The sequence below is a fragment of the Riemerella anatipestifer genome (assembly GCF_035666175.1).
Taxonomy (GTDB): Bacteria; Bacteroidota; Bacteroidia; order Flavobacteriales; family Weeksellaceae; genus Riemerella; species Riemerella anatipestifer_D.
Map to the genome: position 1 here is coordinate 2,293,819 of NZ_CP142016.1, position 57,671 is coordinate 2,351,489.

A 57,671-nucleotide genomic window follows, 5' to 3' on the forward strand; every position below is an offset into this window, starting at 1 on the left:
CTCCTAGAAAAATAGGTGTGGATATAGAAAAGAAGTCTGATAAATTAGTTCGCTTAAAGGAGAAAATACTCTATCCTTCCGAAAAACTTTGGGTTTCTTCTCAAGATGAAGAATCTTATCTGACGGCATTATGGACGATTAAGGAGAGTTTATATAAAATCCATTCGGCTAAATATTGGTCTTTTAGAGAACATTACGAAGTGTTGCCTTTTTCTCTGGATAACCTATCTTCGGTGGAATGTAAGGTGCTTAATAGCCTAACTGGTAACGCAGATATATACAGAGCAAAGTTGGAGATTATAGGCGAAGATTATTACTTAGCCGTAGCGGAAGAAGCGTAGTATTTTCTTAGTTCTAGACTTACTTTTCTTTGTTTTTTGGCGGTACTGAAAATCAGTTCTAGGAGTTCTTGTATGCTTTTAAGTTCGGTGAGGTAAGTTACCTTTTTGGAATCTCGTGTATTATAAAACTCATTTTCGGAAATTTCCGTTTTCCTTTTGTTTAGAAGTTGGTGTACATAATCTTCAGGTGTTAGTTGGCTCTGTTTGTCTAATGTTTCATCGTAGAACTTATTATTTAGAGCAATTTTTATTTTGCTTAGTTCGGCGTTTATCTTGGTGTCCCACGCTTCAAAATCTATTTCAGGGTAATCTTTTGTGGTTTTAGCGTATTGCGATAAAGAAGCAATATAAGCCGTTAATAGATGTGAGGTATTAACGAATTGATGAATATGCTCCAGTTTTTTCTGTTGGTTTTTGGGGTCAGATAACATTCTTTGGAAATTGTCGGATAAATTGGCTAAAGCAATGGTTGCATTTTTTCTTAGCAGACGGTATTTTTCATCGGTAATATTTTTGTGCTGTAGCGTTTTTATAATTTCTTCAAAATAGGCTTTGTTATGGTTGATGGCATTGAGCATAAGGGTTTGGTTTTGGGTATGCTCCCAAACAGGAAAGATAAAGTACGAAGTGAAAAGAGCAATAATCCCAGCGATGATAGTATCTATAATTCTATCCTTTAAGATGACTTCAAAATGCCCTGGGTTTAAAAAGTTGAATGCCAAAAAGATGTAAATCGTCATAAAAAGAACTGCCCAAAAATAGCGTGTTCTGAAAGTTGCAAAGCAGAATACCATAGAAATAAATAATACGGAAACTTGTGCAACGGGGTGGGTAACCCAATAGATAGCCGCTGTCCCTAAAAAAGCACCTACTAAAGTACCATAAAGTCTAAGGAGATTTCTACTTTTAGTAATGCTGTATGCAGGACGCATAATAGCGACAATGGTAATGAGAATCCAGTAAGAGTGTCCTATGCTGAGAGCATCTATTTTAGAGACTGCGTAGCCTATCAGCATAGCTATAGTTACTCTAATAGAGTATCTAAATTGTGCAGAATCTAAGGAAAGATTGTTTTTAAACACCTTAAAATTGATAGGATTTTCATCTGGTAGAAATTTTGACAAATCCAATCCAGAAGATAAACTCTTAGCGAGTTTGGTATCTTGTGATGAAACTTTATAAATCTGATTGATACTTTCAGTAAGTTCCGCTAGTCTCATCATACTTTGTCGCAGGAGTAAGAAATAGTCTAAAGTTTCTGCCGATAGCTTCTGGTTTCTTAAATCAAAATAGATGTTAAAGCAATCTTCTAGCTCTAGTGTAAGAGCGTGTTTGGGCTTTGGAGTGCTGCTTGTTTGTATGCTTATGCCAATGTTTTTAAGCTCAATGGAGAGTATAAACAGCATTCTTTGTATCTTGTTAAATACCTCTTCGTTGCCGAAAAATTGTCTTATTTTAGAATAATCATTATCGGAGGTGAGAAGTTTTTCATACAAATCAATACTACTAATGAAATTCATCATTAAAAGTCGGCTAGCAGTGGTAGATTCATTAACAAACTTTCTAGTTTTGAAAAGGAGTTCTCTAGTTTCCTCTTGAATATTTTTAATGAAAATTTGTTGTGTGGTAAGTTGCGTTACCAGTTGGTCTAAATCTGAATCTTTAGAGTAGAACTTAGACTTCTGTTCTAGGAACTTAGCGAGTTCTAAGTAATTTTCGCCTACGAGTTGTTTGGCGAGTTTATAAGGTTGTAGTCTAGATAGTAATAGTAATAAAAGTAAGTACCAAAGCGTTCCTAATGTGAAAATAAACAAACTTTTAATGATATGATTACCAGTAAGGTGTCCGTCAATAAAAATAGCTAATACCACCAAAGAAAGTCCACCAACGGAAGCCAGTCTAGCACCATAGACTCCTATCATATTGAAAAACATTCCAAAAATGATAATTTCTAAAAACACCAGCAGACTATAATCTTTGAGCAAGCTAGCGGTAGTAGATACCACTAAAACAGCGATAATAGCGGCAATTAAAGTGTTTCGTCTTCTTACGAATGAACCAGGCAAATCTACCAAGGCGATAAAGCTTGTACCTAAAGGAAATAGGAAAAAATCTTTGAAAACTCCTAAATAACTGAAAATAATAGATGGTATAACAATAGCCAAAGAAATTCTTACCCCAGCATATAAATATTGACTAGAAAAAAAGTTTTTAAGTTCTGTGGTGTATTTCATATAGCTTACATCGAGGTAGGTTTTATTTTTCTTTCTTTTTTTTCTTCTTCTTTTTTTCTTTTTTACAGAATTTAGAAAGGTCTTTGGTGGTAATGAGCTCTTCGTTTAAAAGTCTTTCTATCAATAGTTTTTTGTTATTGGTATAATAAGTTTCTACAAAATTTTTGAGTAAGAAAAGCTCATATTCTTCTTTGGAAATTTCTATTTTGTAGAAAAAAATCCGACCTTCTTTCTCTGTGCTTATGAATCCCTTTTCTACTAATATTTTAAGGAAGGTAGAAATGGTGTTTTGATGAGGTTTGGGTTCTGGATAGGCCTCCACAATATCTTTAAGGAAAGCTCCTTGTAATTCCCATACAACTTGCATAAGTTGTTCCTCAGCGGTAGTGAGTGGTGTTATCATTGATGAATAGTTTGCTACAAAAATAACTAAATGTTAGCTAAAACTCTTGCGTCTAACGTAAAAAATATAAGTGTTTTTGTTTTTGGGGTATTGAAGTAAGTGAATTTCATAGTTTCAGTTCAATAAACTTTTTGAAAGAGTATTATATTAAATGAGATTTTTCTTACTTTTGCAATATATTTGAAAATAGCTATGAAAGAATTTTCCAAAGAAGTTTACCTTAAGTGGTATGAAGATATGACTATGTGGAGACGCTTCGAAGATAAGTGTCGTTCTCTTTACTTGAAACAGAAAATTAGAGGTTTTTTACACCTTTATAATGGGCAGGAAGCGATACCAGCAGGATTTACTCATGCTATGGATTTAACCAAAGATAGTATGATAACTGCTTACCGTTGTCACATACATCCTATGGCGATGGGGGTAGACCCTAAGAGAATTATGGCAGAACTATGTGGTAAAGCTACGGGGACTTCGCAAGGTATGGGAGGTTCTATGCATATTTTTAGTAAAGAACACCGTTTTTATGGTGGGCATGGTATTGTTGGTGGGCAAATTCCTTTGGGAGCAGGTATTGCATTTGCTGATAAATATTTTGATAGAAAAGCAGTCAATATTTGTTTTATGGGAGACGGTGCCGTTCGTCAAGGGTCTTTACATGAAACATTTAATATGGCAATGAATTGGAAACTTCCAGTGGTTTTTGTTTGTGAAAACAACCAGTACGCTATGGGAACGTCTGTGAAAAGAACTGCTAACCACGAAGATATCTATAAACTAGGTTTAGGTTATGAAATGCCTTGTTTACCAGTAGATGCTATGGATCCTGAGAAAGTTGCTGAGGCTGCTTTTGAAGCTATAGAAAGAGCAAGAAGAGGAGATGGTCCTACATTTATAGAGGCTAGAACTTATCGTTACAGAGGACACTCAATGTCTGATGCAGAGCCTTATAGAACTAAAGAGGAGGTAGCTATTCATAAAGAGCAAGACCCTATTGAACTTGTAAAACAAAGGATTTTAGATAACAAATGGGCTACAGAGGCAGAGCTAGAGCAACTTGATGAAAATTCTAGAGCTTTCGTAGAAGAATGTGTGGAATTTATGGAGAACTCTCCGTTCCCAGATGCTGAAAAGGTCTATGAATATGTTTATTCTACATCAGATTATCCTTTTTTAGATAAATTAGAAAACTAAAATTTAAGTGAAGATTATGATTAAGGAATAAAATTTTTATTCTTTGAACATAATATAGAACATAATAAATAAAATAATATGGCAGAAATAATTACAATGCCTCGCCTTTCTGATACAATGACAGAAGGTAAGGTTTCCAAGTGGCATAAGCAGGTTGGAGATGCTGTAAAGGAAGGAGATATTCTTGCAGAAATAGAAACAGATAAAGCGGTTCAGGATTTTGAATCAGAGGTTAACGGAACACTACTTTATGTAGGTGTAAGTGAAGGAAATGCAGCTCCTGTGGACACTATTTTGGCAATTATAGGGAAAGAAGGCGAAGATATTTCAGGGCTTGTGGGCGGTAATCAAAGTACGCCTCAACCAGCTTCATCAGAAAGTGTCTCTGTGGAAAATACGGTAACTGAAACTACGTCATCAGTAGAAGTGCCTAAGGGTGTTGAGGTAATTAATATGCCTCGTCTGTCTGATACAATGACAGAAGGTAAGGTTTCCAAGTGGCATAAGCAGGTTGGAGATGCTGTAAAGGAAGGAGATATTCTTGCAGAAATAGAAACAGATAAAGCCGTTCAAGATTTTGAATCAGAATTTAACGGAACTCTTTTATACCAAGGTGTAGGAGAGGGAGAAGCAGCTGAAGTAGATAAAATATTAGCCATTATAGGACCTGCTGGAACAGATGTTTCTGCTATAGTTTCTAATGGCGGAGTGGTTAGTAAGCCTCAAGCTCAACAAGAACAGTCAAGTGTAGCTTCTAGCTCAAAAGCAGAAAATGTTTCAACATCTAATGCTAGTGTTTCAACAGATAGAGTGGCTATTTCTCCATTGGCTAGAAAAATGGCAGAGGAGAAGGGTATAGATATTACAAATCTAAAAGGTTCTGGAGAGAACGGAAGAATAGTAAAGAAAGATATAGAAAACTATCAGCCAAACGCAACAGAACAGCGTTCTGCTTCTGTAACGCCAGCTGCACAAGTAGCTATGAATTTTGTTGCTGGAGAAACTACAGAAACACCTAACTCTCAAGTTAGAAATGTAATCGCAAAAAGACTTTCTGAAAGTAAGTTTTCAGCACCTCACTACTATTTAATGGTAGAGGTGAATATGGATAAAGCCATCACTGCTAGAAAGGAAATTAACTCACTTCCTGACACTAAAGTATCGTTTAACGATATGGTGATTAAGGCGACAGCTATGGCTCTTAGAAAGCACCCTCAAATCAATAGTAGCTGGGCGGGAGATAAGATTATTCATCATGGTAGCATCAATATTGGCGTGGCAGTGGCTATCCCAGACGGATTAGTAGTACCTGTATTGAAGAATGCAGACTTTATGAATTATAGTCAAATTTCTGCAGGAGTTAAAGATATGGCTTCTAGAGCAAAATCTAAAGGTCTTAAAGCTAACGAAATGGAAGGTTCTACATTCTCAATATCCAACCTTGGAATGTTTGGAATAGAAACATTTACTTCTATTATCAATCAACCGAACTCTTGTATACTTTCGGTAGGTGCTATTATAGAGAAGCCTGTAGTTAAAGACGGACAAATTGTAGTAGGTAATACTATGAAGTTGTCTTTAGCGTGTGACCACCGTGTGGTAGATGGTGCTACTGGTGCAGAGTTTTTACAAACATTAAAGACTTACCTAGAAAATCCGTTTGCATTATTAGTTTAATATTTGCAATACTTTAATAAAAATAAAACTCCATATCAAAAGGATATGGAGTTTTTTATGGTTTGTATTTAGGATAAAAAATAACCTCTGTTAAGAAGCAGAGGTTATTTTTAATAATATGTTTTTATTTCTTAGTATCCTTCCGAAGCGTTTTCACCTTTTACAAGAGCCATTGCTGAAGAAGTACCTATTCTTTTCACGCCTAGAGCAATCATTTTTTCGGCGTCTTCTGGTGTTCTTACACCGCCTGCTGCTTTCACAGGAAGTTTCCCTGCGTTTTCTAGCATTATTTCAATACCTTCAAAAGTAGCACCATTAGGCTTGCCACCTTCTGTTTGATAGAAACCAGTAGAAGATTTTACAAAAATATTTTCTAGGTCTTCTTCCTTAAAAGTATCTGTAGCCCAAGTTGCTATTTTTTTAGTCAAATCCTCTATTTGAGCATCTGTAAGAGCAGCGATTTCAATAATCCACTTTGCTATCTTTTTGTGGTTTAAGCAAAGTTCTGTACAACGCAAAAATTCGTCTTTAACTAAATCATTTTCGCCGTTTTTGTAAGCAGTATAATTGATAACAAAATCTAGTTCATCAGCACCATCTTCTATTGCTTTTTGAGCTTCATTTAGTTTTGACTCTATACTCGCTGTACCTTCGTGAAACCCAATTACAGTGCCTAGTACTACCTTAGCATTTTTTTGAGCTAAATAATTTTTAGTTTCTTTAACAAAATCAGGACGAATCATCACAGCGAAAAGTCCATTATCAATTGCTTCATCAGTTAGTTCTCTTACCTTTGCTTTAGTTTCTTCTGGAGTAATTCCAGCCTGTTCAGGAGTTTTAAGATAAGTAGAGTCTAGATAGTTTTTTACGTTTATCATTGCTTTATTTTTTAAGGGTTAAAATAGGGGTCAAAGATACGAAAGTTTCTTCTTTTCTAAATGAGTAATCTAATGACTTTTGTAATGAATTTAAAAAAAGAAAGATTAAGGACAAATGGTTGCAATAAATATAAAAGTTTACCTTTGTACAGCTAAACTAAAAACAGAATGGAGTGTCTACAGAGAAAGGAATTGAAGGATTTTATAGAAGCACACCTCAAAGAAGATGTGATGAAAATTCTTTTGAAAAAACCGATTTTTGAAGGGGTTAACAATCAAGATTTAGTTCAGCAGATAGAAGGACGTAGGATAGCTCGTAAAAAATTCCCTTTTTTGGATAGAAGTGGCATTTTATTTCCTCCTCATCTTAATTTAGAACAATCCTCTTCGCAATCTACGGCTTCTTTTAAAGGAGAAAGGTTTAGTGGAAATCACTTTTTGGATTTAACTAGTGGCTTCGGGATAGATGCTTTTTTTCTGTCTCAAAACTTTAAAAAAGTAACTCTTGTGGAGCAAAATAGCTCTCTTTTATCATTAGTTGAACATAATTGGACGGAACTTGGTAGAGAGGCTGATTTCATCAATACAAATCTGGAAACTTTTTTAGAAAATAACCAAAAGCTGTATGACTTGGTCTATTTAGACCCTGCTAGAAGAGATAATAATAAAAATAAAAAATTTCTTTTAGAGGATTTATCGCCTAATATCTTAGAGATTAAAAATCAACTTTTGGAGATTTCTCCAAAGGTGTTGGTTAAACTTTCTCCTCTTATTGATATTAAATACTTGATTTCCGTTTTGTCTCATATCGTTTCCATAGATGTTATAGCGGTAAAAAATGAAGTGAAAGAAGTTTTAGTTTTGATGGACAGAAGTGCAGAGGAAAACAGCTCTCCGCTTTGCAGATGTTTTAATTTAGAAACAAATGAACCTGATTTTTCGTTCATTATAAAAGGTGAGGAGAATACTCAAGTCTATTTTTCTGAAGCTGAAAAATATCTGTATATTCCTAATGGGGCTATACTTAAATCGGGGGCGTTTAAGAGTGTTGCACAAAAATATCAACTGAATAAGCTTCATATCAATACACATCTCTACACTTCGGAAGAAAAAATATTAGATTTTCCAGGGCGAGTTCTTGAAGTAGAAGAGGTTTCGTCTAAGGAAATAAAAAAGGGAGAGCAGTATAACATTATTTCAAAAAATTACCCACTAAGTCCTGTGGAAATTAAGAAAAAATACAAACTTAAAGATGGGGGACAGAACTATCTTATTTTTACTCAAACCATAAAAGGTAAAGTAATTTTGAGGTCTAAATAAAAATTAAAAATAAATATTTAGGCTATTAAAAAGAGATTTATTAACTTTGGGACAAAATTTAAAAGAATGAAAAAATATATTTTTGCAGTAGCTGCTATTTCGTTTATGGTATCTTGTAAGAAGATTCAGCCAGGAGGCAATAAGAATATTCTTAAACTAGAAGAAGGGGTAGAAAGATATACAGATGATGCACAAGGTAATGGGCATTCTGCTCACGCGGAAGGTCATCATGCTTCAGGCGCTAAAGAAGAGGTAACTATAGACTTGGAAGGTGTTACGCTAAAAGGATATAAAGGTGGAATGGAAGATACGATGTTATCTTTCCTTAAATCAGGGAAGTATGCATCTTCTTCAGATGATGTTCTTAAGAATGTTTGGTATGATTTTGACCATGTTAACTTTAAAATGGGTTCTACCAATCAGTTAGAGTCTGGTGCAGAGCAAATAGATAACTTAGCAAAAATATTAAAGGCGTATCCAGACGCTAAAATTAAAATTGGAGGTTATACAGATAAAACAGGTAGCGAGGAAACTAATGTTAAAATATCTCAAGCTAGAGCAGAATTTATTAAGGCTCAGTTAGAAAAAGCAGGTGTGGGAGCTCAAGTAGTATCAGCAGAAGGGTACGGAAGTAAATTTGCTAAAGTAGCAGCAGATGCCTCTGATGAGGAAAGAGCTTCGGACAGAAAGATGTCTGTAAGATTCACAAAATAAGAAAAGTACAAGTACATAATCTGCGTCTCTCCTCGCTTTAGGAGGGACGTTTTTTTATTTCATTAAAAATAATTACTTTTACTACATCAAAAATAAACTGATGCAAGAAACACAAAATTACATTCAAAACCACAAGAAAAGATTTTTAGACGAACTTATAGAATTGCTTAAAATAGCTTCTATTAGTGCAGACCCAGCTTATAATCAAGATGTGCTTAACTGTGCTGAAGAGGTAGCAAAACACCTAGCTAATGCGGGAGCGGATGCGGTTGAGGTGTGTGAGACCAAAGGTTATCCTATTGTATTTGGTGAGAAAATTATAGACCCATCACTTCCTACGGCATTGGTTTATGGGCATTACGATGTGCAGCCACCAGACCCTTTGGAATTGTGGGAAAGTGGTCCTTTTGAGCCTGTAGTTAAAGAAACTCCGTTGCACCCAGAAGGAGCAATTTTTGCAAGAGGAGCGGCAGACGATAAAGGTCAGTTTTTTATGCATTTAAAGGCGTTTGAAGCGATGATGAAGACCAATGTCCTCCCTTGTAATGTTAAATTTATCATAGAAGGAGAAGAGGAAGTTGGTTCGGCTAGCTTGGCGGATTTCCTTAAAGAAAACCAATCTAAACTGTCTTGTGATGTCATTCTGATTTCAGATACGGGGCTTTATTCTATGGAGCAACCTACGGTAACTACAGGGCTTAGAGGTCTTAGTTATGTAGAAGTAGAGGTGGAAGGTCCTAACCGAGATTTACATTCTGGACTTTATGGAGGGGCTGTTCCTAACCCTATCAATGTGTTGTCTAAAATGATAGGTAGTCTTATAGATGACAAAGGTAGGATAACTGTGGAAGGTTTCTATGATAATGTAGAAGTTGTTTCCCTTGAAGAAAGAGCAGAAATGAATAAACTGAAAGATGATGTAGAATCTTTTAAAAAGTCAATTGGGCTTAATGGTATACAGGGAGAAGAAGGTTATACGACTTTGGAGAGAACTTCTATTAGACCAACTTTAGATGTTAATGGTATGTGGGGAGGCTATATTGGAGAAGGTGCTAAAACCGTAATACCATCTAAGGCGTTTGCTAAAATTTCAATGAGATTAGTGCCTAACCAAACACCAGAGGAGATTACAGAGAAATTTGTAAATCACTTTAAGAAAATAGCACCAGATAGCGTTAAAGTAAAAGTAACACCATACCACGGTGGAATGCCTTATGTCTTAAAGAGCGATACCAATGAGTTTTTGGCGGCTAAAAAAGCAATGGAAAAAGCTTTTGGAAAAGAAGTTTTACCATTTAGAAGTGGTGGTAGTATCCCAATTACGGCATTGTTTGAGGAAGTTTTAGGAGCTAAATGTGTATTGATGGGCTTTGGTTTAGATACAGATGCAATACATTCTCCTAACGAACATTATGGCTTGTATAACTTCTATAAGGGGATAGAAAGTATTCCGTATTTCTTTCAATACTATACAGAGATGAAAACTAAGTAAATATAACTATACTTGGTAACATTATAAAAAAATAAGGCTGCTCTTTTAGGAGTAGCCTTATTTAGTTTGTATTCAGAGAAATTATTTAGAGATTATTTTACTCATAGAGTTGTTTTCTTTTTCTATACTGCTGTAAGACAAGTCAGACAAATCTATTTTAGAAGCTCCACTAGCACTAGCTGTTATTTTATTAGAACTTCCTTTTAGAACAGCTTTAGAAGCACCAGAAACTTCCAAAGTAGTTACATTGGCGGTGTTTATTTGACTATTGATGTTAGATGCACCGCTTACTTCAATTTTAGCACTCTTAGCGGTAATAGTTCCAGAAGTATTACTTGCACCACTGATTTCAATGGTAGTGCTATCGGCATTTAGGTTACCTTTAAAGTCACTTGCACCACTGCAACTAAGGTTGATATTTTTAGCATTAAAGTTTCCAGAAATATTAGAGGCTCCGCTCAAACGAATATCACTAGTATTGAATGTATCTTGACTTTCTACAGAAGAAGCACCGCTTACCTCCATTTTGTTGATGTTTTTGGTATAGACGATGGCTTTGGTTTTAGCATTTTTTAGAGAGGTGTTAGGCTTGTATTTTAATGTAAGCACACCATTGCTAGAAACAACGGTAAGGTAATCTAAAGCGTTAGAAGTTACCTCTACTTTCTCCTGATTAGACTTTACTAATTTAACTCCTATATTGGATTGAACTTTAAGCTGGTTAAAACTAGCCACATCAAACGTTTGGGTTTTGGTAGGAGCGTTGGTGAGATTTACTTTCTGCGAATACACGCTAACAATAAACAAGGTAAGGAACAATAAGATCCATTTTTTTAGATTTTTCATAATATACTTTTTTAGATTGTTATGTTTCAAATATAATAAAAATGATCAAATAAATTCTAAATACTTTCTATTGATATTTTTAGATGGGTAATTAAAAATAATCCATTATATTTGTGCAAACAAAAGCACGGGGTGCCGTTATGGCTGAGATTATACCCGATACCTGATTTGGATAATGCCAACGTAGGGATTGCAATGTGAATCTTTGTATATTTTCAATTCTATACTTGTCGCATTTTTCATGAGGTTATGCTAAAAAACAAGTATATGAAAATGGAAAAATTCTCAACAGGATTGATTCCTCTGAATCATCAAAACTGGCAAGGTAGACCAGAGTGGTTTTTTAATCGTGAACATACAGATACCTATGAGTTGTGGTATGAAGGACGCTACAAACGAGCAGAAATTTGGCAGAAAAAGGTCATGGAGCACTTGATAACCAAAGATAGGCGTGTGAAAACATTGCTGGAGTTTGGTTGTGGAACGGGACGATTTACCCGTTGGTGGAAAAAAATAGGAATTGAAGCTACAGGAGGAGATATTTCCCCACTGATGTTGTCGCAAGCTAAACATCTTTTTGGTGGAGATTTAGTAATGGCAGATTCACATAATATGCCTTTTAAAGACAATACCTTTGATGCACTCGCTTTCATCACCACTTTTGAGTATTATAAAGATCCAGTTAAGGTTATTAGAGAGGCGGCTAGGGTAAGTAGATATGGTATTGCTATGGGGATGATGAATAGATATTCTACCAAAGTTATTAGGAGGAGAATTCAGCAGATTTTTGGCAAAAATCCATTTTATATAACGGCTACATTTTATTCACCTAAAATGCTGATGAGTATTATTGATGAAGCACTTAAAGGCAGAGAATATACGATTGAGTGGAAATGTACAGGATTGCCTCAATGGTTTCCGATACAGCAATGGGAAGTGCCGTTTGGAGATTTTTTCGGATTATACATACAGTTTAAAGATGTGGATTAAATGATTGATGAAATGGGGAAAATAGGACAAGGTTCATTTGAGCAATTTATTTTTAATAATTGTGGTTATCCTAGAACTGAGGTGTTGGCTGGTCCACAATTCGGCGTAGATGTCTCTCTTATTGATTTGCATACAGAAATGGCAATGGCACTCACTAGTGATCCGTTATCACTAATTCCATCACTAGGTTTGCAGGAATCGGCGTGGTTGTCAGTTCATCTTATGGCCAATGATATGGCAACCACGGGGTTCGCACCTATGTACGGTCAGTTTGTGTTAAATCTTCCACCTACACTTTCTAAAAACGATTTTCAAGAATATTGGCAATATGTGCATAAGTTTTCATCAGAAATAAAAGTAGCTATTACAGGAGGGCATACAGGATTTATTGAAGGACAAAACTCAACCATTGCAGGGGGAGGAACTTTTGTTACCATTGCACCTAAGTCCAAAATATTATTGTCAAAATATGCGAATGCAGGAGATATCATATTAGTAACTAAGTCTTGTGCCATCTCTTCCGCAGCAATTCTTGCAATGAGTTTTCCTAAAGTAGTGATTGATAAAGTTGGTAACGAAATTTATAAACTAGCTTGTGAGTCTTTTTATAAGACCTCATCGTTACAAGATGCTCTGGTTGCGGTGGGTCAGGATTTAGATTTTCAGGAAGTTACAGCTATGCATGATGTAACGGAGGGTGGTGTTTTAGGGGCTATCTATGAATTAACAAAAGCTTCGGATAATGGAGCGGCGATTTACTATGACCAATTGCCACTGGCGGAAGTACAAACGGAAATATGTAATCTGTTTGATATAGACCCTAGAAATTGCATAGGTGCAGGTTCTATGATTATTACCTGTAAAAAAGAATTTGTGACAAATGTAGTTTCTCGTTTGGAAGCTAGTGGTATTCCGTGTGTATCTGTGGGGGAATTATGTGGTAAAGAACATGGTATGAAACTTATTAAAAATGATGAGGTGACGGAATTTGAGTATTTAGAAAAATACCCTTATTGGGAAGCATTTTTTAAAGCATTAAAAAGAGGATGGAAATAAAAAATGGGATTTATCTTATCGTAAATCCGTCAATGCATCGTGATACCTTGTTGATAAAATTGGAAAAGATTATTTCAGAGGGTATTGTAGCGGTTCAGATCTGGGATAATTTTAATGACAATGATAATATTTTAGACATCATAAATAGAATTATTGAGATTTGTCACAAAGAAAATATTCCTGTATTGATTAATAACCGTTGGGAACTGTTAAGGGAGGTAAATATAGATGGAGTTCATTTTGATGTGCAACCAAATGATATTGAAGCAATAAGGCGGGAGTTAGGGCGTAAAGTTATTATGGGTATTACCTGTAATAACGATTTGGAACATGTGCAATGGGCTAATAAACAAAAGATGGACTATATTTCATTTTGTTCTATATTTCCGTCATCTACAGCAAATAGTTGCGAATTTGTAAGATTTGATACAGTTCGTGAAGCCCAAAAAATAACGCAAATACCAATCTTTTTAGCTGGGGGTATAACACCTGAAAATGTAGGAGAATTAACCTACTTAAATTGCTCTGGTATAGCTGTGGTTTCTGGTATAATGGATTCTGAACAACCAATTCAAGAAATTAAAAAGTATAAACTAAAATTAAAAAAGACCTGAATATGAGATTAAAAACGATAGAGAAACTCTGTTGTCCTTTTGATAAACAAGAGTTAGAATTAACGATAGTAAAGCAAGAGACTGAAGAAAGTGTAGAGGAAGGATATTTGCTTTGTAATAATTGTAGAAGGGTTTATCCTATAGTTTCAGGTATTCCTATTATGAGTCCTGATGAATATAGGGAGTTTGAGTTAGAGAGACCTTTATTAAATCGTTGGCTAGATAATAAAGTAGATACTCAATTCCGCCTCATTGAAGGATAGATATAGTTATAACCAGTTTATGTTTTAAATTCCTATTTATTCTTTAATAAAGAATAAAAACTTGTGCTTTTGTCTGTATAAATCATTATTTTTGTGGCAATATTCACGGATAAAAAAGACTTATGAAATTCTTAGACAGATATCAAGACTTAGTAGCAGAAGCAATAGAAAAGCATCAATTTAAAAACGAACCAAAAGAACTCTATGAGCCTATGAATTATATCATTTCTCACGGAGGAAAACGCCTGAGGCCTATTATGGTACTAATGGGGTGCGAGCTTTTTGGAGGTAGTTTAGAAAAAGCGATGAAACCAGCTTTGGCTATAGAGTTTTTTCATAATTTCACGCTTATCCACGACGATATTATGGACGATGCGCCACTTAGAAGAAATAAACCTACAATACATACGCTACACGGCATCAATGTAGGTATTCTGTCGGGAGATGCATTGCTCATTAAAGCCTATCAGTTTTTTGAAGATTTAGAGCCAGAACTATTTAAAAAGTGTATCACTCTATTCTCCGAAACGGGAGCGGTGCTTTGCGAGGGGCAGCAGATGGACGTTAATTTTGAAACCAACTCTAGCGTTACCTACGAAGATTATATAAAAATGATAACCTATAAAACGGGGGTGCTTAGTGCAGCTTCGTTTAAGATAGGGGCTATGATAGCGGGAGCTACCGAACAGGAGGCAGAGGCGTTGTATCAATTTGGTAAACATATTGGGATTGCGTTCCAGATTATGGACGATTATTTAGATGTCTTCGGAAATCAGGAGCAGTTTGGAAAGAAACACGCAGGGGATATTTTTGAAAATAAAAAGACAGTACTTTACCTATTAGCAATGGAAAACGCGACTGAGGAAGAGCGAAAAGAGCTTAACTATTGGTACTCTAAAAAGACGGATAATATAGATAAAATCTACTGTGTAGAGAAGATTTTTAGAAGAACAAAAGTAGATGAAAAGGTGCTGAGATTGATACAAAAGCACAACCAAATCGGTCAAGATTGTTTAAAAACCATTAATCTACCAGAAGATAAAAAACAACCTTTTATAGAGTTGGCTAATTACCTTTTGAAAAGAGAATCTTAATTCTCCAAAATCTTAAAATATGATTGTACTAGGTAGTAATTCGGAAGTGGCACAAGCCTTTGTGGAGGAAGTGTTGTCTGAGGGGCAAAGATTTAGAAATCTTTATCTTTTCACTTCTAATAGAGAAAGTGCAGAGAAATTTGCAAAACATATAGAAGTAAAATATCTTCAGCATAGCCAAGTTATCATGTTGGATTTGATGCAACCTATTAATTTTAAAGCCTTAGAAGAAGTAGATTCGGAACTTTTATTCTGTGCTTCTGGTTACTTAGGTAAAGGCACCGAAGAGGGATTATTAAATCACAAAAATACAGAAGCTATTATTGATATTAACTACGCTAAACTTGTTCCGTTACTCAATTATTTTGCCGAAAAAATGGCATCTAAAAGAGCGGGAACTATGGTGGTTTTGTCTTCGGTAGCAGGAGATAGAGGCAGACAGAGTAATTTTATTTACGGGAGTGCTAAGGCGGGATTAACTGCTTATCTGAGTGGACTTAGAAATTATTTGTTCCACAGAAAAGTGCATGTAATGACGGTGAAACCAGGCTTTATGGCTACTAAAATGACGGAAGGTATGCCACTTAATCCCAAACTCACTGCAACACCTAAACAAGCAGCGGTTTCTATATATAAAGCCTACAAAGCCAAAAGGAATGTGGCGTATGTACTGCCTATATGGTGGGCTGTTATGTTGATTATAAAAAACATTCCTGAGTTTATATTTAAAAAATTGAAACTTTAAAATTAGCTCCTAAAGTACCTTTCTTCATTTATGAAAAAACTATATCTATTCGACTTTGATGGTACACTTACCACAGAGGACACTTTATTTCTATATCTTAAATTCTATAACAGCAGTAAATATAGAATACAATTTTTAAGGTACATTCCACTTTTTATTCTTTTGAAAATGAAACTTCTCAAAGCAGAGAAGGTCAAAGAGAGCTTTATTGCTTCTATACTTGCAGGAGAATCTAAAGAGCGAATAGAGAAGAAGTCTAAAGCCTTTTTTGAAGAATATTATCCAAAACTTTTCAGGACTAATGCTTTGGAATTTATAGAAAAAATAGATAAAGAGAAGACGGTAGCGTTCATTGTAACGGCATCGTTGGATATTTGGGTTCGCCCTTTTGCGGAGCATTTTGGTATGGGGCTTTTGGCTACGGAAGCCGAGTTTAAAGATGGGAAATTTTCAGGTAAGTTTAAAACCAAAAATTGCAACGGAGAAGAAAAAGTAAAAAGAATAAAACAGGCTACAGAAGGGCTTAAATATGATAAAAGTATAGCCTTTGGAGATACAGCAGGAGACCACGCAATGCTGAAATGGGCTAATGAAGGTTTGTTTCAATTTTTTCATTAAATTAGCCAAAAATATTGGTGATGAAAAATTTACTTTTAACCTTAGGTTTAGGCATCTTTACGATGTGTACTCCTCAAAAGCGGAAAGTTATGAAGCAAGAGATTAGTAATCAGCAAAAACAAGAGGAAAGATTGTTTTATTCGGAAGCTTCTGGAGGGGAAGAAAAGAGGGGCTTTAGACTTATAAACTCTCAAGAGGAACTTAATAGGGTTTTATCTACGAACCAATTTGTAGTTTTAAATCCAAATGAGGAGAAGAGTAAAGAGCCTAAATTAATTTTTCCTAAAAATCAACAAGTAATTCTTTATCATTTAGGAACTTTTAGAGCAGGTATGCATAAGCCTCAAGGTATTGATAGTGTTAAATTGGTAGGTGATACTTTGGAAGTTTATATGAAAAAAAATCAGTCTTCTTCGCCTTCAAAAACATCTATTAGAGAACCAGAAATGCAAGTGCAGGTCATTACCACACCGTGGATGGTTTTTTCAGTTTCTAAGAATTTAAAGTTTAATAATATCATACTGAAATAAAAAAATGAGTAAAATATATTTAGATAATGCGGCTACTACGCCACTTTTAGACGAAGTAATAGAGGAAATGGTAAACTCTATGAAATTTTGTTATGGTAACCCTTCTTCTACGCATAGTATAGGGCAAGAGGCTAAAACTAGGATAGAAGCTGTGAGACGCCAAATCGCTGATTATTTAAAGGTGCAACCTGGCGAAATTATCTTTACTTCGTGCGGTACAGAGTCTAATAATATGATTATTAAATCTTGTGTGGAGCATTTGGGTGTGGAGCGAATTATTACTTCTCCTATAGAGCACAAATGCGTGGCGGAGACTTGTTTGGATATGAAGAAACGCAAGGGCGTGGAGTTGGTATATCTTCGTCCTAATGCACAGGGTGATATAGATTTGGTAAAACTAGAGCAAGAATTAAAGAAATCGGATAAAAAAACTTTGGTTACTCTAATGCACGCCAATAATGAGATAGGTAATATTTTAGATATCAAAAAGGTATCTGCACTATGTAAAGAAAATGGAGCTTTATTCCATTCGGATACGGTGCAAACGGTAGCTCATTTAGATTTAGATTTTCAAGAAGTGCCTTTGGATTTTGCCTCTTGTAGTGCTCATAAATTCCACGGACCTAAAGGAGCGGGGTTTGCTTTTGTTAGGAAAGCTTCAGGGCTTCAGTCGCTTATAACAGGAGGGCCTCAGGAGAGAAGTCTTCGTGCAGGCACAGAAAATGTGAGTGGCATTGTAGGACTTGGCAAGGCTTTAGAAATTGCAATGAGCAACCTAGAAAATTATACTTCTCATATTAAAGACATAAAGAATTACGCAATAGAGCAATTATCTGGAAATATTTCAGGAGTTAAATTTAACGGAAGAAGCGCTGAGCAGGATAGTAGCCTTTATACGGTATTGAGTGTTCTACTGCCATTTAAAAATCCGTTATTGAGCTTGCAGTTGGATATGAAAGGTATTGCTGTTTCTCAAGGAAGTGCGTGTAGTTCTGGGGCTAGTAAGCCTTCTATGGTAATGATGATGGTAGTAGATGAAGAAGATATGGAGCATACCACACCTCTAAGAGTATCTTTTAGCCATCTTACGACTAAGGCTGATATAGATGCATTGGTAAAGGCTCTTAAAGAAATACAGCAAGAATTATAGAAATAAACGATATTAACTATCGATATATAAATACTAAAATAAAAGAATAAAGTAATATATTTGCAGACTAAAAATGTAAAATTATGGCATTAGAAATTACAGACAGCAATTTTAAAGAAGTAGTAATAAACTCAGACAAGCCTGTATTAGTAGACTTTTGGGCAGTATGGTGTGGGCCATGCAGAATGCTAGGACCTATCGTAGAAGAATTAGCAAATGATTTTGAAGGCAAAGCAGTTGTAGGTAAAGTAGATGTAGATAACAACCAGCAGGTAGCTATGGAGTACGGTATTAGAAATATACCTACAGTTCTTATCTTCAAGAATGGAGAAGTGGTAGATAAGTTAGTAGGCGTGTCTCCTAAGGAGGTTATTGCAGAAAAATTATCAGCACATTTATAAAAAAAAATAAATTGATTTATAAGCACTTTCTAAAATGAAGGTGCTTTTTTTTATATAAAATTTTGTTTGTATTGAAAAAAGTTATACTTTTGCAACCACATTATTCAGATAAGCGTTCTGATACATAATTAAGAATAATGTTCTTATAAAAAGATCCGGTAGTTCAGCTGGTTAGAATACCTGCCTGTCACGCAGGTGGTCGCGGGTTCGAGCCCCGTCCGGATCGCTTTTTTATAACTTTTTTCTGATCCGGTAGTTCAGCTGGTTAGAATACCTGCCTGTCACGCAGGTGGTCGCGGGTTCGAGCCCCGTCCGGATCGCAGTATTTATGGTTAGAACCTCTAGTGTCAACTGGAGGTTTTTTTGTTTTTAGACTTTTCTTGCTGTTAAAAATCATCTTAGATACTTTTCATTTTTAGCTAAATAATCTTAACTTTATAGAGTAAAATAAAAGTAAGATTATTATATGATACCAAAGACTGATTTAGAGAAAATGAAAACCAAAGAGGATCTGATGAAATACCTCTACAAGAATCAAGATGAAGATTCTAAATATGCTGCTCTTATAGAAAAGATAGAGTATGAAGATGAGTTAAAATTGTTACAAACTGAACTTGTAAATCTTCAGAACTGGATTAAAAATACGGGTAAAAAAGTTGCTATTATTTTTGAAGGTAGAGATGCGTCTGGTAAAGGGGGGACTATTAAGCGTTTTGCGGAACATCTTAACCCTCGTGCTATGCGTATTGTAGCTCTTAATAAACCTACAGATGTAGAGCGAGGACAATGGTATTTTCGTAGATATATTAAAGAACTTCCTAATTCTGGTGAGATTGTTTTCTTTGATAGAAGTTGGTATAATAGAGCGGTAGTGGAGCCTGTGATGGGGTTCTGTACGCCAGAGCAATATGAGGAATATATGGTTCAGGTGCCAGAGTTTGAGCATATGCTTTACGAATCGGGGACGCATATTATTAAATTTTGGTTTTCTGTAAGTAAAGATGAACAGTTATTCCGTTTTAATAGTAGGCTTCAAAATCCACTGAAAAAATGGAAATATAGCCCCGTAGATGAAAAAGGACAGGAACTATGGGACGAGTTCACAAAATACAAAAATCAGATGTTTTCTAGAACTCATAATGCCTTTTCGCCTTGGGTGGTGGTGAAGTCTGATAATAAAAAGAGAGCGAGGCTAGAGGCGATAAGGTATGTGCTTAGTCAGTTTAATTACGAAGGGAAAGGAGAGAGTGAGGTTTCTCTTAACCCAGACCCTAGTGTGGTACAGAGGTACTTTAGAATGATTAAGCAAATAGATTTTTAATTATAAATAAACATCAATATGGAACTTACAGATACACAATATAAAAAACTAGATACTAAAAAGGGTCTTTACGCTCTATTGCAGTCAGATACGCTTAATCCAGACAAAGCATTGCGTACGATAAAGTACGAGAAAAGATTGGCTAAATTACAAGAAGAGCTTATCAAAATGCAAAATTGGGTAGTAGAAAATAAACAGAGAGTAATCATTATTTTTGAAGGTAGAGATGCCGCTGGTAAAGGAGGGGCGATAAGAAGAATTACTGAGCATCTTAACCCTAGAGAGCATCGTGTGGTTGCTCTTCCAAAGCCTAATGAGGTAGAGCAAGGTCAATGGTATTTTCAGCGATACATCAGTCAGTTGCCAAAAGCAGGGGAAATTGTATTTTTTGATAGAAGTTGGTACAACCGTGCAGTAGTAGAGCCTGTTAATGGTTTTTGTACAAAAGAAGAGTATGATATTTTTATGTCGCAAGTCAATGAGTTTGAAAAAATGCTAGTAAACTCGGGTACTTATTTGCTCAAGTTGTATTTCTCCATTTCAAAAGAAGAACAAGCAAAGAGATTTGCTGATATTATAGAAAATCCACTTAAAAAATGGAAGTATAGTCCTGTAGATGCTAAGGCTTTAGATTTATGGGATGTTTATACGGAATATAAGGAAAAAATGTTTGAGGTTTCGGATACAGAAATTGCACCGTGGAAGGTACTAAAAGCCAATAAAAAATCTAAGGCAAGAGTAGAAGCATTAGAGTATATATTGGATAAAATTCCGTACGAACCGAAGAACTCAGAGGTGATAACTCACGAAGAGTTAGAAGATTAAGATAGTTTACAAAAGGTGGCTTATTAGTCGCCTTTTTTGTTTTAGGTTTGCGGAATATCTAGGTTGGTGGTTCATATAAAAATTAGTACATTTGTCAGGGTAAAAACAAAAATAAATTTGAATTATAATGAGTCAATTTGATGTTACTGTTATCGGTTCTGGACCTGGAGGTTATGTGGCAGCTATTCGTTGTGCACAATTAGGTTTTAAAACAGCTATTATAGAGAAATATCCTACTTTGGGAGGAACATGTCTTAATGTAGGATGTATTCCGTCTAAGGCACTTTTGGATAGTTCGGAGCATTTTGAAAATGCGAAGCATAACTTTGCAAACCACGGGATTGTTATCAACGAGCCTAAAGCAGATTTGGCTAGAATGATAGAGCGAAAAAACGAAGTGGTAGACCAAACTACTAAAGGGATTAATTTCCTAATGGACAAAAACAAGATTACAGTTTTTGAAGGAGTGGGAAGTTTTGAAACGGCAACTAAAATCAAAGTAACAAAAAATGATGGCTCTACAGAGTCTATTGAGTCTAAATATACCATTATAGCTACAGGTTCTAAGCCTTCTTCTTTACCTTTTATCAGTTTAGATAAAGAAAGAATCATAACCTCTACGGAAGCTCTTAATTTGAAAGAAATACCTAAACATCTTGTCGTAATTGGTGGTGGTGTTATAGGGCTAGAGCTTGGTTCTGTTTACAAAAGACTTGGTTCTGAGGTAACAGTGGTAGAGTATTTAGATAAAATTATCCCAGGAATGGACGGTTCTTTATCTAAAGAATTGCAAAAAGTTCTTAAAAAACAAGGAATGAAATTTATGCTTTCTACAGCGGTTTCTGCGGTGGAAAGAAAAGGCGATACAGTAGTAGTAATGGCTAAAGATAAGAAGGGAGAAGAAGTAAGTGTAGAGGGAGATTATTGCTTAGTATCAGTGGGAAGAAGACCTTATACGGATGGTTTAGGCTTAGAGAACGCAGGTGTGGATTTAGACGAAAGAGGAAGAGTAAAAGTAAACGACCATCTTCAGACTAATGTGTCTAACATCTATGCGATTGGTGATGTGGTTAAGGGAGCTATGTTGGCCCACAAGGCGGAAGAAGAAGGTGTTTTTGTAGCAGAAACTTTGGCAGGGCAAAAACCTCATATCAACTACAATCTAATACCAGGAGTGGTTTACACTTGGCCAGAAGTAGCTGGAGTAGGGAAGACAGAAGAGCAGCTTAAAGAAGAAGGCGTTTCTTATAAGGTAGGAAGTTTCCCAATGAGAGCCTTGGGTAGAAGCCGTGCGAGTGGAGATATTGATGGACTAATTAAGGTATTGGCTGATGAAAAAACAGACGAAATTTTAGGAGTTCATATGATAGGAGCTCGTGCTGCGGATATGATTGCAGAAGCTGTAGTAGCTATGGAATTCCGTGCGAGTGCAGAAGATATTTCAAGAATTTCTCACGCTCACCCAACATTTACAGAGGCTATTAAAGAAGCGGCTTTAGATGCTACAGGAAAAAGAGCATTGCATATGTAATTGATTTATAGATAAATTAATATAAAAATCGCTGTTAGAGAAATTTCTCTAACAGCGATTTTTTATAGGTATTTATTCAATAATTATTGAATTTGAAAGAATTGAGAATACCTGAACTATAAATTGCTCCATTTGGATTATAAATAGTTCTAGGAGCTGTATTCTTTCAATATAAATATAATTTAGCTAGGTATTATTCTTTATAAACAATATACTTCTGACGAATTTTTTCAAACTCTTGTAAGTCTTTTTGCCAAGATTTTTTGATTTCCGTTTCGCTTTTTCCTTGTATAATTTGAAGCCTTAGTTGGTCAGTCCCTGCTAAAGTATCAAACCAAAGATTTTTGATGAAAAACGGTTTATTAGGATTTTTATAGTTTTTGTAAGCCGTAATTATCCATTCTAGGTTAAGTTCTCTCAAATCTTTAGAGTATTTAGAGAGGTTTTCTCCATAGCATAATTGTCCGTTAAAAGGCGGATTTTTAGCTCCAAAATTAGGCTTTGGAGTGAATTTATAACTTAATTTTTTAGTCCATGGTGAGCCATAAATTTGGAAAGGATAGTCAGTGCCGCGTCCTACCGAAACCTCAGCTCCTTCAAAAAAACATAGGGAAGGATATAGGTTGATAGACTTATCATTTGGTAAGTTAGGAGAAGGGCGTCTAAGTATAGGATAGCGTTGTTTTTTATGGTAATTTTTCATTGGGATTAAGGTATACTTAGTTTTTATTTTATTTTTAAGCCAACCTTCGCCGTTTACCATATTACCGTACTCGCCAATGGTTAATCCATAAACTATAGGGACTGGGTGCATACCCACAAAACTTGTCCATTTTTCCTTTAATATAGGTCCATCTGTGTAGCCGTCGTGAGGGTTAGGTCTATCTAGTACAATCACTTCTACATTATGCTCTGCGGCAGCTTCCATCACATAGGCAAGGGTTGAAATATAGGTGTAAAATCTTACCCCAACATCTTGAATATCAAAAAGAATAATGTCTAAATCTTTGACTTGCTCTACGGTTGGTTTTTTGTTTTTACCATAAAGAGAAATAATGGGAATACCTGTTTTGGTATCTACGCCATTTTTTACATATTCCCCTGCGTCGGCTTCGCCTCTAAAACCGTGTTCTGGAGCGAAAACTCTTCTAATATCTATAGTATTTTCTCTTAGGAAATCCACAATGCTGAGTGTATCTAGGGTAGTAGGATTATGTTTTTGTGGTTTTAGTACCAGCCCTGTTTGGTTGGTTACCACGCCTACTTTTTTATTTTTTAATAGAGGAAGATAAAGCTCTGGTTGGTCGGCTCCTGTTTTAAAATCAGGACAAATGTTACCATTTTGAGCATAGTTTCTACCAGATAACCCTAAATAAATTAGGCAAATCAATAGTAAATTTTTAATTTTGAGGCTTAAATACATAGGTTTTGAAATTTCCATTATATTTTTCTAAAAAAATAGCATTCTCCAAAGATAACAAAAATAATCTTTCTAAGGTGATTGTGTTTATTGGTAGGCTGTCTGTTGCGTTGGGGGTCATTGTTTCTTTAATTACGGTAGCCACAGGTTTGGGAGCTAAAAAAGCCATCAAAAATAAGATGGGAGATTTTTCGGGGCATATTTCTGTGAAATCTACTAGGTCTAATTCGTCTTACAACTCTTCAGTTCTAGACTTAAAAGAAATCAATATAAATCAAATTAAGACCTTACAAGAAGTAGAAGGTATGCAGTCTTATGCGTCTGTAAGTGGTATTCTTAGGACAGAAGAAAATTTCTCTGGGATTTTATTAAAAGGTGTTGGGAAAGATTTTGATACCAAAAGATTTGAAAAATTTTTGGTGGAAGGTAGCGTTCCGAACTTTACAGAAAAGGGATATAATAATGAGGTTATATTACCAGAAAAAATAGCCAATGATTTAAGGCTTAAACTAAACGATGAAATCGTGGCTATTTTCTCTAAAGAAGACCAAAAGCCAATCTACCGAAAATTCAAAGTAAAAGGGATTTACAAAACGGATATCAAAATGATAGACGACCTATTTATCATAGGAGATATCAACCATGTGAGGAGGATACAAAATATGGATAAAACTGCCATAGGAGGTATAGATATTTTCCTTAAAGATATGGGAGAAATAGATGAGGTTTTTCCAAAGATTGAAGAGAGAATAGGATATAAAAACTATGCTGAAAAGATAACAGATAAGTATCCAGAAATTGTAAATTGGATTAACATTTTTGATACCAATATAGCTTTAATTATCACAATTATGTTGGTGGTTGTAGTCATCAATATTGTAATGGTGTTGCTTATTTTAATTATAGAACGCACCAATTCCATAGGGGTATTGAAAACTTTGGGAGCAAATAATGCTCAAATACGAGCTATTTTCATCAATTATACTTTACTTATTATGGTTCCTGGTTTGTTGGTTGGGAATTTTATAGGATTGGGACTACTACTTTTACAAAAATGGACGGGCATTGTTCAACTCAATCCTGATAACTATTACATCAGTACCGTGCCTATAGATTTGAATCCTATTTACATTGTGGCAATTTCTTTAGGGATTTTGTTGGTGTCTGCGGTGTCACTTATTTTTCCTAGTTATTTAATTAGTAAAATATCACCAGTTAAAGCGATTAAATACAATTAAGGTACATCAGTGATTTTTCTGTACTTTTGTGGAAACAATACATTAGAATGCAATCTTATTTAGAATTCAAATTTACCATTACGCCACCTCAGCCTTGGAGCGAAATTTTAATGGCGGAACTTATACATATTGGCTTTGATAGCTTTACAGAGGAAACTAACGGTATTTTAGCCTACATTCCAAAGAACGATTTAAACGAAGACGCGATAAAATCACTCTATATTTTTGAGCAAAAAGGTGTGGAGATAGATTATACCTATACAGAAATGCCTAATATTAATTGGAACGAAGAATGGGAAAAAAACTTTTCGCCCATAAACGTAGAAGATAAAGTTTACATTAGAGCAGAGTTTCACGAGCCTCAACCGCTGGATTATGAAATTATCATACAGCCTAAAATGTCTTTTGGTACGGGGCATCATGCCACTACTTACCTGATGATTCAGCAAATGTTGGAAATGGATTTTAAAGGTAAAAAAAATCTTGGATATGGGCTGTGGGACTTCAGTATTGGCAATCTTCGCTAAACTGAAAGAAGCAGGAGATACTTTAGCCATAGATATAGACCCTTGGTCGGTAGAAAATTCCAAAGAAAACGCAGACCGAAACCAAGTCAGTTTAAGGATAGAAGAAGGCACTGCCGAGAATTTAGGACAGGAAAAATTTGACATTATATTGGCAAACATCAATAGAAATATTCTTATTTCTGATATTCCAACTTATGTTTCGGTGTTAGAAAAAGGCGGTAAGTTGTTATTATCAGGCTTATGCTTTTTTGATGTAGAAGACATTATGGAAGTTTGTATGGCACAGAACCTTACACTCAACAAAAAAGTGCAAAGAGAAGAGTGGGTAAGTCTGCTTTTAGAAAAAAACTAAACGCTATATTTGTAACTCAAAATTAAGTCTATAATGGCTAAAAAAGATAAAAAATCAGCAGTTAGCGTGGGTGTTTTAGGTAGCGGAAGTTTTGCTACAGCCATAGTAAAAATGCTTCAAGAGAACTCAAAAATGGTGCATTGGTGCGTTCGTAATGAGTTTGTAAAAGGAGCCATAGAACTTAGAAAACACAATCCTACTTACTTGCAATCGGTGATGTTTAACACGCGTTATCTTAATATTACTACCGATGTTAATCAGCTTGTATCCGCTTGTGATGTTATTATTTTGGCGACGCCGTCTATCTATTTGTCGGACAGTTTAGAGAAAATGACTTGCGATTATTCCAACAAGTTGTTTGTATCTGCTATAAAAGGGATTGTCCCTAAACATAACGATGTGGTAGCACATTACCTTAGAGACCAATTTCAGATAGGGTTTAGAAATCAGGCCGTAATTGCAGGACCTTGCCACGCGGAGGAAGTTGCTATGGAACGCCTCTCGTACCTTACCGTCGCTACCGTAGAAGAAGAAAATGCTCAAAAACTGAAAGATTTATTTTCTTCTAGTTATATTAAGGTAAGTACCAGCAGCGATATACTAGGCAACGAGTATAGTGCAATACTAAAGAATATTTACGCCATTGGGGCAGGTATGGCAAGCGGTTTGGGCTACGGCGACAATTTCCAAGCGGTGTATGTATCCAACGCCATTCGTGAGATGGAAATCTTCCTAGAAGCCATTTACGAAGCCCCAAGAGATGTTAACGAAAGTGCCTATCTAGGGGATTTACTGGTAACGGCGTACTCGCTGTTTTCCAGAAACAGGTCTTTGGGAAATTTGGTGGGCAAAGGTTACACGGTAAAATCGGCGATACAATCTATGAATATGGTGGCAGAAGGCTACTATGCTGCGGCATCTATCTATAATACTGCCAAAGAAAAGGGGCTTAAACTACCTATCATCAGCACGGTATATAATGTTCTCTACGAAGGCAAAAATGTAGAAAAACAGTTCAAAAAGCTCACTGCCAAACTAAACTAATAGGGCGTAACCCCTTTCCATCAGCCGAAAATCCCACTGCTAGGGGGCGGGCTTTCGGCTTTATCTTTACCTTTTGTCCCTAACGAGGGCTTTGGCAGTCAAAAGATAAAGGATATCGCCTCTATCCCTTACGCACAGCAGAGTGTTTAGAAGTTACAAAATATCATATTGAAAAACAGAAATAGATGTTTCAACCAGCGAGAATAGAAGATACAGATATTATTTGGGAGATGCTTCAGCAGGGTATTAGGAGAAGAAAGGAAGACGGCAGTAACCAATGGCAAGATGGTTACCCTAATAGAAGTGTGGTAGAAAAAGACATTCGTGATGGGGTGGGCTATGTTTGGGTTCAAGATGATGAGGTCTTGGGCTATGCCGCTCTAATGCTCAATAACGAACCAGCCTATGATAATATAGAAGGCGAATGGTTATCCAACGGAGATTATATAGTGGTGCATCGTGTAGTGGTACACGACCAATGCTTAGGAAAAGGGATTTCTAAGCAGATGTTCCTGTGGATAGAAGGTTGGGCGAAACAACAAAATATTTACAGTATAAAAGTAGATACCAATTACGATAACCAACCAATGCTCCACATTTTACAGCATTTAGGTTATCAGTATTGTGGAGAGGTTTACTTTAGAGGTAGCCCTAGAAAAGCCTTTGAAAAAGTTCTAAAATAAAAAGGGCTTTTGCTGATTAACCTATTTATTGAGGAATCTAAAAGAAAATGATTATCCTAAATGTTATACATTAGCAATTGCAAAAATATTATATTCTATATAGTGATTTAATGGTAAGAGTCTATATATTGTTTTCTTTATTCTGTTTTCAAGTTTTAATATCTCAGCTTAGAGTGGACTACCGTGTGTTTCACCGTATAGATTCTCTTACAACGCAAGAAGCTGTAGTTCCCTATGATGTTAGGTTATTTATTGATGGTAATGAGACATTATATGTTTCAGAGGCAAGGATTCAGTCAGATTCTTTAAGATTGAAACTTAGAGCTAATATGGATTTTGGGGTGCTTTCTGTTCCTAGAAAAAAAGGATTTCAAAGTGAATATATTACAGGAGATTTAAAAAATAACATTATAACACAACATACTCGAATAAATGATGAAGGTTTCAAATTTGAATGGAAAGTAGATACCAAATGGATGTTAGATACACAAACAAAAAAAATAGGAGAATATACTGCTAAAAAAGCTATGGGTAAACTTTCAGGAAGAAATTATACCGTTTGGTACACTACAGAAATACCTATTCCTGCGGGACCGTTTAAATTTTTTGGCTTACCTGGTTTAGTCTTAGAAGCAGAAGATGATATGGGAGATGTACGTTTTGAATTGATTTCTATAAAAAAATCGGATAGGATGAATGTAAAAGAGTGTATAATAGAGAATGCTAACGAAAAGACAGTTAAAACTTACTCTGAGTATTTGAAGGTATTTAAAAATGCGATGCATGCAAGACCTGCACAAGTTCTCTATGACTTTGCAGACCAAGAAAGTAAAAAAAGACTTGAAGAAAACTATCAAGCGAAGGTTAGAATATATAATAATTTTATAGAGAGATGATTGAGAACCAAAGCTCCATATTTTACAGCATTTAGGTTATCAGTATTGTGGAGAGGTTTACTTTAGGGGAAGCCCTAGGAAAACCTTTGAGAAAGTTTTAAAATAAAAAAAGGTGGCTTATTGCCACCTTTTTTATGAGTCAGTAAAGGTTTAGAGGTTATCTAAAACTTCCTTTAGGTCAGAGTAGCCACCACCATTATAGACATTAGTAAGCCCAAGAGATTTAAAATATTCTACGGCTCTGCCACTTCTGTTGCCACTTCTACAAAACAAGATTACATTGCCGTCTAGGCTGGTAACTTCCTCTTTTCGGTCTTCTAATTCTCCTAGTGGAATGTTTTTAGCGGCTTCTATGTTTCCGTCCATTTCTAGCTCCATCGGCTCTCTTACATCTATAAGGTGGTAATTTCCTGATTTTAATACTTCTTCAATCATGATATTGTTAAATTATAAGGTTTAGAAGCGTAAAGATAGAAGAGATTAGCACAATACCCAAATTTTAGGCATTAAATTTATACTTTTGCACCTGTGAACAAAAAAGCCCACTATACCCAGCTGATAAAAAATAAAGCCAAAGCTTTTGGCTTTCAGTCTTGTGGTATTTCGCAGGCTGCATTTTTGGAGGAGGAATCGCCTCGGCTAGAAGTGTGGCTAAAAAAGGGCTATCACGGTAAGATGTCTTATATGGAAAACCATTTTGACAAGCGTTTAGACCCAAGGCTACTGGTGGAAGGCTCTCGCTCCGTTATTTCGTTGTCGTATAATTACTTTCCGCAAGAGGAATTGCCCACCATAGATAACTTTAAAATATCAAAGTATGCGTATGGTAGAGATTACCACGAGGTTATTAAAGATATTTTGAGGGATATGGTTGCAGAGCTTCAGGAAGAGATAGGAGCTTTTGGCTTTAGAGTATTTGTGGACTCTGCACCTGTGCTGGAACGGGCGTGGGCAAAAAAATCTGGAATTGGCTGGGTGGGGAAGAATGCTAACCTAATTTCTAAGAAAAGCGGGTCTTTTTTCTTTCTAGCCGAAATTATTTGCGATTTGGAGCTAGAGCCAGACGCTCCTACAACCGACCATTGCGGACGCTGCACGCGTTGTATAGATGCCTGTCCTACCAATGCTATTGTTAATGAAAAAATTATAGACGGCAGCCGTTGCATTTCGTATGCTACCATAGAACTCAAGGAGGAAATTCCTGCAGCGTTTAGGTCTAATATGCAAGACTGGATGTTTGGGTGTGATATTTGCCAAGAGGTTTGCCCATGGAACCGTTTTTCTAAACCTCACAATCAGCCTTTGTTTAACCCTAATCCTGCCCTTAAAAACTTTACTAAAAGGGAATGGAGAGAGCTTACTCAAGATTTGTTTTCCGAAATATTTAGAAAATCGCCTGTTAAAAGGACTAAGTTTGCAGGACTACAACGGAATATTTCTTTTTTAGACCAAGAGCTATCAGACTAAATAATGAGTAGTAATAAAAACCCCATTGCATGTTGTAGTGCAATGGGGCGTGTTTTTAGAGTAAGGTATTATAACCTATTTTGCTAGTAGAGCTTCTAGCTTTTCTAATCTAGCTTTTAACTCCTTTACTTCTTTGTCCTTCTCTAAAAGGTGTAAATAGAGTTCTTCTATCTTCTCTACATTGGTCAGTTGAGTTGCCATAAGGTCTATATAACCTTGCTTTTTGATAGCTTCTGCAGATTGATACCCTGGCAAATGTCCATTAGTCTTTACAAAGTCTTCTACTTGACTAAGGGTTTTAAAGCTATAGTCTGCCTTGAGACTAGAAGTACCTGTATAATACTTTTGGAATACATAGTCTGGGAAAGTGGTGGCTCCGCTGTATCCCATAAACCCTTTAGCTGTAACCGCTCCGTCGTCTGCTATGGTAACTCGGTTATCATTAGTTCTAGCAGTAGTGCCATCAGAAGTGGTAGCCAATCTAGCTAAATTATTATTAGCATCATTAGTCCATAAGCCTAGAGCGGTTGTGGAAGTCCCTACTACCAGTTTACCATTTTCATCAGCCATCACACTTTTAAGCCCATTACCTGCTAATGCAGTAGATTTAATAGAGCCACCCACTACTAGTTTCTCATCAATATCAGGGTTTATCTTATAAGCGTAAGCACCACCTATCCCTACATTTCCGTTGTCCCTAATAATGAGTTTAGGTCCTGAGCTTGGAGCAGAATCATCTGTATTGTAAGACCACAAGTGCAACCCTTCTCTGTATGCGGATGCAGGGTCGGTTGGGGTAGCATCGTAGGCGTTAAACCACATCCATCTGTTGGCTTGTGTAGCTCCCGTTTTAGAGTTATTTTCAATATTGATTACAGAGCCTACTGCCCCTTCTCCTAATACTGTAAATGAGCGGGTGTAAGTATGCGATTGGTTAGTAATCCAAAAAGCATCAATATTGGTATCAGACTTAAATTTAACAATGTTTTGATGAACAGGAGTTCCTCTTACCAAAAGGCGTTCATCGGTAGCTTTATTACCTATTCCAAGACCTGCATCAGGAGAGAGGAACATGGCAAAATAGGGCTTAGAGTCTGTTGTTCGTCTAACTCCCCAAGCTAATTCAGATGAAAACGAATTCAAATCATTATATTCTAATACTGATGATCTGAAAAATGAAGCATTTCTATCTCCTGAAAAAGTACCCATAGGGTCTCCTACTCTAAAGTATATTTGTCCTAACACATCATCTTTCTGTATAGCAGTAGGGGCATCTATTGTCCCTCTCAATCTTTCTAAAACTAATGCAGTAGGGGAAATCGAGTTATTATATCTTTTCATTCCTATTCCATAAGCCGATAGTGAAAAACCAAGCTCATTCAATTTATCTGTAGATTGGAAAGAAGCAGTTATCCCATTTCTTTTCTCTCCCTCTGAGTCTAAGAATGGGAGTATAACCTCTCTTCTAAGAATACTTCCGTCCATAAACTTATTCTCCTTCCAAATTTCGTTATAGGTTCCTGCGGTACTCTTTACCCACTCTGTGCCATTATAATAGTAGTAGCCTTTTTCTGTGATTTTGGCTACTTTGGTATCTGTACCTGTATAGTCCGAAATTTTACTGTCGGCTTCATCTGTGGCATACACTAATGTCCCTTCTACAGGGCTAGCAATAGCAGCAATACGCGTTTTAGAAAGTTTTGGAGCGATGAACCCCTCGTTAGTCGTACCAGCTAAGTTAGTTGAGGTAGGTTGTACCTCTAGTGTAGCTGCAGGTTTACCAGTGTTAATACCTACCTTACCACTTTGCCCATAAGCTACTAGCCCTAGTCCTAGAAAGGCTAACACACTTAATTTTGTAGCTGTTGTTTTCATAAAATTTAATTTTAAAGTTGTTAATAATTTATTTTCTCGTAACCGTTTTTTACTTGATTTCCTTTGGGCTTAAAACCGCAGGCGTCTCGTTTAAATTTTCACGCCTGTGGTTGCCCAACCGCACGCCTGCGGATTTTTTTTTCACGCGTGCGGTTTTATTACCCTCTGCTAGAGCTTTTCGTAGCTTAGCGTTGCCAGCATTTTTTTCAGGTCAGAACCTGGGGTGAAGACTACCTTGGCATTTTTAATAGCTGCTGAGGTTACTTCCTCTTCCTTAGCTTTACCCTCGCTACTGATGCTCACCCTCATACTACCGAGTTCTCCTAAACGGATAATTTGTCCGTCTGCTAGAGAAGACTGCATTACATCTACCAAAGCATAAAGCACCGCTCTGATGTCCGCTCCGCTTACTGTTGAAATTTTCTCGATGTCTTTAGTCAGACCTGCTAAAGTTTTTTCGCTGACTACATTGGCAGAGGCATAATATTTTTTCTCGCCTCCACCGGCAACTCCTGGTTGCCCTTTCTGAATCACTTTGTACTTAATTGGCATAAAGATTTAGTTTTTAGATGTTAGTTGTTAATGTTTGGTGGCTATTAGAGGTTGGAGGTTGGTCTTAAGGGCTGATGAGGCTATACTAAGTTCTAATCTCTCATATCTAACCTCTAACCTTAAAAAACGCCTTCCCTCTCTAAACACACACAAAACGAGAGGAAAGGCTAAAGCAGAAAGAAAGCAAAAACTCCCTTTCTGAACACTAAAAGCACCCAACAAGAACGACCATGTTATTAGACAAAACAATGGTGCTTTTAGTAGATATTGATGAAAGCTAAAATTAGAATAGTATAAACACGAAAAGCCACCAACGAAGATTGGCAGAACGGTATTTTGGTTTAACGATAAAAGTCTAAATAATCGGACACATACCCACGAAACTACTTTGTGTGTGTGTTTACACAATTATTTGGAACTACCAAATTTTTGTGTAGTTTTTTTGCATTTTCTTGTATGTAATTGATATGGTGCAGCATAAATATGAAGCAAACTTATAACCTTTTGTTAAAGTACACAAGTTTTTAGAGAGAAAATATTTTGATGAATAAAATAAAAAGTTATCTTCGTGGCTTACTTATTCTGATAAAAAATGAAAAAGATATTAGTTTTTCTACTGAAAGCATTAGGTGCTGTGGTAGGGTTTGTGGTGGTGTATGTCTTGTTAGGTCTGCTATTACCGCTGATACCTGTTGCGGAGGAGCGTGTGAGCGAGGCGAAGACTATTCCTGTTTACATCTATACCAATGGCGTCCATACCGATTTGGTAATGCCTACCCAGACGCCACTCATCAATTGGAGCGAGGTGGTGCCTTACAAAAATACGCGTTCGCAAAACGAAAACTTACCCTATCTAGCAGTAGGCTGGGGAGATAAAGGCTTCTACCTAGATACGCCAGAATGGGCAGACTTAAAGTTTTCTACGGCGTTTAATGCGGCATTTGGGCTGGGCGAGTCGGCAATGCACTGTACTTACTACGCTAAAATGAAAGAAGGCGAAGACTGCAAGAAAATAATGCTTACAGAAACGCAATACGCTAACCTTGTTCGCTTTGTAAAGGAAAGTTTCGATACCGATGAAAGTGGCAAGACGATACTCATAAAAACCGATGCGGTGTATGGCTCTAACGATGCTTTCTACGAAGCTAAAGGAAGCTATAGTTTTATGCACACCTGCAACACTTGGGCAAATAATGGTCTAAAGGCGGCAGGGCAAAAAGCAGCGTTATGGACGCCTACAGATTTCGGTATTTTCAGGCACTACCGATAAACCTCTAAAGGGTTAAAAATAATTTCGGGTTAATGGGAGTACCGTTCTTGTGGACTTCGTAATGCAAGTGCGGTCCTGTGGAGCGTCCTGTATTTCCTGATTTGGCAATGGTTTCTCCTGCTTTTATCTTATCGTTAGCCTTTACCAAGACTTGCGAGAGGTGTCCGTAGAGAGTGGCTAGTCCGTTGCCGTGAGAGATAATCACGCATTTGCCGTAGCCACTTTTCTCTCCTGCAAAAAGTATGGTTCCTGCAGCGGCACTTTTGATGTCTTTGCCGATGCTTACTGCAATGTCTATCCCTTTATGAAATTGCATTTGTTCTGGCTCTTTTGGAGTGGAGTTTATTTTGGTAGTGACAGAGTCTATATTTGTTTTGGTAGAAGGTTTTAGAGAAGCCAAAACAGTTTTAGGAGGAATAGGATTTTTTCTCTTTCCAAAATTAGAGGATATATAGCCTTCTGTAGGAATGCCCAGTGGTACAGTCTGAAGTTTTTCTTGTAAATCTACCAAGTATTGGCTGTATCTGTTAGCCATTTTGGCGAGATAGACACTATTGTTAAGGCTGTCTTGAGCGAGGTTTTCTATGTTGGAATTAACTACCTGCTTAGAAACTAAGAAACGATGCAAATCTTTTACGGTACTGTGTATAAGTCCTAAATCTTGTTTTATTTTGGAGTAATCTACACTATCCTTTTGGGTATTGATTTTAACGAGGTTGACTTCGTATTGTTTGTCGTCCTTTTCAGAATAGAGTTTAATTATAAAAAGAGATTGCAGTAGTATTATCAAAAAAAGTCCTCCTAATATATATTTGTTATTGATGTTTTTCATTCCTAAAAAATTAAGGTTGCAAATTTAATACAGTTTAACGAGCTTTAGCTTTAATAATTGTGTCCTTATATGTTAAAAAGTGCTAAACTTTTGTCTACTCATTGCAACCTTCAGTAATACAATCCCACTGCATGGTACCAGAGCCAAAGTCTTTATACAGCTCCAAACATTGCTTGGTAATGTTCCATATCAGCATACCTTCTTTGGGGTCTGCTATTTGGTCTCTTTCGTCGGTAGTGAGCCTTGTAATAACAAAAGGTTTGTTATTAGATACCAACTTTATAAAGCCTCCTTTGGAGCTATTTGTAATTTGGTCGTTGTTACTAAGAGTAGAGATGACTACTTTGGTAGGTAGAGCCTCTTTGGAGGTGTTGGCAGGTTTGTAGCATTTGCTTTTAGGTGTGCTGATGGCTGCCGTAGGCGTAAGCGTAAAACCACCTAATACCGTGGCATCAGATTCATTGGAACTAAAGGGTTGGTAATTGGTCAAGGCGAAGATGATACTGTTCTTAGGTTTTATTTTGATGATACCTGCAGGGACTTCTCTATCTCGTACGGAGGCGGTTGTTATGGCTTTATTAGGTAAAGTGAGTTGGTATTGACCAGTATTCGGAACATCATCTGCTAATAGCGTGTAAGTTTTTCCAAAATCATCGGAAATGGAGATGCTTACTTTGTCGTATTGAGCCTTCATACTTTCGTCCATTTCCCAAGTAAGCGGGATGGTTTCTCCTCCGTTATAGCTTGGTTGTAGGGTAGAGGTGATGCGGAATGGTTTATAGCTTGGGTTTGCCATAACTGTAATATTTTTGACATCATACATTGTGATATGAGGAGTGTTGGCGTCAAGTTTTTGGTCGGCTACGGCAACCCAAAAATCTGCAATAGCTCCTGATGAAGATGAGGGTAACCCAAGCAAGTAGAACCCATCAACATATTCGTTTTTAAATTCTACTACAGGGTTAGGGTTCATTTTCTTGGACATAAAAAGGGCTCGTCTTTCAGGAGTTAATCTATAAGGATACATATCTGATTGGTGGGCCAGATAGAAAAGGCGGTCGCCATCATCATCGGAGGCTGTAATATCAAACTCAAAACAAGTGTTGATGGGTATGGTATAGGTAGGTTCAAAATTATTGAGGATTACAGGGGAAGTATTATTGAGGACTTCGCCATAAGGAATATTAGAAACGGAAGAGTATTCTCCAACTACTATGGTTCTTTCCTTATTTGTATAGTAAGGAGCTTTGGCAAGCCCTTTCTTTATTTGATAGATGCTAGGAAGCGAAAAGAAATCTCTTGGGGTACCATAGCTCATAATAGAAGTTCCTCTTAGAGGTTCGGTTTGGGCAGAGCCAGAGCTATTGATAGATTCTGTAAAGGTATGGTCAGCACCAAAGAGGTGTCCTATTTCGTGGGCAATGGTAGCTAGAAAAGGTCTGGCAGTAGCATTAGCTTTTAGGGAGTTTATATAAGCGGCACTTTGCATTGCGAGTCCGTTGTAATTAATATTGGCAACTACGAGTCCTAAATCATAGTTTTTGCTTCCAATGAGTTGATTGATGACGCTTGTAGAGCTACTAATTATGGTAGAGGCATTATAAACATTATCACTAGGATATTGGCTTATGTTGATGAGCCTATCGTCTGCAATTACCTCAAATTTAACCCCAACATCTCTAAGGTAGAGTTCATTTAGATAGGCTTCTGCTCGGCTCCAAAAGGCATAAACTTTATCGTTATTGCTATCAAATAATCTTTTGAAAATTGTGGGTGTAACAGCAAGTGCCAGTCTGTAAGTTCTTAGTACATTGTCTTTGAAGAGCAAAGTTTCGTCAGAGCTGATGTTTTGCAATGTTCTATTTTCTAGGTTATCTAGGCTTCTTTTTTTACGAGATGGGGTGTTGTTTTGCTTTATTATATGGCAAGAATGCTCTTCTTCGGCGTCTTCTATGCTGCTACATTCTACATTAGTTCCTTGTACAGAAGCTACTACTATCAGTTGGTTATTAGTATTATAGCCTAAGTAAGTACTAATTTCTTTTCTCGATGGTGTGGTAGAGCTTTTCTTCCAAATTAAAGTTTCTTTAGATTGTGCACAGCTATTTAGGAGTTTAATAGTTACAGAATCATTTGTCTGTGCCTTTATGCTGTATAAACCAAGAAATAAAAAATTAAATAGTAAGATAACAGATTTATTCATCATTTTTTTTCTAAAAAGAGTTGGCAAAGGTACAAAATTTAGTCTCCAATTAAAAACAGCGGGCATCTGAAAAGGCTTTTGGCTATATTCAAATTATCGTCTTCTCCTCTTCTCCTCTAATAACCTACGGAATTTGGAGCGAGTATGGTTATATTTAGTGTCATCGAAGGTTTTTTGCTAAAAATAATTACGGTATATATAGCTGCCTGATCTGAAATGTATTATGCATTATTTCAGTCTTTAAGTTGTTTCAAGATTAGCATTGCTAAATTTTCATGGCATTAAGTTTTTTTCTCCGTCAGTATTGTGTGAAACTGATGGGAAATATTTCTCGATAGAATGGAAAGTAGCTTCTCAAGAAATTTACCTCTCAGTATTTATCAAATCCAAAAATTCTTGTTCGTCTAATATGGTTACTGTGCCTAGAGTTTGGGCTTTTTTAAGTTTGCTTCCTGCTTTTTCACCCACCACCAAATAGTTGAGGTTTTTGGATACCGCGGAAATGTTTTTGCCACCATGCTTTTCTACCATTTCCTCGGCTTGCTCTCGAGTGAATAGGGATAATTTGCCAGTAAATAGAAAGGTCTTACCTTCTAAAGCATCACTTACTTTTGTGTTGGTATTTTCTTCTTGTTCCAGTTGGATACCGTAAGATTTTAGTCTATCTAAGATTTCAATATTTTCTTCATTCTGAAAGTAATTAACGAGGCTTTCAGCTATCTTTATTCCTACATCTTCTACTTCTGTGAGTTCCTCTAAAGTAGCTTTTTTTAGTCCGTCAATAGTATGAAAGTTTTTTACCAATTTTTTGGCTACAGTTTCACCTACATGTTTAATTCCTAAGCCAAATAGCACTTTTTCAAATGGAATTTGTTTGGATTTTTCAATACCGTCCAAAATGTTCTGAGCAGATTTTTCTGCCATTCTTTCTAGTGGCAACAACTGTTCTTTGGTTAGGGTGTAAAAATCGGCGATATTGGAAATAAGTCCTTCTCTGAAAAGTTGTTCTATAGTTTCGGAGCCTAAATTTTCTATATTGAGGGCTTTTCTGGAAACATAATGTATCATTTTTCCAACTACCTGTGGAGGACAATGGGCTTCGTTGGGACAAAAATGTGCGGCTTCGCCTTCGTTTCTCACCAGTGGCGTATTGCACTCTGGACAATGGCTGATGTATTCTACTAATGTTGCATTTGGTTGTCTTTTTTCCTCATTAACACCCACAATTTTTGGGATAATTTCTCCGCCTTTTTCTACATAAACAAAATCTTGATTGTGCAGGTTGAGTTTTCTTATAATATCCTCGTTGTGTAGAGAGGCTCTTTTTACTACCGTTCCTGCTAGGAGCACTGGTTTTAAGTTGGCTACAGGAGTTATGGCTCCAGTACGCCCTACTTGGTAGGAGATACTTTCTAGTTGTGTTTCTACCTTTTCTGCTTTAAATTTATAGGCCATTGCCCATCTTGGAGATTTAGCGGTATAACCTAGCAGTTGTTGTTGTTTAAGGCTATTAACCTTAATTACAATACCATCTATTTCGAAATCAAGATGTTGTCTTTCTTTATCCCAATAATCAATAAAGGCTTTTACTTCGTCTAAATTTTTGCAAAGTTTGGCTTGTTGTGAGGTTTTGAATCCCCATTTTTTAGTCTGTTCTAAAAGTTCCCAATGTGTTTTTACAAAGGTATCCTCCGAAACTACTTGATAAAGCACCGCTGAAAGTTTTCTTTTTCTAACCTCCGTACTGTCTTGCATTTTAAGGCTTCCACTAGCAGTATTTCTAGGGTTCATAAAAAGGTCTAAACCTTCCTCTTCCCGAGACTGATTGATGAGTGCGAAATTCTTTTTCGTAAGATAGATTTCTCCTCTGATGTAGAAAGAGTTTGGGTAATCACCCTTAATCTTTAGCGGAATGTCCGAAATCGTTTTTACATTAGCGGTGATTTCATCGCCTTGGAAACCATCGCCTCTAGTAACAGCCTGTTTTAATGCTCCGTTTTCATAAAGTATAGAGATAGAAGCTCCGTCGTACTTAAGTTCTGCTACATACTCTATATCATCGGTTTCTAAACTTTTAACTAAACGATTTTGCCAATCTGATAAATTATCAAAATTATAAGAGTTATCTAGAGAGTACATTCGGTAACGATGTTCTATCGTAGGGAAATTTTTTGTAATACCTCCACCAACTCTTTGTGTAGGAGAGTTTTCATCTATAAATTCTGGGTAAGCGAGTTCTAAGTTTTTCAACTCTTCTAGCATCATATCAAATTCATAGTCTGAAATACTAGGAGTATCTAAAACATAATAGTTATAATTGTGTTGATGTAGCTCTTCTCTTAATTCCTCTATTTTATACTTAATATCGTCTAGGGACATTTTGATGTTTTTTATTGAAGGCAAATTTAGAAAAAAGAAAGTAATAGAATTTAATCTCTCTGTATTAAAAAAGTAGTTTAAAATTTTGCAGAATCAATTATTGTAAATACATTTGCATCATTAAATAGCCATTTTAATTGTATAAAAATATTTCAATAATGCCGTGTTTCATGATGTGTCTTTTACAGGATGCGGCTGTTGGTTGTACATTAGGTTAAAAAGAAATAGATAATATACAAACAAGAATAAATATAGCCGCTACTTGTAAAAAGTAAGCGGTTTTTTATTGCTGAAGATAATCTGTAAAAATATATAATATGAAAAATTCATTACAAAAGAAGTCTTATCTCCTTACAGCCTCAGTGCTATTTTTTGCAGGAGGTGAATTTTATGGGCAGAGTAAAAAAGATTCTGTAAAAACTAAACAAGTAGAAGAGGTAGTACTACTAGGGAGCCGTTCTGGAGCTCGCTCTAAAACGGATAGTCCTGTTCCGGTAGATGTGTTTGATGTTCAGAAAATGAGCGTTACATTACCTCAAACCAATATCAACCAAATGCTGAATGTAGTAGCTCCATCATTTACTTCCACCGTACAAACGGGAGCCGACGGTACAGACCACCTAGACCCTGCACAGCTTAGAGGTTTAGGTCCAGACCAAGTGTTGGTATTAGTTAATGGTAAAAGGAGACACACTTCTGCTCTCATCAATGTTAATGGGACGCCAGGTAGAGGTACTGTAGGTACTGACCTTAACGCTATACCAGCCTTTGCACTTAGTAAATTAGAAGTACTTAGAGATGGGGCTTCGGCACAGTATGGTTCTGATGCCATTGCGGGAGTAATGAACCTCAATCTTAAAAGAAATACAGGTAAATTAGAGGGGCAGCTCTCATTTGGAGTTAATCCAAGTAAAGCTTCTAATAATCACACCAAAGGGATAGATGGAGAAACCTTTCAGATAGATTTAAACTACGGTAATAAAATAGGTTCTAAAGGAGGTTTCTATAACCTTACTTGGTCATCTCAATTCAGAAATCCTACCTACCGTGCCAACGAGGAAGAAGGGAAAATCTTTAATGCTTATAATGCTATAGAACGAAGAGCGGCAGAGGGAGGCGTTAATCTATCCTCACTATTTACAAATATCAATACCACGCCCAACCAGCAGCAATTGGTAGATTATATTCACAATTACTCTCAAAAGGTATCCTACTTTTCGTCTGATTTCCAAAGTAAAATACAGGGAGCGAATAGTATTAGTAGCTTACAAAAAATTTTGTCGGAAGACGTGACCAATCAAGAACTAGCATACAGAGGTCTTAACCGAAAAGATTTTAATATGCTCGTAGGACAATCCAAACTTAGTACCCATCAATTTTTTGCTAATATAGAAGTCCCATTGAATGATGTATGGAAAGTCTATACCTTTGGTGGATATAGTTTCAGAAATGGAACTTCAGGAGGTTTCTATAGAAAGCCTAATCAGTTCCGAACTTTTACAGGGCTTAATTTAGATGGTTTTCTTCCGAATATTACTACTAATATAGAAGACCTTTCATTAGCAGCTGGTATCAAAGGAAGTCTAGGAGAATGGCGTGTGGATTTTAGTAATACTTTTGGGCAAAATAGCTTTGATTATAATGTGAAAAACTCAGGTAATACCTCATTGAGATTTAACTCTCCAAGCGAATTTGATGCAGGTGGACTACGCTTTCTTCAAAATACACTTAACCTAGATGTTTATAGAAGTTATGATGTTTGGGAAGGACTTAATTTAGCCTTCGGAGCAGAACAAAGAACTGAAAATTTCAAAATTAGAGCAGGAGAGCCAGTATCTTATCTTACTTATGATGTTTTTGGAAATCCTCAAACGGCACAAACACTTAGCTTACAAAAGCCTACTGATTTCTTTGGCAATGTATTGCCAGGTGGCTCTCAGGTATTTGGAGGCTTCCGTGCAGAGAATGCGGGTAGCAATGGTAGAAGTTCTTATGCTTTCTATGCAGATGTGGAAGCCAATTTCACTAAAAGGGTTTTAGTTGCAGCTGCAGCACGTTTTGAAAACTATTCAGACTTTGGTTCTACACTAAACTATAAATTAGCTTCTAGGATAAAAGCTACGGATAATCTTAATTTTCGTCTAGCGGGTTCTACGGGGTTTAGAGCACCATCTGTACACCAAATTTATTATAATACCACTTCTACATTATTAGTTAATGGACAGCTACAAGAGGTGGGAACTTTTAATAATTATTCCCAAATTGCTAATCTTTTAGGTATTCCTAAACTAAAACAAGAAACTTCACAATCGGTAAGTGCAGGATTTACCTATCGTATTCCATCTGTAAGGTTAAATATTACAGGAGATGCTTATTTTACACGTATCAACAATAGGATTGTGCTTACAGATACATTCAGAGCGGGTTCTAATACAGAGCTTCAGAATCTATTTACACAGGCTAATGTAAATGCAGCACAGTTTTTTGCTAATGCCATAGATACGGAAACCAAAGGGTTAGATGTAGTGGTAAGCCACGATTTTAAGAGCGGAGATTTTAAACTTACCAATGATTTTGCTCTTAACCTTAGCCAAACAAGGAGGGTAGGAGAAATACACTCTTCACCAGTGCTTAAAGTAGCGGGTTTAGATGATACTTATTTTTCTGAGCGCTCTAGGGTTTATGTAGAAGAAGCCATTCCTAGATTTAAAGCGGGGCTTTCCCATAACTTTAGTTACAAAAAACTAAATGTTTACTTAAGAAATAGCTATTTCGGAAAAGTAACGGGAGCTGATGTAGTAGATGCAAACGGCGATGGTGTTACGTTGCCTAACGAGCACCAAATAATGACGGATAGAGTAGTTACAGATTTATCTATCGGATATGCTTTTTCTCCTAAAATTACCTTTACGCTAGGAGCTAACAACCTATTTGATGTTTATCCTAGCCGAAATCTTCCTGTTTCTACTAGTAATGGACAGTTTGTTTATACAAGAGCAACCTCGCAGTTTGGACTTAACGGAAGATATGTATTTTCTAGATTAAGCTTCAACTTTTAAACTTTATAATAATGCTACTTTATGAAAATAGAGTAGCATTTTCACTTTGATTTTAAAAGAATTTAACATTTTTTAACTTGGTTTCTTTGTAGAACTCCAAAAAAGACTATATTTGTTGGTCTTTTAACAAAATAATAATAACTATTCTAAAATTATATGGATACAACAGTCAGTAAAAAAGGGCATCCAGCGGGATTATACCTTTTATTTGTAACGGAAATGTGGGAACGTTTCAGTTATTATGGTATGAGAGCTTTATTTGTATTATTTATGACTAAAGCTTTAATGTTTGATAAGGGGCTAGGTGCTCAGATTTATGGTAGTTACACTGGACTAGTATATTTAACTCCTTTAATTGGAGGATATATAGCTGATAGATACTGGGGAAACAGAAAATCTATAATTGTTGGAGGTATTTTAATGGCTTTAGGTCAATTCCTTATGTTTATGTCAGGGTATTTATATGAGAGTAAAGAAATTGCACCTTTATTTATGTTTTCTGGTTTGGGATTCTTAATTTTTGGGAATGGATTTTTTAAACCAAATATTTCGTCCATGGTTGGGCAACTGTATTCTGAAAATGATAGTAGAGTAGATGGAGCGTTCACTATTTTTTATATGGGGATTAACCTTGGTGCTTTTATAGCTCCTTTATTATGTGGATATTTAGGAGATACAGGTAATGCTGCAGATTTCAAATGGGGGTTCTTAGTTGCTTGTATAGGAATGATTCTGAGTGTTATTATCTTTGTACTATTTAAAAATAAGTATTTAGTTACTCCAGAAGGAGAAGCTATAGGTGGGAAACCAACTGTTAGTGAAACTTCTGTGAAGGATGATGTGGCTGGGGCTAATTTGGTAGATAATACTAATGCTACAAAAAAAGCTGCTGCTACAAAGTTGATGATAATATGGGGTGTTATTTGGTTAGTTTTATTAGGTGCTTTTTACTTTTTAATGAGTGGAGATGATGGTAATAAAGACTTAATAGGTGCTTTTATTTTTTCTCTAACATTAGCAGCTCCGGGGTATATCATATCTGACCCATCATTAACTAAAATTGAAAAGAAGAGAATTTGGGTAATATATATAGTAGCTTTCTTTGTTATATTCTTTTGGTCTGCTTTTGAGCAAGCTGGAGCTTCATTAACTTATTTTGCAGAAGAACAAACGGATAGACATTTATTAGGGAAAGTAGTACCAGCATCTTATTTCCAGTCAATCAATGCAGTAGCGATTGTTGTTTTTGCTCCTATATTTGCTGTTATATGGTCTGCTCTGAGCAAAAGAAAAATGGAACCAGCTTCTCCTTACAAACAAGCTATCGGTTTATTTTTACTAGCTTTAGGATATTTAGTAATTGCTTTTGGAGTAAAAGGTTTAGCTCCTGGGGTAAAAGTAAGTATGATGTGGTTAGTGAGTTTATATACTATACATACATTCGGAGAGTTATGTCTTTCTCCTATAGGTCTATCTATGGTTAATAAACTTGCTCCTGTAAGATTTGTTTCATTACTAATGGGAGTTTGGTTTTTAAGTACAGCAACAGCTAATAAATTTGCAGGAACATTATCTTCTTTTTATCCACAATCATATGTTTCTGTAGATAAGGTTCAGAATTTTGAAAAAGAAGTAAATACTTCCCTCATAAATAAAGATTTTAATATCAAAGACAAGAAGAATGTTGTTCAGATTGATGGGCAAAATATGATACCTTTTGATAAGATTACTGTAGCGGATATTAAGAATGAAGACTTGAAACAAAATATAAAATTAGAAATAGAGAAAGCTCAAGTAGTAAAAGAAAAATCTTTTTTAGGATTTAAAGTAGCTAGCTTATATGATTTCTTTATGTTATTTGTATTTATGTCTGGTATATCTTCAGTTATTTTATTTTTACTAAGTAAGTATTTGGTTAAAATGATGCACGGTGTTAAATAGCATATTTTTAAAAACTCTGAATCTCAAGATTCAGAGTTTTTGATTTTATAACTATTTTGATTTAAAAAGAATTATGTACATTTGTTACCTAATTAAAGAAAATTGATAATGAAAAAGGTAATACTAATATTTAGTTTATTTTTAATTAACTTAGCTTTGGCACAAGAGGTTAAATGGCTTACCTTTGATGAAGCTATGGCGGCTCAAAAGACTAAACCTAAGAAAATCTTATTAGATGTATATGCTCCATGGTGTGGTCCTTGTAAACTAATGGAGAAAGAAACTTATGGACACCCAGAAATAGCTAAAATTATCAACGAAAATTATTATGCCGTTAAGTTTAATGGAGAAGGTAACGAAGTGACACATTATCAAAATAGAACATTCTCAAATCCCAATTATAGAGCCAATGTTTCAGGCAGAAATGCACCACATGAGTTAGCGAGATTTCTAAATGTGAGTGCTTACCCAACAACAGTTTTTTTAGATGAAACAGGTAAGCCTATTACTAATTTGGTTGGAGCTTTTAGACCTAAAGAGTTAGAACTTTATCTTTCTCTATTTTACAAAGATGAATATAAAAAAATAGAAACAAAAGAGCAGTGGGAAAACTTCCAAAAGAAGTTTAAATCGGTTATTAAATAAATTGTTTTACACAAGTCATTCATATTAAAAGCCTCATTACTAAATGAGGCTTTTATTTTGAATCAAGGTTCGTTACCTCGTATAATAAAATTATTTTCTTTAGAATATTTTTTATCTGTTTTAGTGAAAATCTCAATAAAGTTCATATTTTTTAAGCTATTGATTTTGTCAAGTTGGTATACTGTAATCTGTGTGATGTTTTTCTCATAGATAAAGGTAGAGTCGGCATCAGAGTTGATGATTTCTGTATTAACGCTATAAATGTAATTATCGTTATCTTTTAAATTAGTATACTTGGATACCAGTTGTTTAACTGTTATTAACTTAGTATTAAATCCTGATTTCGTTTTTATAATAATTTTTCCATTGTAACTTTTTCCATCAAGTTCAAAACTTCCCTTACTGATATTTATAGATTCAATATCTAGATTTTTTAAAGTGGATAAAACTAGCGAAGGATATAGTTTCCCATTCATTTCAAAAAGTGGTGTACTAATTTCATTTTTATAAATTACTACAGGCTTTTCTTGATTGTTTGATTGTGCAAATGCAGTAAAATAGAAAAAGAATATTAACCCGTTGTGCATTATGAAATGAAAAAAACAAGAGTTGTTTATTAGACTGAAAATAAGTATATTGTTTTTGCTATAAAACGATATAAATGAACAACATAGAGCAAATATATGAAAGAATTTTGGAAGTTTTAGGACTTTTTTCAGAAAATCAACTGATTAGTTATCAGAGAAGAACACCTAAAATGAGCGATTTAGAAGTCATAAGTCTTAATATTACTGCTGAATACTTGAGTATTGATAGCGAATTACAGTTATTTAGAAAATTGCCAAACTCTCTGATAAACAAAATTGAAAGAAGTGTTTACAATAAGCGAAAACGAAGACTATCCCTACAAACAGAGCAAATTAGACAGCGTATTTCGATGGAGTTCAATGAGTTTGAAGATATTTTTATCGTTGATAGCATGCCAATGAAAGTTTGTGAAAATGCTCGTTCTACTCGTTCAAAAATTTGTAAAGAGCAATCCTATTCTTCACCAACATATGGTTATTGTGCTTCACAGAAATTATATTTCTATGGCTATAAACTACACGCAGTATGTTCTTTAAATGGTGTGATTAAGAATTTTGATATAAGCCCTGCATCCGTTCACGACATCCACTATTTAAAAGATATTGGTGAGCAAATGCGAAACTGTACTTTAATTGGAGATAGAGGCTATTTATCAGCAAAAGTTCAAATAGATTTATTTAACTATGCTAATATTAAATTAGATACACCAATGAGAAGTAATCAGAAAGATTATATTCCTCAATTTTCATTGTACAAGAAAAAGCGAAAACGAATTGAGACATTTTTCTCTCAACTTTGCGACCAATTTATGATTAAAAGAAACTATGCTAAAACTTTTGAAGGCTTTAAAACAAGGATAATCAGTAAAATAACCGCCGCAACGGTTATTCAATATATCAATAAATTTATCTTCCAAAGAAAATTAAATCATCTAAAAATCAGTATTATTTAAAATGCACAACGAGTAATATTAGGTTTAGAAGTGCAAATTTCTTCATGCTTTTTATTTTTAGATATATGCATTGTTTAAACTGTGCTGTAAATCTGATAATTCTTGGCTCTTTCACGATTTGGTAAATAAGTTTTTTATAAGTTTTCTAGAGATGTTTTATTTTGATGTTGTTTTAAAGTTGTGTGTCTATGATTTTTGAATACTTATATAAAGGTAAGAGTTTATTATTTAAGTTTTTTAATCTTTCAGGATATAAATTTATTTTCGTGTCATATTTAGCCTATCTAGAGAAATTATTTGATTATTGTGACTTTATCTGCTATAAAATTATGTATGAAAATTTTATCAAACTTACTTTCAATATCAGAAAAATCTATAAAATCAGTTCTACTAGAAGAAGCCTTTGTTCCAAAATTAGAAACAAGTAAAAGCCAGTTTTCAGTGTATTTTTCAGTGTATTTGCAGATATTATTTTCCTTTTTTTTAATAATATCTTTTAGCCAATCCTTATCTATAAAGTCTACTTTCCAAGCACCAAAATGTTGCCAGTGATTCATTTCTCTTGTATTATATACTGAAAAATGAGAAATACTTTCTGATACTGACTTATTAATTTTAGATTGTACTGAAAAATTAAAATTTTTATTATTTAAATAAACAGTTTCAACTAGATTAAAAACTTCGTCAACATATTTTTGTTCTGAACTTTTTCCTCCGTTGAGCTTTATATTTTTAAAAGTAATTAATACATATAGGTCTGCATTATATTTTTGGTTGAATTTTTTTTGAGCTAGATTGATTATTTTTTCTCTATATGCTTCAACTTGCTTAAGTTTAGGATTAATTAACCTTGTATGTTCAATTGAAATTAATTTTTTGTCAATATTCACGATAAAATCTGGTGTTTCAGAATTTTTGATATTATAAACTCTAAACTTTAGTTCTTCATTTGATATGAATTTTTCCAACTCATATCTCTCTATTTGTTTCTTATCAATTATTTGCATTAGTGTTTTAGAAAAAAATATACTATTGACAAATATATACTAACTTCAGTAGATTTAAAATAGCAGTAGAATATTTTTTAGAGCTTTACTGCGTGAGGGCGGAGGGCATTGTTGTAGCTCCTTTTTTTTGGAGGTGAAGAAAGGTTAGGCTTAGCCGCTGGAGAGCTTCGGCTAAAAAAGACCGACTGCCCAAAGACCGACCCATCAGCCTAGGGAATAGTCTCGGCTTGGGGCACTCCCAAATATTTATAAAACTTATACGCCTAATGTTATAATGGTTCTTCGTCTAAGGTCTCTAGTATAATTTGACACCCTTTCTGTATTTCCTCTTTTGTTAGCGTAAGCGGTGGCGAAATTCTCAGATATTCGTTTCGGTACAGCTGCCAAAATACAATAAGCCCTTTATCCATACATTTTTTAGCCACTCTGAGGGTATATTCTGGTGAACCTAGATTAACGGCTAACATTAGCCCTTTACCATTGATATTTTTGATTTTTGGGTGTACTAATAGTTGCCTAAAAAGAGCTTCTTTTTCTTCTACTTCTTCCATTAGCTCACTTTCTAGGACTTCTTTTAAAGTTGCATAACTAGCCGCAGCTATCAGAGGGTTACCTCCAAAAGTGGTGATATGCCCCAATTTAGGCGAATGAGAAAGGCTTTGCATAATTTCCCTAGAACTCATAAATGCTCCTACTGGAACGCCTCCGCCCATACCTTTGCCCATCACTAGAATGTCTGGCACGATGCCAAAATGTTCAAATGCGAACAGTTTGCCTGTTCGTCCAAAACCTGGCTGTATTTCGTCTAGTATGAGTAAAGCACCTACCTCTTCGCATCTTTTTTTTAGTTGGATAAGATAGTTTGGACTAGGCACTAGAAAACCTGCCGCTCCTTGTATGGTTTCTACAATAACGCCTGCGGTTTTTTCTGTGATTTGGTCTAAATCTGTCTCATTATTAAACTCTATGAACGAAACCATAGGCAACAATGGACGAAATTCTCTTTTATGCACCTCATTACCAGAAACACTCAATGCTCCATGGGTATTACCGTGATAAGAATTTTTGAAAGCTACGATTTCCTCTCTCCCTGTGTATCTTTTAGCGAGTTTCAATGCTCCGTCTATGGCTTCGGCTCCGCTATTAACCAAATAGGTTACCTCCAATGGTGCAGGAGTAGCCTCTGCTAGTAGTTTACATAATGCCACAGGTTTCTCTTGTGCATACTCTCCATAGACCATTATATGAAGGTATTTATCTGCCTGTTCCTTAATTGCATTGATGATTTTTGGGTGCGAATGTCCCAAAGTATTGGCAGATACTCCTGCTACAAAGTCTAGATAGGCTTTGCCATCTTTTCCGTAAATATAGTTTCCTTCTGCTCTTTCGGCTTCAAAACCTGAGGCAAAAGGTGTGGTTTGAGCTTGATACTTAAAGAAATCTTGTTGCATGGTCTAATGAGAGGTTAAAAAGTGAATATTAGTTTCGTTTTTTTCTTTTGGGTTCGTTTTTCCTTTTTGCTTCTTCTTGCTTTTGTTTCAGCTCTTGAGCTTTTTGGTAAAGGCTGTCATCAGAAATATACTCTGTTTCAGGATAGTCAGGCGTGTCTAGGAAAATGTCTTTCCAATGTTTCAGTCGGTCTTTGGTATTCCAATTGAAATCTGGAAAAAATCGTTTTTCTTTGTTTACCATACTCATCGGATACACATCGGTATTCGCACCAATATTACACGAGATGATTTGCACCTTTTTTTCTTCAAACAAAGCTTCTATCGCTCCACAAGTAGAAAACGAGATGCCAATACGGTCAACTTGTTTTGTTTTTTCGTCTTGAGAATCAGCATAGGTAATGGCTTGTGCATTGCCCACCACTTTGGTAAGTTTAAGTTCTCCATCTACAAAAAACGCTGTCATAAAATTACCCTTCACTTGGTTGAACTCATCTTTGTTATTGAGCGAATCGGCTTTGCTAATTGCAAAAGCATTTCCTATTACTTTGATGGAATCTAATTCTTCCTTTTGGGTATTCATATACACCTCTATTTTATCTCCTGAGATTTGTTTTTGTCCTGTCCAAAATATCGGTTTTCCCATGAGGTGTAAAATACCATCAGTTTCATTGAAACTTAGAGAATCGGCTCTACCTTGGAAATTAGATTTAAAAATTCTAGCTTTATGAAAAGCTCTAAGGTAACTCTTTTTTACTCCTGTGCTATCTGGTTTTTGGAAGGCTAATATTTTTTCTGCTCCAAAGTAGATAGAGTCTTCTTTCATTATCTTTACAGCATAAGGTTTTTCTGTTACCATAGCTGAATCTTTGAACTCATAGATTTCGCCATAACCTCCTTTGATAAATCGGTTCTCTTTTGGGTCATCTAAATAGACATTTCCCTTAGCTGTACCGTAGCCTGTATTTTGGTTATAATACATGGTTTCTCCCGTGAGGACTTTCCCATTGTAATGTATTCTAGAGTTTTTATTGAGATACACCTCTTTGGAAGTCATAAGGTAACGCCCCTTTTCTGTATAAACATAATTTCTAGGATTTTGTTTATTGATAACTTTTGTTGCTCCTAAAAATTCTGCTATATTAGTTTTTTGATTTTGAATGATTTTAGAACCTTCTACACGATATTTATCGTTGTCAATACTTACATTACCCGAAACATCTATCGTCTGTGTGTTGATGTTATAGGTGCCCACTTGCGTCCAAATAGTATTTTTACCATTATAAATGGTTCCACCCGAATTAAAATAAGCTGTATTGGGTAAACGGTCGTAATAAAGTGTTTCTGTTTTTATGGTTTGCTGAGGGTCTGTAAGCACCACATTTTTTCTTGCGATACCTCTTTGAGTTTTACTATCGTATTCCATTTCTTGGGAAGTAATGCGGTTGCCTTCGGCAGTGGTAAGCACTACATTACCTATTGCTTTTACAAAGTTGTCATTCTGGTAAAATACAACCTTATCTGCCTTTAAAACTGAGCCTTGATGTTGAAACTCTACATTACCAATAAATACAGGATTACCTTCATATAAATCAGGACGTCTAACCAAAGAGTCTGAGTGAATATGCTTTAACTTTTCTTCATTTCCTGCAACAGTACCTTTGGTATTAGGGTTTGGTTTAAAATACGCATCTTTTACCAATGGTGTTGTAGAGGCTTTCTCTTTCTGCTGAGCCAATGCAGAAAACCCTAAGCACATTAGTACGAGTATAATTAGCCTCATTATGCTTTTTTATGACCGTAGAAATAAAGCGAATGATTTTCTATTTTCACGCCAAATATTTCTTCTATAGAATCTTTAATTCCTTGGATACGAGGGTCACAAAATTCTATAATTTCTGCAATTTCTTTGCTACCTTCTTTTTTATAGATTACCAAATGGTCGTGCTGTTTATCAAAGAAAGATTTTTCATAAGAAGCCGAAGTCATAGATTTTTCACCAAACTGGTGCTTACGAATAAGTCCTGCATCTAGAAAAATTTCTATACTATTGTAGATGGTGGCTTTACTCACATGATACTTCTTATTAAGCATAATGAGGTAGAGGTCATCTACATTAAAGTGTTCATCAAGTTTATAGATTTCCTCTAATATAGTGTATCGCTCAGGCGTGTTTCTAAATCCGTTTTCTTGTAAATACTGTTTTAGAGCGTCTTTTATTATTTCTATATCTTTCTCTTGATGTTCCATTAGGTACTATTATTTTCTAGATTTATTTAGTTACTTGTTTTAAAATTATCCATTTGTATACGCTTGTCTCCAGCTGCTGAATACAAAAGTGGAGCAGATTCTACCACCACATTATGAGTGGCAAGCCCAAAGGCTTTAAAATCATTGCTACCTAATTTTTTTACAAAGTTATAAATATTCATCGTAATTTTTTCCTTTATGGTGAAAAGATTGTCATTTATATAGACATTATCTATAATCACATACTTCATATCTGGAGGAATATTATGGCTCCTAAGCGATGGATAGTTACTCTTATCAGAGATAATCTCAGAGTTCATCATATCTTCCAATACGTCTTGGAAATAATCGTTAATTCTTCTATCTATTTTAAACCCTAACAAGAAATTGATTTTATAAATCGTACCAGGTAACACTTCATCTATTTCATATTTGAAAGTATAAGGGTTTTCTTGATTGATGATGTTCAGTATAAAATAATGATCAGCTCTCTTAGGTTGGGCTCTAATTATAGAATAAATAATCTTAGACTCTATTTCATCTTCCCTTTTAGCACGGCTGAAGAAGGCTAGGTTGGTAGCATATTTAGGCACACTATCGTCTAGTTTTAAATCTCTAATCGTAGAAATATAATTCTCTAGTTTTACAAATTTTATAAATCTGTTTTTTATCATTCTACCATTATACCAAGCATACATACAAATGCCTATAAAACCAGCAAGAACTACCGTAATCCAACCGCCTTCGTGAAATTTTATCACATTAGCACTGAAAAAGCCTAGTTCTATTGTACCATAAATACCTAAAAATAAAAAAATCAATAACTTATTAACTCGTTTTTTGATAAGGAAGAAAGATAGTAGCAAGCATAGTTACCGTGATAGAAAGTCCGTAAGCGGCTTCCATTTTTTCGGATTCTTTGAAGTAAAGCACCACTACTATACACATAAGGAGAAGTCCCCAATTAATTTTAGGAATATACATTTGTCCTTTAACACCAGAAGGGTAATCTATTTTATGGATAGGCCAAAAGTTAAGCGACATTGCCTCTGAAAATATCGTAAAAGAACCTGTAATAAGGGCTTGACTAGCAATAATAGCTGCTAAAGTAGCCAGTATTACTGAAGGTAAAACAAACCAATCAGGCATTATTCCAAAGAAAGGGTTGAGACTGCCAAGAGTTTCGTGATTATATTTTAATATCCAAGCTCCCTGACCTAAATAGTTGAGAATAAGCATTATTTTAACAAATACCCAGCTCACTCTAATATTTTTAGCGCCACAATGTCCCAAATCAGAGTAAAGAGCTTCTGCTCCTGTAGTACAAAGGAATACCGCTCCCATGATAATAATGGCACTAGGCGAATGTGTTATAAGTTTATAAGCATAGTAAGGATTAAAGGCTTTTAAAACTTCTAAGTCTTCCGTTAAACGAAAAAAACCAAAGCCTCCTAGTGCTAAAAACCAAAGTACCATTACAGGTCCAAAAAATTTACCTATAAACGAAGTTCCAAATTGTTGCACAAAGAAGATTGCTACTAATATCCCCAATGTAATGGGAACTACTGGAGTCTCAGGATTGTAAATTTTCAACCCCTCAATAGCAGACATTACTGTAAGTGATGGTGTTATTACTCCGTCTGCAATCAGTGCAGAAGCACCCAGTATTGCAATTAGGTATAGCCACCCTTTTTTTAGATTTTTGACTAGTGAAAATAATGCTAAAATACCACCTTCTCCTTTATTATCTGCCCTTAAAGAAACGAGTACATATTTTATAGTGGTTTGAATTGTAAGCGTCCAAATGATACAAGAAAGAGCCCCTTCTATATATTCATCAAAAGGAATAGAAGCATCTTTTCTAGCATTAACAATGGCTTTCATTACATAGAGAGGAGAAGTACCTATGTCTCCGAAAACAATACCTAAAGAGACTAATACTCCAATGATTGAGAGCTTTTTTGTGTCAAAATGAGAATGCTCTCCGTTAAGTGTAGACATTTAATCTTTGAATTAAAAATAAGAGCAAAATTAAATCAAATTTCGATATAGCTAAAGAAATTTTTGAACTTTCTTTTACAACTAGAAAAGATGAATGGTTTATGAAGTATAACAAAAATACCCCATATTGTTAAAATATAGGGTTTTGTTATATTCTTATAATGAAGGATTAACCTTCTTTTTTATAAATATTGGTATCGTAGTAAGGGAACTTACCTTCCGTAGGTGAATGGTATTCCTTATCCTTATCTCCTCCTAAAGTAACTACTAATGTATAGCACCAGTAGATGAAGAACCCACAACCTAGTAAAAATAAAACCCAGTTTAAAACATTACCAGCAGCATCATAGAATCCAAAAGACCATTTAAATAAATCGCTTAAAAATAACCAGAAAGAAGTCATTGTTTTTCTTTTTTAAATTAACTTTGCACAAAGTTATAAAAAATGTTCAGATTACTCTCAAATGAAATTAAAATTTTTTCTATTCCTATCTATATAGGTGTTTTGTTTCTTATGGTAATCGGTTTTAATGCTTTAAATATCAATACGGTAGAGGTTTTTTCTGGATTGTTTAGCTTCACAGGTATTGCTTTAGGGTATTTTTTATTCAATAAGATAGGTCTTAATTATAACAGGCATGTGCCGTTTTTTATCTATACCTTTATTGTATTTGCTTTCTATGAAGGTAATTTAGATATTGGGATAGCCTTTAACCTTTTTACTAATGCATTTGTATTGCTTATTTTGACCACTGGAGAGGAAGTTTTTAAGAAAAATTACTATCTGATTGTGGGAGCATTACTAGCTTTAGGATATTTATTTTTACCTACAGTGTGGGCATTTACCATTTTTGTAATTATCCATTTAATAGCAACTTCAGATAAAATAGGGCTCAATATATTTAGGCTAGTTTTTGGTTTTATGCTAGTATTATTGTCTTACTTTGGGGTGATGTATCTCCTTGGGAGCAATTCATTTAATTCAGCTTACCTGCCTTTAATTTCTCCTCGATTTCAAGAGAATTACTATCCGTTGTATTTTCTGTTACCTGTTTTGCTGATGGTGTTTTACGCCGTTGCTAATCATTTTATTCATTTTAATAAGAAAAGCCCTATTAGTAGGTTTAAATACACCTTTATATTGCTATACACACTCACTCAATCTATAACAATATTTTTATATATGGGTACAGTGTATGAGTATCTGTTATTCATAGCCTTACCAGTAAGTATCATCGTAAGTAGAGCACTAAGATTTATGCCTAAATATTGGATGCAAGAGCTAGGGCTTTGGGTGGTAGTTTTGAGTTTAGTTTTGTTTAAAATAGGAACTTTTTTAGATATTAAAGAAATAATAAATTTATGATTCAGATAGAAGATAAACTAATTTCGGAGGATTTGTTCTCGGAGGAATTTGTATGCAACCTTAACAAGTGTAAGGGGGCTTGTTGTATAGAGGGAGATGCTGGGGCTCCACTAGAGCAGCCGGAAGTAAAGATATTAGAGGATATTTATCCTAAAATTAAAAGCTATCTTCGTCCAGAAGGAATTAAAGCCATAGAAGAGCAAGGAACTTCTGTAGAAGATTTTGAGGGCGATTTGGTAACACCACTGATTGATAATAGAGATTGTGCTTATGTTATTTTTGATGAAAATGGCATTACCAAATGTGGTATAGAGAAGGCTTATGAAGAAGGAGCTATCGATTGGCAAAAACCAATCTCCTGCCACTTGTACCCTATTAGAATTACAGAATACTCTACTTTTACAGCGTTTAACTATCATGAGTGGAAGATATGCAGCGATGCCTGTGCTTTAGGAAAAGAACTTAAAGTACCTGTGTATAAGTTTCTAAAAACACCTTTAATCAGAAAGTATGGAGAAGGTTTTTACCAAACATTAACGGAAGCTGCGGAAGAATACGAACGAGCTTTTGGTAATCGTGAGTAGTAGAAACTTGGCTTCTTTGAAGAATATGGCTTATCTTTGCAAAAATCTTAACTAAAAAACAACTAAAACAGATGAATAATAAGTATATTAAACTGGTGGTAGCTGCCCTTATGATAGCTTTTGGTGTTTATTTGATGTTTAATAGAAATATAGGTTGGGGTATTGTAATGGTGTTACTATCCTCGTTGCCTATTATATTATTCTTCAAAAATGAGTTTATCCTTCTTGCGTTTTGGCAGTTAAGAAAGCAGAACTTCCCTAAAGCCGCACAATGGTTAGCCTCTATAAAGAATTATAAAAGTCAGTTGCACCGTTCGCAATACGGTTATTATCATTACTTACAAGGGCTTACTCTAGCTCAAGATGAGCCTAGAAAGGTAGAACCTCTAATGAAAAAGGCTTTGGAATACGGTCTGAATATGAAACACGATCGTGCAATGGCAACCCTTAATTTAGCGGCAGGAGCAATGCAAAGAGGACGCAAACAAGAGGCTCAAAGACTTCTAGAAGAAGCGAAAAGGCTAGATAGTTCGGGTATGATGACAGAGCATATTAAAACGATGAAAGACCAACTTAAAATGCCTACTATGCAGAAACACATACATAACCCCAATATGAGACAAAGAGGTAAATTCTTTTAAATGGCATTGTTAATCTGATATATTTTTTATAATTTAGCCTAATGAAATGTACCAAATGTCAATCATCCAATAAGATTAAAGCAGGCTTTGCCAGAGAGCGACAGCGATATAAATGTAAAGATTGTGGCTATTTTTTCAGTGTTGAGAAAAAATCAGATGTAAAAACACTAGAACAAAAGCGTCTTGCTTTAGAAATGTATCTAGAAGGGTTAGGCTTTCGAGCCATTGGGAGGCTATTAAATATTAGCTATGGAACAGTTTATCAATGGGTTAAGAAATGGGGAGAATCTGTAGAGCTTCCAAAAAATGAAGTTCCTATTGAAATAGTGGAATTAGATGAGATTCACAGCTATGTACAGCATAAAAAAACTACTGTTGGAGCTGGATTGCTGTTGATAGACTTAGAAAAAGGTTCATCAGTTTTATTTGTGACAAACGGGACACAAAAACCTTCTTAAAACTTTGGGAGCAATTGAAAAACAGAAATATAAATGTTTTTTGTAGTGATTATTGGAAAAGTTATTCAGAGCTGATACCCAGTGAAAGACACGTAACCTCCAAAGCAGAAACCTTTACAGTGGAGGGATATAACAGTAGAATAAGGCATTATTTGGCGAGATTTAAAAGAAAAACAAAGTGTTACTCTAAGTCAAAAACAATGTTGGAAAATTCTTTAAAACTTTTGTTCTTGAAACTAAATAATGAATTGAATATAATAATTTAACAATACCCTTTTAAAATATAGGTTAGTAAAACAAAAATCCCTTAGCAAAAAGCTAAGGGATTTTTTTATTGATAAATAATTACTTCTCCTGAAAGGTTTTGTAATGGTCTTTGGTGATCCACACTTTACCGTCTTTTGTAAAGATGAGCCTATCGGCATTTCTTCTACCACATTGGTAGTTGATATCTGCTTCGTAGTAACGGTCTCCTTGAGGAAGCTGATTTTCTCTATTTCGGAATTTATCTCCACCAATAGCTTTCCCAGGCAGCACTTCACAAAGATTACCAGAGGAAGGATTCCACCCTGATTTTTTAGCTTCATTTTTGGTAATGTAATACGCTGGAAGTTCGTGATGTTCTTTTATATAAGCAATTACGGTGTTTTCTTCTGTAAGAACCTCAATATCTTGCTGATTGCTTTCTTGGGAAGACGCACCTGTGCTAGCTTCAGATGTAACATTACTTAGAGCATCAGGGCTAGATTTCTGAAAACATTTAACTCCTATTAAAGTCCCTGCTAATAGTCCTAAAACTAGGAAAATCCATTTATTATTAAGATATTTCATTGTATTATGATTTGTGTGATTAAATTCCTATTTCTACTTGAAATCTAGCGTACCAATTATTATCCTTTCTTCCATCTATGTAGAGAAAGTTATTTTTACTTACTTCTACTTGGGCTTTAAAGGCATGCTCCCAAATATACTTGGTAATACCAAAGGAAAGTTGATTTTGTTTTGGTATCAAGTTCTGTATAGTTTTATTAGGTGTCATTTGAGAGAAACGCCCAATGACTTCCCAATTTTTAGGGAAAATATAACTGAGTTGAGTATCGTAGCCATGTCCTGCTGCCACAGGTATTACTTTAGAAAAATCGGCATTATGTGTGAGTGGGTTGCTGGTGCTTCTGCTCATATAAGCAACGGTAGCTGTCCAGCCATTGTATTTCATCATACCATCTAAAAGGATAGACTGCAAATCTCTACTTTCCAACAACTCTTTCCCCCTTTGTCCTTGTGAAAAATTAGACCTTTGGTTGAAGTGATAAGTACCTCCTAGGTAAATCTTAGGCGTAGGCTCTCGGTATAAATCGCCTTCAAAAAATTCTCCATTGTTCTTAAAAGCTCCTAAAGGGTAGAGTTCTACTCTTCCAGTATAGGCAAGTCCGTCGGTTTTGTCATTAAAATTTCTTCCTTCACCAGTAGTTATAGCAGCTTTCAAGCTGTATCCAAACTCATTAGCTTTGGTATTGTTATAAATGGCTTGGAAACCAAAATCCCTATCAATGTTAAACATAGCGTTGTTGATGGAACGGTCGGTAAGGTCTAATGCTCCCGATGAGTTCACTCTTTGTCTGTTCCCTGGGAGTTTTGTTTGTCCGAAACCAAGCATGAGTTTATTGGTAGCTTTATAAAATACAATTGCATCTCTTATGATGTTAAGCGGACTACCTTCTTTAATCTCTCCCACATCATCAGGAGCAAAGGAAAG

At 35.4% G+C, this 57,671-nt stretch carries 52 protein-coding genes, 2 tRNA genes, 3 pseudogenes and 1 riboswitch (2 of these 58 only partly in view); of the genes and pseudogenes, 37 read left to right on the top strand and 20 right to left on the bottom strand.

Annotation, left to right across the window (positions count from 1 at the left end):
- A protein-coding gene (locus tag VIX88_RS11530) for a 4'-phosphopantetheinyl transferase family protein (RefSeq protein WP_064969943.1) crosses the window boundary here: on the top strand, positions 1-341 show its 3' portion. 271 nt of this gene lie to the left of the window's left edge; 341 of the gene's 612 nt are visible here — the last part of the coding sequence; its start codon lies off the left edge, out of view; the stop codon is at positions 339-341.
- Here the strand turns inward: VIX88_RS11530 and VIX88_RS11535 are convergent.
- Both VIX88_RS11535 and VIX88_RS11540 read right to left on the bottom strand, forming a co-directional pair.
- Positions 314-2,575 (bottom strand): FUSC family protein, encoded by a 2,262-nt coding sequence (locus VIX88_RS11535; RefSeq protein WP_064969945.1) that lies wholly within the window; start codon positions 2,573-2,575, stop codon positions 314-316. The genes VIX88_RS11530 and VIX88_RS11535 overlap by 28 nt on opposite strands.
- 22 nt (positions 2,576-2,597) lie before the next feature.
- Positions 2,598-2,978, bottom strand: coding sequence for a BlaI/MecI/CopY family transcriptional regulator (locus tag VIX88_RS11540; protein ID WP_064969947.1), 381 nt, complete (start codon positions 2,976-2,978; stop codon positions 2,598-2,600).
- Between the two features lie 192 nt (positions 2,979-3,170).
- Here VIX88_RS11540 and pdhA point away from each other — a divergent pair, with 192 nt between their 5' ends.
- Positions 3,171-4,172, top strand: coding sequence for a pyruvate dehydrogenase (acetyl-transferring) E1 component subunit alpha (gene pdhA / locus VIX88_RS11545; RefSeq protein WP_064969949.1), 1,002 nt, complete (start codon positions 3,171-3,173; stop codon positions 4,170-4,172).
- A gap of 78 nt (positions 4,173-4,250) precedes the next feature.
- Positions 4,251-5,849: a 2-oxo acid dehydrogenase subunit E2 gene (locus VIX88_RS11550; RefSeq protein ID WP_064969951.1), complete on the top strand. Its 1,599-nt coding sequence runs from the start codon at positions 4,251-4,253 to the stop codon at positions 5,847-5,849.
- 131 nt (positions 5,850-5,980) lie between these two features.
- Here the strand turns inward: VIX88_RS11550 and deoC are convergent, their stop codons facing one another.
- Positions 5,981-6,727, bottom strand: coding sequence for a deoxyribose-phosphate aldolase (gene deoC, locus VIX88_RS11555; protein WP_222535094.1), 747 nt, complete (start codon positions 6,725-6,727; stop codon positions 5,981-5,983).
- Between the two features lie 168 nt (positions 6,728-6,895).
- On the opposite strand from deoC, the gene VIX88_RS11560 reads away from it, so the two are divergent.
- From VIX88_RS11560 to VIX88_RS11570, 3 genes are all read left to right on the top strand, one after another.
- Positions 6,896-8,047 (top strand): class I SAM-dependent methyltransferase, encoded by a 1,152-nt coding sequence (locus VIX88_RS11560; RefSeq protein WP_064969955.1) that lies wholly within the window; start codon positions 6,896-6,898, stop codon positions 8,045-8,047.
- A 66-nt stretch (positions 8,048-8,113) separates the two neighbouring features.
- Positions 8,114-8,761 carry an OmpA family protein gene (locus VIX88_RS11565; RefSeq protein WP_064969957.1) on the top strand — a complete coding sequence of 216 codons (648 nt, stop codon included), beginning with the start codon at positions 8,114-8,116 and terminating at the stop codon, positions 8,759-8,761.
- Between the two features lie 100 nt (positions 8,762-8,861).
- Complete coding sequence (locus VIX88_RS11570) at positions 8,862-10,253, top strand: dipeptidase (RefSeq protein ID WP_064969959.1); 1,392 nt, start codon at positions 8,862-8,864, stop codon at positions 10,251-10,253.
- Positions 10,254-10,334: 81 nt separating this feature from the next.
- Here VIX88_RS11570 and VIX88_RS11575 read toward each other — a convergent pair whose 3' ends face one another.
- The gene (locus VIX88_RS11575; protein WP_064969961.1) at positions 10,335-11,099 is read right to left on the bottom strand and encodes a GIN domain-containing protein; all 765 of its coding nucleotides are present in this window, start codon (positions 11,097-11,099) and stop codon (positions 10,335-10,337) included.
- 118 nt (positions 11,100-11,217) lie between these two features.
- Positions 11,218-11,307, top strand: a riboswitch (TPP riboswitch).
- Positions 11,308-11,366: 59 nt separating this feature from the next.
- On the opposite strand from VIX88_RS11575, the gene VIX88_RS11580 reads away from it, so the two are divergent.
- The 15 genes from VIX88_RS11580 to lpdA all read left to right on the top strand — a co-directional run bounded on the left by VIX88_RS11580 (position 11,367) and on the right by lpdA (position 22,237).
- The gene (locus tag VIX88_RS11580) at positions 11,367-12,089 is read left to right on the top strand and encodes a class I SAM-dependent methyltransferase (protein ID WP_004920158.1); all 723 of its coding nucleotides are present in this window, start codon (positions 11,367-11,369) and stop codon (positions 12,087-12,089) included.
- Positions 12,090-12,101: 12 nt separating this feature from the next.
- Positions 12,102-13,145 (top strand): AIR synthase-related protein, encoded by a 1,044-nt coding sequence (locus tag VIX88_RS11585; RefSeq protein WP_237190316.1) that lies wholly within the window; start codon positions 12,102-12,104, stop codon positions 13,143-13,145.
- A complete protein-coding gene (locus VIX88_RS11590) occupies positions 13,136-13,759 on the top strand; it encodes a thiamine phosphate synthase (protein WP_013446817.1) in 624 nt (207 codons plus the stop codon). Before VIX88_RS11585 ends, VIX88_RS11590 begins: the two co-directional genes overlap by 10 nt.
- 2 nt (positions 13,760-13,761) lie before the next feature.
- Complete coding sequence (locus VIX88_RS11595; RefSeq protein WP_013446816.1) at positions 13,762-14,022, top strand: Trm112 family protein; 261 nt, start codon at positions 13,762-13,764, stop codon at positions 14,020-14,022.
- Between the two features lie 122 nt (positions 14,023-14,144).
- Positions 14,145-15,116 carry a polyprenyl synthetase family protein gene (locus VIX88_RS11600; protein WP_064969966.1) on the top strand — a complete coding sequence of 324 codons (972 nt, stop codon included), beginning with the start codon at positions 14,145-14,147 and terminating at the stop codon, positions 15,114-15,116.
- A gap of 19 nt (positions 15,117-15,135) precedes the next feature.
- A complete protein-coding gene (locus VIX88_RS11605; RefSeq protein ID WP_064969968.1) occupies positions 15,136-15,861 on the top strand; it encodes an SDR family NAD(P)-dependent oxidoreductase in 726 nt (241 codons plus the stop codon).
- Between the two features lie 30 nt (positions 15,862-15,891).
- The gene (locus VIX88_RS11610; protein WP_064969970.1) at positions 15,892-16,479 is read left to right on the top strand and encodes an HAD-IB family hydrolase; all 588 of its coding nucleotides are present in this window, start codon (positions 15,892-15,894) and stop codon (positions 16,477-16,479) included.
- 20 nt (positions 16,480-16,499) lie between these two features.
- Positions 16,500-17,009 carry a hypothetical protein gene (locus VIX88_RS11615; protein ID WP_064969972.1) on the top strand — a complete coding sequence of 170 codons (510 nt, stop codon included), beginning with the start codon at positions 16,500-16,502 and terminating at the stop codon, positions 17,007-17,009.
- Positions 17,010-17,013: 4 nt separating this feature from the next.
- Positions 17,014-18,159: a cysteine desulfurase family protein gene (locus VIX88_RS11620; protein WP_064969974.1), complete on the top strand. Its 1,146-nt coding sequence runs from the start codon at positions 17,014-17,016 to the stop codon at positions 18,157-18,159.
- A gap of 83 nt (positions 18,160-18,242) precedes the next feature.
- Positions 18,243-18,560: a thioredoxin gene (trxA, locus tag VIX88_RS11625; protein ID WP_013446810.1), complete on the top strand. Its 318-nt coding sequence runs from the start codon at positions 18,243-18,245 to the stop codon at positions 18,558-18,560.
- Between the two features lie 152 nt (positions 18,561-18,712).
- Positions 18,713-18,786, top strand: a tRNA-Asp gene (locus VIX88_RS11630).
- A 20-nt stretch (positions 18,787-18,806) separates the two neighbouring features.
- A tRNA-Asp gene (locus VIX88_RS11635) sits at positions 18,807-18,880 on the top strand.
- A gap of 146 nt (positions 18,881-19,026) precedes the next feature.
- Complete coding sequence (gene ppk2 / locus VIX88_RS11640; protein WP_064969976.1) at positions 19,027-19,881, top strand: polyphosphate kinase 2; 855 nt, start codon at positions 19,027-19,029, stop codon at positions 19,879-19,881.
- A gap of 18 nt (positions 19,882-19,899) precedes the next feature.
- Complete coding sequence (gene ppk2, locus VIX88_RS11645) at positions 19,900-20,706, top strand: polyphosphate kinase 2 (RefSeq protein WP_015345470.1); 807 nt, start codon at positions 19,900-19,902, stop codon at positions 20,704-20,706.
- 127 nt (positions 20,707-20,833) lie between these two features.
- Positions 20,834-22,237, top strand: a complete 1,404-nt coding sequence (gene lpdA, locus VIX88_RS11650) for a dihydrolipoyl dehydrogenase (protein ID WP_154212561.1) — start codon at positions 20,834-20,836, stop codon at positions 22,235-22,237.
- Between the two features lie 193 nt (positions 22,238-22,430).
- Here lpdA and VIX88_RS11655 read toward each other — a convergent pair whose 3' ends face one another.
- A complete protein-coding gene (locus VIX88_RS11655) occupies positions 22,431-23,660 on the bottom strand; it encodes an exo-beta-N-acetylmuramidase NamZ domain-containing protein (protein WP_185116891.1) in 1,230 nt (409 codons plus the stop codon).
- Positions 23,661-23,665: 5 nt separating this feature from the next.
- Between VIX88_RS11655 and VIX88_RS11660 the strand changes: the two genes are divergently transcribed.
- The 6 genes and pseudogenes from VIX88_RS11660 to VIX88_RS11685 all read left to right on the top strand — a co-directional run.
- On the top strand, positions 23,666-24,895 hold the full coding sequence (locus VIX88_RS11660; protein WP_064969981.1) for an ABC transporter permease: 1,230 nt from the start codon (positions 23,666-23,668) through the stop codon (positions 24,893-24,895).
- Positions 24,896-24,942: 47 nt separating this feature from the next.
- A pseudogene (gene prmA, locus VIX88_RS11665) lies at positions 24,943-25,774 on the top strand (50S ribosomal protein L11 methyltransferase).
- Between the two features lie 33 nt (positions 25,775-25,807).
- Positions 25,808-26,818 (top strand): NAD(P)H-dependent glycerol-3-phosphate dehydrogenase, encoded by a 1,011-nt coding sequence (locus VIX88_RS11670; RefSeq protein ID WP_064969985.1) that lies wholly within the window; start codon positions 25,808-25,810, stop codon positions 26,816-26,818.
- 185 nt (positions 26,819-27,003) lie between these two features.
- Complete coding sequence (locus VIX88_RS11675) at positions 27,004-27,501, top strand: GNAT family N-acetyltransferase (RefSeq protein ID WP_109475507.1); 498 nt, start codon at positions 27,004-27,006, stop codon at positions 27,499-27,501.
- Positions 27,502-27,611: 110 nt separating this feature from the next.
- Positions 27,612-28,397 (top strand): GLPGLI family protein, encoded by a 786-nt coding sequence (locus VIX88_RS11680; RefSeq protein ID WP_222535095.1) that lies wholly within the window; start codon positions 27,612-27,614, stop codon positions 28,395-28,397.
- Between the two features lie 4 nt (positions 28,398-28,401).
- A pseudogene (locus tag VIX88_RS11685) lies at positions 28,402-28,503 on the top strand (GNAT family N-acetyltransferase); the annotation flags it as partial.
- Positions 28,504-28,547: 44 nt separating this feature from the next.
- On the opposite strand, the gene VIX88_RS11690 reads toward VIX88_RS11685, so the two are convergent.
- Positions 28,548-28,832 carry a rhodanese-like domain-containing protein gene (locus VIX88_RS11690; RefSeq protein WP_064969991.1) on the bottom strand — a complete coding sequence of 95 codons (285 nt, stop codon included), beginning with the start codon at positions 28,830-28,832 and terminating at the stop codon, positions 28,548-28,550.
- A gap of 93 nt (positions 28,833-28,925) precedes the next feature.
- On the opposite strand from VIX88_RS11690, the gene queG reads away from it, so the two are divergent.
- Positions 28,926-29,864: a tRNA epoxyqueuosine(34) reductase QueG gene (queG, locus tag VIX88_RS11695; RefSeq protein WP_064969993.1), complete on the top strand. Its 939-nt coding sequence runs from the start codon at positions 28,926-28,928 to the stop codon at positions 29,862-29,864.
- 75 nt (positions 29,865-29,939) lie between these two features.
- Here the strand turns inward: queG and VIX88_RS11700 are convergent, their stop codons facing one another.
- Both VIX88_RS11700 and VIX88_RS11705 read right to left on the bottom strand, forming a co-directional pair.
- Positions 29,940-31,739, bottom strand: a complete 1,800-nt coding sequence (locus VIX88_RS11700; protein ID WP_214193893.1) for a hypothetical protein — start codon at positions 31,737-31,739, stop codon at positions 29,940-29,942.
- A gap of 168 nt (positions 31,740-31,907) precedes the next feature.
- On the bottom strand, positions 31,908-32,291 hold the full coding sequence (locus VIX88_RS11705; protein WP_064971328.1) for an HU family DNA-binding protein: 384 nt from the start codon (positions 32,289-32,291) through the stop codon (positions 31,908-31,910).
- A 592-nt stretch (positions 32,292-32,883) separates the two neighbouring features.
- Between VIX88_RS11705 and VIX88_RS11710 the strand changes: the two genes are divergently transcribed.
- Positions 32,884-33,561: a TIGR02117 family protein gene (locus tag VIX88_RS11710; protein ID WP_064971023.1), complete on the top strand. Its 678-nt coding sequence runs from the start codon at positions 32,884-32,886 to the stop codon at positions 33,559-33,561.
- A 4-nt stretch (positions 33,562-33,565) separates the two neighbouring features.
- Here VIX88_RS11710 and VIX88_RS11715 read toward each other — a convergent pair whose 3' ends face one another.
- From VIX88_RS11715 to ligA, 3 genes are all read right to left on the bottom strand, one after another.
- A complete protein-coding gene (locus VIX88_RS11715) occupies positions 33,566-34,393 on the bottom strand; it encodes a M23 family metallopeptidase (protein ID WP_109475509.1) in 828 nt (275 codons plus the stop codon).
- Positions 34,394-34,487: 94 nt separating this feature from the next.
- Positions 34,488-36,599 (bottom strand): reprolysin-like metallopeptidase, encoded by a 2,112-nt coding sequence (locus tag VIX88_RS11720; RefSeq protein ID WP_214193894.1) that lies wholly within the window; start codon positions 36,597-36,599, stop codon positions 34,488-34,490.
- 360 nt (positions 36,600-36,959) lie between these two features.
- A complete protein-coding gene (ligA, locus tag VIX88_RS11725) occupies positions 36,960-38,975 on the bottom strand; it encodes an NAD-dependent DNA ligase LigA (RefSeq protein ID WP_109475511.1) in 2,016 nt (671 codons plus the stop codon).
- 317 nt (positions 38,976-39,292) lie between these two features.
- Here ligA and VIX88_RS11730 point away from each other — a divergent pair, with 317 nt between their 5' ends.
- From VIX88_RS11730 to VIX88_RS11740, 3 genes are all read left to right on the top strand, one after another.
- Positions 39,293-42,034 (top strand): TonB-dependent receptor plug domain-containing protein, encoded by a 2,742-nt coding sequence (locus VIX88_RS11730; RefSeq protein ID WP_064971026.1) that lies wholly within the window; start codon positions 39,293-39,295, stop codon positions 42,032-42,034.
- A gap of 156 nt (positions 42,035-42,190) precedes the next feature.
- The gene (locus tag VIX88_RS11735; RefSeq protein ID WP_064971027.1) at positions 42,191-43,975 is read left to right on the top strand and encodes a peptide MFS transporter; all 1,785 of its coding nucleotides are present in this window, start codon (positions 42,191-42,193) and stop codon (positions 43,973-43,975) included.
- 108 nt (positions 43,976-44,083) lie between these two features.
- Positions 44,084-44,620 (top strand): thioredoxin family protein, encoded by a 537-nt coding sequence (locus VIX88_RS11740; RefSeq protein ID WP_064971028.1) that lies wholly within the window; start codon positions 44,084-44,086, stop codon positions 44,618-44,620.
- Between the two features lie 62 nt (positions 44,621-44,682).
- On the opposite strand, the gene VIX88_RS11745 is transcribed toward VIX88_RS11740, so the two are convergent.
- On the bottom strand, positions 44,683-45,207 hold the full coding sequence (locus tag VIX88_RS11745; RefSeq protein WP_064971029.1) for a hypothetical protein: 525 nt from the start codon (positions 45,205-45,207) through the stop codon (positions 44,683-44,685).
- 74 nt (positions 45,208-45,281) lie between these two features.
- Between VIX88_RS11745 and VIX88_RS11750 the strand changes: the two genes are divergently transcribed.
- Complete coding sequence (locus tag VIX88_RS11750; RefSeq protein ID WP_127919822.1) at positions 45,282-46,160, top strand: IS982-like element ISRa1 family transposase; 879 nt, start codon at positions 45,282-45,284, stop codon at positions 46,158-46,160.
- A 293-nt stretch (positions 46,161-46,453) separates the two neighbouring features.
- On the opposite strand, the gene VIX88_RS11755 is transcribed toward VIX88_RS11750, so the two are convergent.
- From VIX88_RS11755 to VIX88_RS11780, 6 genes and pseudogenes are all read right to left on the bottom strand, one after another.
- Positions 46,454-47,167, bottom strand: a complete 714-nt coding sequence (locus VIX88_RS11755; RefSeq protein WP_109475517.1) for a hypothetical protein — start codon at positions 47,165-47,167, stop codon at positions 46,454-46,456.
- 269 nt (positions 47,168-47,436) lie between these two features.
- Positions 47,437-48,618: an aspartate aminotransferase family protein gene (locus VIX88_RS11760; RefSeq protein ID WP_064971104.1), complete on the bottom strand. Its 1,182-nt coding sequence runs from the start codon at positions 48,616-48,618 to the stop codon at positions 47,437-47,439.
- A gap of 28 nt (positions 48,619-48,646) precedes the next feature.
- Entirely contained in the window at positions 48,647-50,398 is a 1,752-nt protein-coding gene (locus VIX88_RS11765) for an OstA-like protein (protein ID WP_004919620.1), read from the bottom strand.
- Entirely contained in the window at positions 50,398-50,865 is a 468-nt protein-coding gene (locus tag VIX88_RS11770; protein WP_004919622.1) for a Fur family transcriptional regulator, read from the bottom strand. Before VIX88_RS11770 ends, VIX88_RS11765 begins: the two co-directional genes overlap by 1 nt.
- A gap of 26 nt (positions 50,866-50,891) precedes the next feature.
- A pseudogene (locus VIX88_RS11775) lies at positions 50,892-52,866 on the bottom strand (KUP/HAK/KT family potassium transporter).
- 169 nt (positions 52,867-53,035) lie between these two features.
- The gene (locus VIX88_RS11780; protein WP_004919626.1) at positions 53,036-53,269 is read right to left on the bottom strand and encodes a hypothetical protein; all 234 of its coding nucleotides are present in this window, start codon (positions 53,267-53,269) and stop codon (positions 53,036-53,038) included.
- A gap of 42 nt (positions 53,270-53,311) precedes the next feature.
- On the opposite strand from VIX88_RS11780, the gene VIX88_RS11785 reads away from it, so the two are divergent.
- The 4 genes from VIX88_RS11785 (at position 53,312) to VIX88_RS11800 (ending at position 56,181) form a co-directional block, all read left to right on the top strand.
- Positions 53,312-54,232, top strand: coding sequence for a DUF6427 family protein (locus VIX88_RS11785; protein ID WP_064971105.1), 921 nt, complete (start codon positions 53,312-53,314; stop codon positions 54,230-54,232).
- Positions 54,229-54,816: a DUF3109 family protein gene (locus VIX88_RS11790; protein WP_064971106.1), complete on the top strand. Its 588-nt coding sequence runs from the start codon at positions 54,229-54,231 to the stop codon at positions 54,814-54,816. The genes VIX88_RS11785 and VIX88_RS11790 overlap by 4 nt, the downstream gene beginning before the upstream one ends.
- Before the next feature lie 71 nt (positions 54,817-54,887).
- A complete protein-coding gene (locus VIX88_RS11795) occupies positions 54,888-55,457 on the top strand; it encodes a hypothetical protein (RefSeq protein ID WP_064971107.1) in 570 nt (189 codons plus the stop codon).
- 41 nt (positions 55,458-55,498) lie between these two features.
- Positions 55,499-56,181 (top strand): IS1 family transposase gene (locus tag VIX88_RS11800; protein ID WP_127919841.1). Its coding sequence is split into 2 segments (ribosomal slippage): positions 55,499-55,826 and positions 55,826-56,181, totalling 684 coding nucleotides; the frame shifts between segments, so codons are not numbered across the junction.
- A 79-nt stretch (positions 56,182-56,260) separates the two neighbouring features.
- On the opposite strand, the gene VIX88_RS11805 is transcribed toward VIX88_RS11800, so the two are convergent.
- Together VIX88_RS11805 and VIX88_RS11810 are read right to left on the bottom strand one after the other, a co-directional pair.
- Positions 56,261-56,746, bottom strand: coding sequence for a ribonuclease domain-containing protein (locus VIX88_RS11805; protein WP_153926868.1), 486 nt, complete (start codon positions 56,744-56,746; stop codon positions 56,261-56,263).
- Between the two features lie 19 nt (positions 56,747-56,765).
- A protein-coding gene (locus VIX88_RS11810; RefSeq protein ID WP_064971298.1) for a porin crosses the window boundary here: on the bottom strand, positions 56,766-57,671 show its 3' portion. It continues 348 nt past the right edge of the window; only the last 906 of its 1,254 coding nucleotides appear in the window; the start codon falls outside the window, past its right edge; it ends in the stop codon at positions 56,766-56,768.

Coding starts and splice junctions, on each gene's coding strand:
- ligA (WP_109475511.1), bottom strand. CDS start 38,975: ATGTCCCTAGACGATATTAAGTATAAAATAGAGGAATTAAGAGAAGAG.
- VIX88_RS11765 (WP_004919620.1), bottom strand. CDS start 50,398: ATGAGGCTAATTATACTCGTACTAATGTGCTTAGGGTTTTCTGCATTG.
- VIX88_RS11670 (WP_064969985.1), top strand. CDS start 25,808: ATGGCTAAAAAAGATAAAAAATCAGCAGTTAGCGTGGGTGTTTTAGGT.
- VIX88_RS11540 (WP_064969947.1), bottom strand. CDS start 2,978: ATGATAACACCACTCACTACCGCTGAGGAACAACTTATGCAAGTTGTA.
- VIX88_RS11710 (WP_064971023.1), top strand. CDS start 32,884: ATGAAAAAGATATTAGTTTTTCTACTGAAAGCATTAGGTGCTGTGGTA.
- VIX88_RS11730 (WP_064971026.1), top strand. CDS start 39,293: ATGAAAAATTCATTACAAAAGAAGTCTTATCTCCTTACAGCCTCAGTG.
- VIX88_RS11745 (WP_064971029.1), bottom strand. CDS start 45,207: ATGCACAACGGGTTAATATTCTTTTTCTATTTTACTGCATTTGCACAA.
- VIX88_RS11805 (WP_153926868.1), bottom strand. CDS start 56,746: ATGAAATATCTTAATAATAAATGGATTTTCCTAGTTTTAGGACTATTA.
- VIX88_RS11675 (WP_109475507.1), top strand. CDS start 27,004: ATGTTTCAACCAGCGAGAATAGAAGATACAGATATTATTTGGGAGATG.
- VIX88_RS11735 (WP_064971027.1), top strand. CDS start 42,191: ATGGATACAACAGTCAGTAAAAAAGGGCATCCAGCGGGATTATACCTT.
- VIX88_RS11565 (WP_064969957.1), top strand. CDS start 8,114: ATGAAAAAATATATTTTTGCAGTAGCTGCTATTTCGTTTATGGTATCT.
- VIX88_RS11590 (WP_013446817.1), top strand. CDS start 13,136: ATGGAAATAAAAAATGGGATTTATCTTATCGTAAATCCGTCAATGCAT.
- VIX88_RS11690 (WP_064969991.1), bottom strand. CDS start 28,832: ATGATTGAAGAAGTATTAAAATCAGGAAATTACCACCTTATAGATGTA.
- VIX88_RS11720 (WP_214193894.1), bottom strand. CDS start 36,599: ATGATGAATAAATCTGTTATCTTACTATTTAATTTTTTATTTCTTGGT.
- VIX88_RS11705 (WP_064971328.1), bottom strand. CDS start 32,291: ATGCCAATTAAGTACAAAGTGATTCAGAAAGGGCAACCAGGAGTTGCC.
- VIX88_RS11770 (WP_004919622.1), bottom strand. CDS start 50,865: ATGGAACATCAAGAGAAAGATATAGAAATAATAAAAGACGCTCTAAAA.
- VIX88_RS11795 (WP_064971107.1), top strand. CDS start 54,888: ATGAATAATAAGTATATTAAACTGGTGGTAGCTGCCCTTATGATAGCT.
- VIX88_RS11570 (WP_064969959.1), top strand. CDS start 8,862: ATGCAAGAAACACAAAATTACATTCAAAACCACAAGAAAAGATTTTTA.
- VIX88_RS11620 (WP_064969974.1), top strand. CDS start 17,014: ATGAGTAAAATATATTTAGATAATGCGGCTACTACGCCACTTTTAGAC.
- VIX88_RS11680 (WP_222535095.1), top strand. CDS start 27,612: ATGGTAAGAGTCTATATATTGTTTTCTTTATTCTGTTTTCAAGTTTTA.
- VIX88_RS11535 (WP_064969945.1), bottom strand. CDS start 2,575: ATGAAATACACCACAGAACTTAAAAACTTTTTTTCTAGTCAATATTTA.
- deoC (WP_222535094.1), bottom strand. CDS start 6,727: ATGATAAACGTAAAAAACTATCTAGACTCTACTTATCTTAAAACTCCT.
- VIX88_RS11595 (WP_013446816.1), top strand. CDS start 13,762: ATGAGATTAAAAACGATAGAGAAACTCTGTTGTCCTTTTGATAAACAA.
- VIX88_RS11610 (WP_064969970.1), top strand. CDS start 15,892: ATGAAAAAACTATATCTATTCGACTTTGATGGTACACTTACCACAGAG.
- VIX88_RS11785 (WP_064971105.1), top strand. CDS start 53,312: ATGTTCAGATTACTCTCAAATGAAATTAAAATTTTTTCTATTCCTATC.
- VIX88_RS11575 (WP_064969961.1), bottom strand. CDS start 11,099: ATGAAAAATCTAAAAAAATGGATCTTATTGTTCCTTACCTTGTTTATT.
- VIX88_RS11550 (WP_064969951.1), top strand. CDS start 4,251: ATGGCAGAAATAATTACAATGCCTCGCCTTTCTGATACAATGACAGAA.
- trxA (WP_013446810.1), top strand. CDS start 18,243: ATGGCATTAGAAATTACAGACAGCAATTTTAAAGAAGTAGTAATAAAC.
- VIX88_RS11605 (WP_064969968.1), top strand. CDS start 15,136: ATGATTGTACTAGGTAGTAATTCGGAAGTGGCACAAGCCTTTGTGGAG.
- VIX88_RS11585 (WP_237190316.1), top strand. CDS start 12,102: ATGGGGAAAATAGGACAAGGTTCATTTGAGCAATTTATTTTTAATAAT.
- VIX88_RS11715 (WP_109475509.1), bottom strand. CDS start 34,393: ATGAAAAACATCAATAACAAATATATATTAGGAGGACTTTTTTTGATA.
- lpdA (WP_154212561.1), top strand. CDS start 20,834: ATGAGTCAATTTGATGTTACTGTTATCGGTTCTGGACCTGGAGGTTAT.
- VIX88_RS11760 (WP_064971104.1), bottom strand. CDS start 48,618: ATGCAACAAGATTTCTTTAAGTATCAAGCTCAAACCACACCTTTTGCC.
- VIX88_RS11560 (WP_064969955.1), top strand. CDS start 6,896: ATGGAGTGTCTACAGAGAAAGGAATTGAAGGATTTTATAGAAGCACAC.
- VIX88_RS11580 (WP_004920158.1), top strand. CDS start 11,367: ATGAAAATGGAAAAATTCTCAACAGGATTGATTCCTCTGAATCATCAA.
- VIX88_RS11755 (WP_109475517.1), bottom strand. CDS start 47,167: ATGCAAATAATTGATAAGAAACAAATAGAGAGATATGAGTTGGAAAAA.
- VIX88_RS11740 (WP_064971028.1), top strand. CDS start 44,084: ATGAAAAAGGTAATACTAATATTTAGTTTATTTTTAATTAACTTAGCT.
- VIX88_RS11780 (WP_004919626.1), bottom strand. CDS start 53,269: ATGACTTCTTTCTGGTTATTTTTAAGCGATTTATTTAAATGGTCTTTT.
- VIX88_RS11700 (WP_214193893.1), bottom strand. CDS start 31,739: ATGAAAACAACAGCTACAAAATTAAGTGTGTTAGCCTTTCTAGGACTA.
- VIX88_RS11790 (WP_064971106.1), top strand. CDS start 54,229: ATGATTCAGATAGAAGATAAACTAATTTCGGAGGATTTGTTCTCGGAG.
- ppk2 (WP_015345470.1), top strand. CDS start 19,900: ATGGAACTTACAGATACACAATATAAAAAACTAGATACTAAAAAGGGT.
- VIX88_RS11750 (WP_127919822.1), top strand. CDS start 45,282: ATGAACAACATAGAGCAAATATATGAAAGAATTTTGGAAGTTTTAGGA.
- VIX88_RS11615 (WP_064969972.1), top strand. CDS start 16,500: ATGAAAAATTTACTTTTAACCTTAGGTTTAGGCATCTTTACGATGTGT.
- ppk2 (WP_064969976.1), top strand. CDS start 19,027: ATGATACCAAAGACTGATTTAGAGAAAATGAAAACCAAAGAGGATCTG.
- VIX88_RS11655 (WP_185116891.1), bottom strand. CDS start 23,660: ATGTATTTAAGCCTCAAAATTAAAAATTTACTATTGATTTGCCTAATT.
- VIX88_RS11600 (WP_064969966.1), top strand. CDS start 14,145: ATGAAATTCTTAGACAGATATCAAGACTTAGTAGCAGAAGCAATAGAA.
- pdhA (WP_064969949.1), top strand. CDS start 3,171: ATGAAAGAATTTTCCAAAGAAGTTTACCTTAAGTGGTATGAAGATATG.